This is a genomic window from Aeromonas sp. s6, assembly GCF_040907815.1.
Lineage (GTDB): Bacteria > Pseudomonadota > Gammaproteobacteria > Enterobacterales > Aeromonadaceae > Aeromonas > Aeromonas caviae.
In genome coordinates this window covers 1-49,064 of the sequence record NZ_JBFOCN010000092.1, presented here as the reverse complement: position 1 = coordinate 49,064, position 49,064 = coordinate 1, and the positions used below count along the sequence as shown (strand labels likewise).

46 protein-coding genes, 5 tRNA genes and 1 other RNA gene are annotated in these 49,064 nt (G+C 62.8%); 24 read left to right on the top strand and 28 right to left on the bottom strand.

Annotation, left to right across the window (positions count from 1 at the left end):
* Positions 1-44 precede the first annotated feature (44 nt).
* From AB5Y50_RS14290 to AB5Y50_RS14255, 8 genes are all read left to right on the top strand, one after another.
* The gene (locus tag AB5Y50_RS14290) at positions 45-257 is read left to right on the top strand and encodes an Hha/YmoA family nucleoid-associated regulatory protein (protein WP_010673871.1); all 213 of its coding nucleotides are present in this window, start codon (positions 45-47) and stop codon (positions 255-257) included.
* Positions 258-270: 13 nt separating this feature from the next.
* The gene (locus AB5Y50_RS14285; protein WP_010673872.1) at positions 271-843 is read left to right on the top strand and encodes a recombinase family protein; all 573 of its coding nucleotides are present in this window, start codon (positions 271-273) and stop codon (positions 841-843) included.
* A 995-nt stretch (positions 844-1,838) separates the two neighbouring features.
* Complete coding sequence (locus AB5Y50_RS14280; RefSeq protein ID WP_010673874.1) at positions 1,839-2,744, top strand: ParB N-terminal domain-containing protein; 906 nt, start codon at positions 1,839-1,841, stop codon at positions 2,742-2,744.
* 307 nt (positions 2,745-3,051) lie between these two features.
* Positions 3,052-3,720, top strand: a complete 669-nt coding sequence (locus AB5Y50_RS14275; protein WP_010673875.1) for a KilA-N domain-containing protein — start codon at positions 3,052-3,054, stop codon at positions 3,718-3,720.
* A 143-nt stretch (positions 3,721-3,863) separates the two neighbouring features.
* A complete protein-coding gene (locus AB5Y50_RS14270; RefSeq protein WP_010673876.1) occupies positions 3,864-4,136 on the top strand; it encodes a hypothetical protein in 273 nt (90 codons plus the stop codon).
* Positions 4,137-4,222: 86 nt separating this feature from the next.
* Positions 4,223-4,807: a phage single-stranded DNA-binding protein gene (locus AB5Y50_RS14265; protein WP_010673877.1), complete on the top strand. Its 585-nt coding sequence runs from the start codon at positions 4,223-4,225 to the stop codon at positions 4,805-4,807.
* Positions 4,808-5,134: 327 nt separating this feature from the next.
* Positions 5,135-5,228: signal recognition particle sRNA small type (ffs, locus tag AB5Y50_RS14260), an RNA gene on the top strand.
* A gap of 647 nt (positions 5,229-5,875) precedes the next feature.
* Complete coding sequence (locus tag AB5Y50_RS14255; RefSeq protein WP_223953079.1) at positions 5,876-6,895, top strand: MBL fold metallo-hydrolase; 1,020 nt, start codon at positions 5,876-5,878, stop codon at positions 6,893-6,895.
* A gap of 182 nt (positions 6,896-7,077) precedes the next feature.
* On the opposite strand, the gene yjfF is transcribed toward AB5Y50_RS14255, so the two are convergent.
* The 5 genes from yjfF to AB5Y50_RS14230 all read right to left on the bottom strand — a co-directional run bounded on the left by yjfF (position 7,078) and on the right by AB5Y50_RS14230 (position 12,889).
* Complete coding sequence (gene yjfF, locus AB5Y50_RS14250) at positions 7,078-8,085, bottom strand: galactofuranose ABC transporter, permease protein YjfF (protein WP_010674604.1); 1,008 nt, start codon at positions 8,083-8,085, stop codon at positions 7,078-7,080.
* Positions 8,078-9,097 (bottom strand): galactofuranose ABC transporter, ATP-binding protein YtfT, encoded by a 1,020-nt coding sequence (gene ytfT / locus AB5Y50_RS14245; RefSeq protein WP_010674605.1) that lies wholly within the window; start codon positions 9,095-9,097, stop codon positions 8,078-8,080. Before ytfT ends, yjfF begins: the two co-directional genes overlap by 8 nt.
* 1 nt (position 9,098) lies before the next feature.
* The gene (gene ytfR, locus AB5Y50_RS14240) at positions 9,099-10,607 is read right to left on the bottom strand and encodes a galactofuranose ABC transporter, ATP-binding protein YtfR (RefSeq protein WP_010674606.1); all 1,509 of its coding nucleotides are present in this window, start codon (positions 10,605-10,607) and stop codon (positions 9,099-9,101) included.
* An 85-nt stretch (positions 10,608-10,692) separates the two neighbouring features.
* On the bottom strand, positions 10,693-11,652 hold the full coding sequence (ytfQ, locus tag AB5Y50_RS14235) for a galactofuranose ABC transporter, galactofuranose-binding protein YtfQ (RefSeq protein WP_010674607.1): 960 nt from the start codon (positions 11,650-11,652) through the stop codon (positions 10,693-10,695).
* Positions 11,653-11,935: 283 nt separating this feature from the next.
* Positions 11,936-12,889, bottom strand: coding sequence for a LysR family transcriptional regulator (locus AB5Y50_RS14230; protein ID WP_010674608.1), 954 nt, complete (start codon positions 12,887-12,889; stop codon positions 11,936-11,938).
* Between the two features lie 129 nt (positions 12,890-13,018).
* Between AB5Y50_RS14230 and AB5Y50_RS14225 the strand changes: the two genes are divergently transcribed.
* The gene (locus AB5Y50_RS14225) at positions 13,019-13,870 is read left to right on the top strand and encodes a type 1 glutamine amidotransferase domain-containing protein (RefSeq protein WP_049636398.1); all 852 of its coding nucleotides are present in this window, start codon (positions 13,019-13,021) and stop codon (positions 13,868-13,870) included.
* 62 nt (positions 13,871-13,932) lie between these two features.
* Here AB5Y50_RS14225 and AB5Y50_RS14220 read toward each other — a convergent pair whose 3' ends face one another.
* On the bottom strand, positions 13,933-14,811 hold the full coding sequence (locus AB5Y50_RS14220) for a LysR family transcriptional regulator (protein ID WP_010674609.1): 879 nt from the start codon (positions 14,809-14,811) through the stop codon (positions 13,933-13,935).
* Positions 14,812-14,972: 161 nt separating this feature from the next.
* On the opposite strand from AB5Y50_RS14220, the gene fdhD reads away from it, so the two are divergent.
* Both fdhD and AB5Y50_RS14210 read left to right on the top strand, forming a co-directional pair.
* Complete coding sequence (gene fdhD, locus AB5Y50_RS14215) at positions 14,973-15,758, top strand: formate dehydrogenase accessory sulfurtransferase FdhD (RefSeq protein WP_043156122.1); 786 nt, start codon at positions 14,973-14,975, stop codon at positions 15,756-15,758.
* The gene (locus tag AB5Y50_RS14210; protein WP_043156120.1) at positions 15,742-18,039 is read left to right on the top strand and encodes an FdhF/YdeP family oxidoreductase; all 2,298 of its coding nucleotides are present in this window, start codon (positions 15,742-15,744) and stop codon (positions 18,037-18,039) included. Before fdhD ends, AB5Y50_RS14210 begins: the two co-directional genes overlap by 17 nt.
* 83 nt (positions 18,040-18,122) lie before the next feature.
* On the opposite strand, the gene AB5Y50_RS14205 is transcribed toward AB5Y50_RS14210, so the two are convergent.
* Positions 18,123-19,697, bottom strand: a complete 1,575-nt coding sequence (locus tag AB5Y50_RS14205) for a sensor domain-containing diguanylate cyclase (protein WP_043156117.1) — start codon at positions 19,695-19,697, stop codon at positions 18,123-18,125.
* Between the two features lie 101 nt (positions 19,698-19,798).
* Positions 19,799-20,716 (bottom strand): LysR family transcriptional regulator, encoded by a 918-nt coding sequence (locus tag AB5Y50_RS14200; protein ID WP_043156115.1) that lies wholly within the window; start codon positions 20,714-20,716, stop codon positions 19,799-19,801.
* Between the two features lie 163 nt (positions 20,717-20,879).
* On the opposite strand from AB5Y50_RS14200, the gene AB5Y50_RS14195 reads away from it, so the two are divergent.
* Positions 20,880-22,313 (top strand): glycoside hydrolase family 1 protein, encoded by a 1,434-nt coding sequence (locus AB5Y50_RS14195; protein ID WP_010674614.1) that lies wholly within the window; start codon positions 20,880-20,882, stop codon positions 22,311-22,313.
* A 95-nt stretch (positions 22,314-22,408) separates the two neighbouring features.
* Here AB5Y50_RS14195 and AB5Y50_RS14190 read toward each other — a convergent pair whose 3' ends face one another.
* A complete protein-coding gene (locus AB5Y50_RS14190) occupies positions 22,409-23,167 on the bottom strand; it encodes an SDR family NAD(P)-dependent oxidoreductase (protein WP_010674615.1) in 759 nt (252 codons plus the stop codon).
* 130 nt (positions 23,168-23,297) lie between these two features.
* Between AB5Y50_RS14190 and AB5Y50_RS14185 the strand changes: the two genes are divergently transcribed.
* Positions 23,298-24,233, top strand: a complete 936-nt coding sequence (locus AB5Y50_RS14185; RefSeq protein ID WP_010674616.1) for a LysR family transcriptional regulator — start codon at positions 23,298-23,300, stop codon at positions 24,231-24,233.
* Here AB5Y50_RS14185 and AB5Y50_RS14180 read toward each other — a convergent pair.
* Positions 24,213-25,223 (bottom strand): AraC family transcriptional regulator, encoded by a 1,011-nt coding sequence (locus AB5Y50_RS14180; RefSeq protein WP_010674617.1) that lies wholly within the window; start codon positions 25,221-25,223, stop codon positions 24,213-24,215. The genes AB5Y50_RS14185 and AB5Y50_RS14180 overlap by 21 nt on opposite strands.
* Positions 25,224-25,454: 231 nt before the next feature.
* Here AB5Y50_RS14180 and AB5Y50_RS14175 point away from each other — a divergent pair, with 231 nt between their 5' ends.
* From AB5Y50_RS14175 to AB5Y50_RS14165, 3 genes are all read left to right on the top strand, one after another.
* Entirely contained in the window at positions 25,455-27,491 is a 2,037-nt protein-coding gene (locus AB5Y50_RS14175; protein ID WP_010674618.1) for a glycoside hydrolase family 3 protein, read from the top strand.
* Positions 27,492-27,660: 169 nt separating this feature from the next.
* Positions 27,661-28,518 (top strand): deoxyribonuclease IV, encoded by an 858-nt coding sequence (nfo, locus tag AB5Y50_RS14170; protein ID WP_010674619.1) that lies wholly within the window; start codon positions 27,661-27,663, stop codon positions 28,516-28,518.
* Positions 28,519-28,553: 35 nt separating this feature from the next.
* Entirely contained in the window at positions 28,554-29,531 is a 978-nt protein-coding gene (locus AB5Y50_RS14165) for a Gfo/Idh/MocA family protein (protein ID WP_010674620.1), read from the top strand.
* A gap of 85 nt (positions 29,532-29,616) precedes the next feature.
* Here AB5Y50_RS14165 and AB5Y50_RS14160 read toward each other — a convergent pair whose 3' ends face one another.
* Positions 29,617-30,501, bottom strand: a complete 885-nt coding sequence (locus AB5Y50_RS14160; RefSeq protein WP_010674621.1) for a LysR substrate-binding domain-containing protein — start codon at positions 30,499-30,501, stop codon at positions 29,617-29,619.
* Between the two features lie 103 nt (positions 30,502-30,604).
* Between AB5Y50_RS14160 and AB5Y50_RS14155 the strand changes: the two genes are divergently transcribed.
* The 4 genes from AB5Y50_RS14155 to AB5Y50_RS14140 all read left to right on the top strand — a co-directional run bounded on the left by AB5Y50_RS14155 (position 30,605) and on the right by AB5Y50_RS14140 (position 34,900).
* Entirely contained in the window at positions 30,605-31,585 is a 981-nt protein-coding gene (locus AB5Y50_RS14155) for a TDT family transporter (RefSeq protein WP_029314475.1), read from the top strand.
* 220 nt (positions 31,586-31,805) lie between these two features.
* Positions 31,806-32,795 (top strand): lipid A biosynthesis (KDO)2-(lauroyl)-lipid IVA acyltransferase, encoded by a 990-nt coding sequence (locus AB5Y50_RS14150; protein WP_010674623.1) that lies wholly within the window; start codon positions 31,806-31,808, stop codon positions 32,793-32,795.
* A 154-nt stretch (positions 32,796-32,949) separates the two neighbouring features.
* Positions 32,950-33,945: a lipid A biosynthesis acyltransferase gene (locus tag AB5Y50_RS14145; protein ID WP_029314477.1), complete on the top strand. Its 996-nt coding sequence runs from the start codon at positions 32,950-32,952 to the stop codon at positions 33,943-33,945.
* Positions 33,946-34,039: 94 nt separating this feature from the next.
* Positions 34,040-34,900 (top strand): PA4780 family RIO1-like protein kinase, encoded by an 861-nt coding sequence (locus AB5Y50_RS14140; protein ID WP_029314478.1) that lies wholly within the window; start codon positions 34,040-34,042, stop codon positions 34,898-34,900.
* A 59-nt stretch (positions 34,901-34,959) separates the two neighbouring features.
* On the opposite strand, the gene AB5Y50_RS14135 is transcribed toward AB5Y50_RS14140, so the two are convergent.
* The gene (locus AB5Y50_RS14135; RefSeq protein ID WP_010674626.1) at positions 34,960-35,838 is read right to left on the bottom strand and encodes a pirin family protein; all 879 of its coding nucleotides are present in this window, start codon (positions 35,836-35,838) and stop codon (positions 34,960-34,962) included.
* Positions 35,839-36,075: 237 nt separating this feature from the next.
* On the opposite strand from AB5Y50_RS14135, the gene AB5Y50_RS14130 reads away from it, so the two are divergent.
* Entirely contained in the window at positions 36,076-38,478 is a 2,403-nt protein-coding gene (locus AB5Y50_RS14130; RefSeq protein ID WP_010674627.1) for a DNA polymerase II, read from the top strand.
* Positions 38,479-38,618: 140 nt separating this feature from the next.
* On the opposite strand, the gene AB5Y50_RS14125 is transcribed toward AB5Y50_RS14130, so the two are convergent.
* From AB5Y50_RS14125 to AB5Y50_RS14095, 7 genes are all read right to left on the bottom strand, one after another.
* Positions 38,619-38,695 (bottom strand) — tRNA-Val (locus AB5Y50_RS14125).
* A 39-nt stretch (positions 38,696-38,734) separates the two neighbouring features.
* Positions 38,735-38,811, bottom strand: a tRNA-Val gene (locus tag AB5Y50_RS14120).
* 121 nt (positions 38,812-38,932) lie between these two features.
* Positions 38,933-39,009: transfer RNA gene (locus AB5Y50_RS14115), tRNA-Val, on the bottom strand.
* Positions 39,010-39,026: 17 nt separating this feature from the next.
* Positions 39,027-39,103, bottom strand: a tRNA-Val gene (locus AB5Y50_RS14110).
* A gap of 11 nt (positions 39,104-39,114) precedes the next feature.
* A tRNA-Val gene (locus tag AB5Y50_RS14105) sits at positions 39,115-39,191 on the bottom strand.
* A 194-nt stretch (positions 39,192-39,385) separates the two neighbouring features.
* Entirely contained in the window at positions 39,386-40,765 is a 1,380-nt protein-coding gene (locus tag AB5Y50_RS14100; RefSeq protein WP_049636401.1) for an MATE family efflux transporter, read from the bottom strand.
* Positions 40,766-40,916: 151 nt separating this feature from the next.
* Positions 40,917-41,123 (bottom strand): YaeP family protein, encoded by a 207-nt coding sequence (locus tag AB5Y50_RS14095; protein ID WP_010674629.1) that lies wholly within the window; start codon positions 41,121-41,123, stop codon positions 40,917-40,919.
* 133 nt (positions 41,124-41,256) lie between these two features.
* Between AB5Y50_RS14095 and AB5Y50_RS14090 the strand changes: the two genes are divergently transcribed.
* Complete coding sequence (locus AB5Y50_RS14090; protein WP_039039091.1) at positions 41,257-41,868, top strand: riboflavin synthase; 612 nt, start codon at positions 41,257-41,259, stop codon at positions 41,866-41,868.
* 102 nt (positions 41,869-41,970) lie between these two features.
* Positions 41,971-42,261: a YciI family protein gene (locus AB5Y50_RS14085; RefSeq protein ID WP_029314482.1), complete on the top strand. Its 291-nt coding sequence runs from the start codon at positions 41,971-41,973 to the stop codon at positions 42,259-42,261.
* A 78-nt stretch (positions 42,262-42,339) separates the two neighbouring features.
* Here the strand turns inward: AB5Y50_RS14085 and AB5Y50_RS14080 are convergent, their stop codons facing one another.
* The 4 genes from AB5Y50_RS14080 to AB5Y50_RS14065 all read right to left on the bottom strand — a co-directional run bounded on the left by AB5Y50_RS14080 (position 42,340) and on the right by AB5Y50_RS14065 (position 45,610).
* Positions 42,340-42,543, bottom strand: coding sequence for a CPXCG motif-containing cysteine-rich protein (locus AB5Y50_RS14080; protein WP_005336871.1), 204 nt, complete (start codon positions 42,541-42,543; stop codon positions 42,340-42,342).
* Positions 42,544-42,679: 136 nt separating this feature from the next.
* Positions 42,680-43,339 (bottom strand): hexitol phosphatase HxpB, encoded by a 660-nt coding sequence (gene hxpB, locus AB5Y50_RS14075; protein ID WP_049636390.1) that lies wholly within the window; start codon positions 43,337-43,339, stop codon positions 42,680-42,682.
* Between the two features lie 128 nt (positions 43,340-43,467).
* Complete coding sequence (gene purT, locus AB5Y50_RS14070; RefSeq protein ID WP_368163055.1) at positions 43,468-44,646, bottom strand: formate-dependent phosphoribosylglycinamide formyltransferase; 1,179 nt, start codon at positions 44,644-44,646, stop codon at positions 43,468-43,470.
* A gap of 73 nt (positions 44,647-44,719) precedes the next feature.
* On the bottom strand, positions 44,720-45,610 hold the full coding sequence (locus AB5Y50_RS14065) for a DMT family transporter (protein WP_102949308.1): 891 nt from the start codon (positions 45,608-45,610) through the stop codon (positions 44,720-44,722).
* 226 nt (positions 45,611-45,836) lie between these two features.
* Here AB5Y50_RS14065 and AB5Y50_RS14060 point away from each other — a divergent pair, with 226 nt between their 5' ends.
* On the top strand, positions 45,837-46,424 hold the full coding sequence (locus AB5Y50_RS14060) for an FMN-dependent NADH-azoreductase (protein ID WP_039039094.1): 588 nt from the start codon (positions 45,837-45,839) through the stop codon (positions 46,422-46,424).
* A 95-nt stretch (positions 46,425-46,519) separates the two neighbouring features.
* Here AB5Y50_RS14060 and AB5Y50_RS14055 read toward each other — a convergent pair whose 3' ends face one another.
* The 5 genes from AB5Y50_RS14055 to AB5Y50_RS14035 all read right to left on the bottom strand — a co-directional run.
* Positions 46,520-46,699, bottom strand: a complete 180-nt coding sequence (locus tag AB5Y50_RS14055; protein ID WP_041215220.1) for a hypothetical protein — start codon at positions 46,697-46,699, stop codon at positions 46,520-46,522.
* Positions 46,700-46,860: 161 nt separating this feature from the next.
* The gene (locus tag AB5Y50_RS14050) at positions 46,861-47,049 is read right to left on the bottom strand and encodes a DUF4250 domain-containing protein (RefSeq protein ID WP_043155974.1); all 189 of its coding nucleotides are present in this window, start codon (positions 47,047-47,049) and stop codon (positions 46,861-46,863) included.
* Positions 47,046-47,516, bottom strand: coding sequence for a MarR family winged helix-turn-helix transcriptional regulator (locus AB5Y50_RS14045; RefSeq protein ID WP_010674639.1), 471 nt, complete (start codon positions 47,514-47,516; stop codon positions 47,046-47,048). Before AB5Y50_RS14045 ends, AB5Y50_RS14050 begins: the two co-directional genes overlap by 4 nt.
* 150 nt (positions 47,517-47,666) lie before the next feature.
* On the bottom strand, positions 47,667-48,836 hold the full coding sequence (locus tag AB5Y50_RS14040) for a UPF0149 family protein (RefSeq protein ID WP_053288218.1): 1,170 nt from the start codon (positions 48,834-48,836) through the stop codon (positions 47,667-47,669).
* A gap of 86 nt (positions 48,837-48,922) precedes the next feature.
* A partial coding sequence (locus AB5Y50_RS14035; protein ID WP_319861765.1) for a transposase occupies positions 48,923-49,064 on the bottom strand: 142 nt, incomplete at its 5' end.

The window sequence follows — 49,064 nt, the reverse complement described above, 5'->3', positions numbered from 1 at the left end:
GACTCACGTTGAAGCAATAGGAAGAAGATGAAGGAGATTTCCGCATGAATGACTTGGTTATCAGGCTTCGCCGATTCAAGGACAGGAAGTCACTGGATAGAGTTGCCCCAAGGATGCTTGATAAGGCTGCTGCTACGGGCCTCCAAGAGGAGCTGAAGGTCATCGCAGCGATTGACCACCGGCAAGCAGAGATAGCTGCTGGAAGGCATTTTGATGCGGGGAAAGTCCCTATGACAGCTTGGGCATTGGTTGATTGAGTAGGAGAGAGTGATGGGACAGGTTATCGGTTATGCACGTGTGTCGTCTGTCGGTCAATCGTTGGATGTTCAACTGGATAAGCTGACAAAGGCCGGTTGTGAGCGTGTGTACCAAGAGAAGGTATCAGGGACCAGCACAGATGGCCGTGAGCAACTAGCCGAACTCCTGCGGTATGTCCGAGAGGGGGACGATGTGGTGATCACCAAGCTGGACCGTCTGGGCCGTTCTCTCGCTGACCTGCTGGACATTACGGAACAACTGGAAGCCAAGGGCGTGACCCTGCGTGTACTGGACCAGAACTTAGAGACGATGACAGCCCAAGGGAAGCTGATGTTCACCATGCTGGGTGCCTTTGCTGAGTTCGAGACGGCTCTACGCAAGGAGCGTCAGATGGAAGGTATCGCCAAAGCTAAGGCTGCGGGGAAGTACACAGGCAGGCCAAAGAGTATCGACGAGGATGCAATCAAGGCGACCCTGTTGGAAGGCGGTAAGTCCCTGCGGGAAATCGCTACGCTTCATGGAGTCAGCCGAGCGACGGTCCATCGCCTATCAACAAGGATGCGAGAGGATGGGGAGCTGAGTTGATCGAGTGTGTCTATCGGTTGAGCCTGGGACCATCGAAAGGAGCAATCACTGGGGCTGTCCCAACGTACATTAGAGAAAGCTGATATACCCTGACCAATAGAAAGAGCTGATCGAGTGACCAACTTTGATCGAGTTTTTCAATCGACCCCCAAGGCTGTTCACCGCGACACCTTGGGGGGTTGTCGTTTGGGAGGACTCGACGATGACCCTGCGCCTGTCCCTCTGGACCTTTCTCATTGCCTCCCTTCTCCCTTCCATCCGTGTCCCTGCTGTCTTCAGGCTTTCTCTGTGGACCCGCGAGATCGTGCAGGGGTGATCGTGTGGGGTAACATGGGGGAATGCGTATGGTGATCAGAGAGAGCGTCTGAGGGGCTATCTGGAAGGGTCCAGAGGGGGAGCCTGGGGCCGAATCTGCGCTTGTTCGTCTGAATGCCCCTGTTTGTTGTCCGTGGGGCTGTCCCGAGGTCTGTACTCCCGACGATTATCCCGAAGACACCAATAAAACACCTTCTAGAGACCTCCAGAGCAGGGGCAATTGGAGCTCGTTACTTTTCCCTGACCATAGGGGGGGATACGAAAAGACCAATACTGAAAGACACCTTTAAGACACCCCAAATAACACCTCTCTTACCTTACTTACGTCAGGTATCTTCAGGATGGCCCATTGGCTGTCCTGTTGTCGCCTCTTACAGCCCTTCCCCTGATCATTCCTAGGACAACCAAGTGAGCCCATTTAGGCATCCTCCAGACAGATGACCAATGGGGATGAACATCGACGCACTAGCGTCTGTCAGACCTATCAACAGTAATGGGAATACTGGGATTAGCTTTTCCCTTGAGACCCATGGCTTTTTCACCCACATCAGTACCGCTATAATCCCGATCCAATCTGAACCATCCCCAAGACCATTGCCCAGACCTTGTGTTAGTGGGTTTGGGTTTCCTTTGCCAGACGAGGCACAAAGTGGCTCGATTGATAATAGGAGAACGACAAAATGATAACTTCTGCGTTGAACATCGCGTCCATCAATCGGACATCCGACACACAGTTCCGTACAGAAATGAGCAAGGAACAAGTGGAAGGGCTGACCGATCTAATCGAACGTGGCGTTCAGTGGAAGACCCCAATCCAGGTGGCCCGAGTCGATGGTGTCTTGTTCCTCACCGACGGCTTCCACCGTGTCGAAGCGTATGAGGCAGCAGGGTACGCTGAGATCCCTGCCGGCCAGTACGAGATCGTCGAATGCGAGACTATGAATGAAGTGATCATGTTGTCCATGCGGGCCAATGCTGCACACGGTAACAAGAACACCACAGCAGATCGTGTACGAATGGTGGACAAGTTAATCCAGATGGATGAAAAGCGGTTCATGAAGAACCCGTTTCTGGTGAACATTGACGAAGTTATGGCTGCACTCCAGCTCACTAAAAAGCAGGCTCGCCTTGCAGTTGACCCCAAAAATTCAGAGCTGAAATCGAAGCGCTGGGTTGCAATCGTGAAGAGATACAAGCAGGGGATGAGTGGGAATGCTATTGCTAAGGAACTGCAAATTGGGCAATCCACAGTATCAGATGTTATTCGTGAGATTATCGAAGATGAGCGCAATGATGAGCCAAAGATCCGTCCTGGCTCCATCTTCACCACTCCGATGACGGGCGTCGAGTACTACGCCAATTTGGCAGATCTTCGCGAAACAAATCCAGCAATGTACGAAGAAGAACTGAAGGTTGCACATGCCGAGTATAGGGCTCTAAAAGCTAACATCGATGCTCTTCAAGCCCAACTTGAAGTAGCCCAAGCCAAACATAAAGAGATTGAATCTAAGATGTCGCCTGACGAGATTATCGCTGCAAGAGCTCTGTGGGAATTGAGGCGAGCAGAGCGTTCAGCCAAGTCATAGTGCCTTTCCAAAAACTACAGCTACTAATAACAAATGAGGGCCTTGCGAGTCTCGGTATTGGTTGGAGATGTCTATCCACTACCCGATGAAAACTTGGAGGTCTGTGGCCTTACCGAAAATGCCCAAGGGGCAAATCCGGTAACTCAGCCTCCTTCCTTTCTGTTACTCCCATCCGGTGAAAAATCCCTGACCTTAGCAATACATCTGGCCATCTCTCGGTCAATGCTCGGGCATGTTTCGTGTATCTGAAGACTGTTCTGACGTGTTGGAGAGAGGGCCAGGGAGATTCACGCTGAGGAGTAATAAAATGCAAATTACATTTAACGCCAATACCTATGTTATTCGCCATAATGCCGAAGGATTGCTATCTCTTACCGACATCGAGAAAGCCTGGCGTGATTCTGGTGGTTCGGGTGGCCAGCTCAGGAACTGGTTAACGAGCGATGATTACAAAAGGATGTCCTCTGAAATTCAGAAGACTACAACCCGTGGCCGGAATGCGGAGACCTGGGGTTGTAAACGAGCAGTCATCCTCTATGCCTCTTATTGCTCAGTAGCCTTTCAACTTGCAGTTGTGGATGCTTTCACTGAATTGACCGAAGGGGATACCTTCAAAGCAGCAGCAATAGCCGGGTCTGTTGCGGTATCCCCCGAGCTGATCGAGAAACATGACAACACGCGGCAAGCGATGAATGACATGCTCCAAGAAAAGGGTATCTCTATGGGAGGCCATGCCTATGGGAACTTCTATCGGTTGGCCTGTAAGGCTGCCACTGGTTATGTGCCTACTGTACTCACAGGGAAGAATGGGACAGTCAAAGATTACCTGGTGGCCGCGGAACATCCCGAGTGTATGGCCGCCTTGATCGCCGCGATGGAGACGATCACCATGGGCCTGAAGGTCGGTCTGAATTATCACAAGGTCGCCGCCATGCTCAACGTAGAAACCACCAAGAACGTGGATTACTTCGATTAATCAGTCCCCCGAAGATAAAGCCATCAATGGTGGACTTCAGGTCTTCCTCAATGAGGATTTGCCTGAAGACAGGCTCTTGAATCTGCGTGAACCAGCGGTATCATTAGAGCCCGTACGTTTATGACTTACGTAAGGAGACCGCTATGCGAATCCCTTTGCCTGACTTTGACAAAGATCCCTACATGTACGCCCTTGTGCGTCTTGGTGGCATGTTAGAGGATGTCCGGGTTGGCTTCACTACCCTTGAGGAAGCTGTCCATTCGTATCTTGAAGAGAACGAGGATTTCCCGCTTGAATTACTCGCTGTTCTCTTCGGGGCAGACATTAAAGTGATCGAGGCCATGGCCGCGCGCTATGAGCCCGATGCTGCCTTGGATGAAATCCTTGGCCCCAGGGAAGGCATCCCCAGCCACTAACTCTGCCTTAAGCTAGTCTCTAAGCCCGCTGCGCCTCCTAAGGTCCGGCGGGTTTTCTTTTTTCTACTAAATCCAAGAGGAACCCTGTGACCCCAACTTTTACCAAGAAGTATGGCTACAACACCTTCAACACTTCGAGTGTGATCGCCCAGTCCCCGTACCTGCTGGACCCCGACACTAAGTTCAACGCCGAAGGCGACCTGAAGTGCAACTTCACCGTCGAAGACAATGACTACTGGCGCGGTGTCATTGAGAGGTGCGAGTCCGACCTGAAGGAATACGCCGCTCAAGTCCACAAGGACACCGGCAAGAAGCCGCGCCTGTCAGCCGACCTGCCGTGGGTAGAGAACTATGACGGCACCATTACCTTCAAGACCAAGCGCAAAGCCCAGATTACCCGCAAGAAGGACAAGAAGGTAATCGAGATCACCGTTCCCCAGTTCGACGCCAAGTGCCAGCCAATCATGCCGATGGTTGAGATCAGCGGTGGATCCGCCATTAATCTGAATTTGGAGATCTATACCTGGGTTGTCATCAACAGAGCGGGAGTGTCTCTGCGTCCCCTAGCGGTGCAGGTATTGGACCTGTATGAGAAAAGAGGTCCTAGGCGTGATGCCGATGAGTATGGCTTTGGCGTGGTGGAAGGGCCTGTACTCTTGAAGCCGTTCTGATTAGGTATCAAAGAAACGACATAGCCTCAGAGGCAGGTGCCAAGGTTACCAGTGGCGGATCCCGAATAGTCATAAGAGCTATGCATGCAAAGAGATCAGCACTTGGTAACAAGGCTCTCCACGTTTTTGCTGCGTTCCTTTCCGTTGATTTACTACGTGGTTTGTCCCAGAGCTTGAGACCACAGGGGAGGGCAGTTATCATGGGCTCCTCAATTGCCCCTATAGCTACTCCACTTCATGTGGATTACTTTGGTCGGGTTAGTTGTTACATTTTGACTTTAGAAATCTTGTTGATGGCGCTCAGTTCCATCCCCAAGTGCCTGATTTATTTGGGCTCGCATTGATAACCCGTCGACCTGGTCAGGACCGGAAGGTAGCAGCCAAGGCGGGGGACTCGAGTGCCGGGATGTGGCTGGTAGGGCCACCACCTGTTTCTGCCATTCAACAAGTTACAGCTAATACCCCCTTCAGACCTCTTGGTAATCCACTTCATGTGGATGAATCAGGAGTCTTCAAAGTGCATTTTCAGCTCTCTTCACATGCTATTTGCTCTACCGCAAGGTGAGCCTGTGCCCTATGGGCGTTCATCAGGCTTCAGACCGCGCCTGGCTCAAACTTCCTCTTGATCTTCAGCACTGTCCCCTTGAGATCATGCTTTCCCTCAGTCACCTCCCGTGGCCTCTATGGCCCAGCCATCTTCTGACTTTCAGCACTGCAAGCTCTTGCAGTACGCCATCTGACGCCTCCTTTTGTTGGCGCCGGCAGAGCAGGTGAGGCCATGCGCTTGATGCGACACCATGCCGGGGCCACGCGGCAACGCGAACCCCTCTGGTGGCGGGAGCCCGGGCAGGCTATCTTGCCGTTACTGGAGACGCCGGGAACCGGTTTCATACCGTGCGACTCTCCCGTTCTGTTTTATGGATGGTGAGGCCCCGTGCAGGGGCTGCTCTCGACTCACCAGAGACCAGGCTGACAGGCGTGGCATGAATGCAGACCCCGTCAGCCTCTTTTCGCGCCCCTGAGGGGCGCCGTTTTCTGTGGTTGCTCAAAGGAGCCCTGATGATTGGCATGATCGCATCTCTACTCAAACCGGGCCTGCCCGAACACCCGGACTCCTCGCAATATCATGGGGGCCGGTTCAACAATGCCGTGACACCCCAGGCGCGAAGTCTGTGGGAAGGGGCCAGGCTCTGGTGGGACTTTCTGTTCGCCAAGCCTGAGGGCACGGTGCCGGATCGCGCCATTCCGGTACAGGTCATGACCCGGGAGGGGCTCATCGCGGCGCCGGACAACAGCGTGTGGCGCTTCGGCCACTCCACTCTGCTGCTGAAGTTGCAGGGCACGTTCTGGCTGACGGATCCCGTGTTCAGCGAGCGGGCCTCGCCGGTGCAGTGGTTCGGCCCCAAGCGCTGGCATCAACCGCCCATCACCCTGGAGGCGCTGCCCCCCATCGAGGGGGTGATCCTCTCCCATGATCACTACGACCATCTCGATCACGGGGCCATACTGGCGCTGCAGGAGAAGGTCGACCACTTCATCACGCCCCTCGGGGTGGGGGCGCGCCTCATGGCCTGGGGGATTGCGAAGGAGAAGATCCGCGAACTGGACTGGTGGCAGCAGACCCGGGTGGGCGGTGTCACCCTGGTAGCGACCCCGGCCCAGCATTTCTCCGGCCGTGGCCTCGGGGACGGCAACCAGACCCTCTGGGCCTCCTGGGTCATTCGCGGCGAGGGGGTCAACCTCTTCTTCAGCGGTGACAGCGGCTACTTCGACGGTTTCAAGGAGATTGGCAGGCGCTACGGTCCGTTCGACGTGACCTTCCTCGAGACCGGGGCCTACGACAAGCGCTGGGAGCTGGTGCACATGCTCCCGGCGCAGACGGCGCAGGCGTTTCACGATCTCGGGGGGAAATGGCTCTATCCGGTGCACAACGGCACCTTCGATCTGGCCATGCACCGCTGGAACGACCCGCTTGAACAGATTGCCCGACTGGCTGCCGAGCAACAGATCCCCCTGACCACGCCTGTCATGGGGGAGCCTCTGGAGGTGCTGAGCCCCCATGAGGGTAGCCCCTGGTGGCGCGATTGACCTGAGTGCCTTCCAAAGACGGTGTCACCCCTCAAAGGGGCGTGCGGGAGGTTGGGGCCGGGCCCTGTGAGCGCCCCCGCTGCCTCCCCATCCTCTGCGCCGGACCCGCGACGGCCAGGCGGGGAGGGCGCACGGGAGCGCCTTGCCGCGTTATCTTCTGCCACCAGAGTCTTGCTGATACCTCACTCGGGCTGGGCGGCAACCTGGCGCTTGAAGGGACCTGGCTTGTTGGCCTTGCGGTGTTCCGAAACCAGGATCAGCAGGCGCTGCAGGGCGATGAAGCTGAACAGCAGCAGGCCGATGATGATCTTGGTCCACCAGGAGCTGAGGGTGCCGTCGAAGTTGATGTAGGTCTGGATCAACCCCTGGATCAGCACCCCGAACAGGGAGCCGAAGACGGTGCCCACCCCGCCGCTCAGCAGGGTGCCGCCGATGACAACGGCGGCGATGGCATCGAGCTCGACCCCGACGGCGGCGAGCGGGTAGCCCGCCGAGGTATAGAGCGCGAACACGATGCCTGCCAGGGTCGCCAGGGTGGTGGAGAGCAGGTAGATGCGAATGGTGGTGTGGCGCACCGAGATCCCCATCAGGGCTGCCGAGGTGGCGTTGCCGCCGATGGCGTAAACGTTGTTGCCAAAGCGGGTGCGGTTGGCGAGCAGGATGCCGAAGACCACCACCGCCAGCATGATGAGGGCCAGCAGGCTCAGGCGACCGCCCCCCGGTATCTTCCACGACAGGCTCGACAGGTAGGTGAAGGTGGGGTGATCGATGGGCAGGGACTGCTCGGAGATGAGAAAACTGGCCCCCCGCAGGAAGAACATGCCCGCCAGGGTGATGATGAAGGCGGGGATCTTCAGGGTGTCGATCAGCCAGCCCATGAGGGCGCCAAAGCCTGCCCCGAGCACCAGCACCAGAGGGATGGCCAGCACGGGGCTGACGCCCAGCTTCCCGATGAGGGTTGCCAGCAGCACGCCGGTGAAGGCGATGACGGCCCCCACCGACAGATCGATGCCCCCCGAGAGGATGACGAAGGTCATGCCCACCGCCACTATTCCCAGAAACGCGTTGTCCGTCAGGATGTTGCAGATGATGCGGGTGGACATGAAGGCTGGGAAGGAGGCCAGGCAGAGCAGATAGCCCAGCACGAAGACCATGATGGTCACCATCAGGGGGAGGTTGCGTTTAAACATGGCGAGTCCCTCGCTGGAAGAGGTGGTTGAGGGCCGGTGACTGCATGACCAGCACCGCCAGCACCACCAGGGCCTTGACGATCTGGTTCCACTGGGGCTGGTAGCCGGAGAGCAGGATCCCGGTGTTCACCCCCTGGATGATCAGTATGCCGATCAGGGAGAGGGCGAGGTTGAAGCGCCCCCCCATCAGGGAGGTGCCCCCTATCACCACCGCCAGAATGGCGTCCATCTCGAGCCAGAGTCCGGCGTTGTTGGCATCGGCACCCCGGATGTCGGCGGCGACTATCATGCCGGCGACGGCGGCCATCATGCCGCTCAGCAGGTAGGTGGCGATCACCACCATGGGGGTGTTGAGCCCGGCGTTCTTGGCGGCCTTGATGTTGATCCCCACCGCTTCGATGAAGAGGCCGAGGGCGGTGCGCTTGGTCAGCAGCCAGAGCAGCAGCGCCATGCCCAGGGTGATGATGACCGGGGTGGGCAGATAGAAGAGGGAGCCGCTGCCGATCCAGGCGAGTGCGTCGTTGTTGAAGGTGATGATCTGCCCCTCGGTGATGAGCTGGGCGATGCCCCGGCCCGCCACCATGAGGATCAGGGTGGCGACGATGGGCTGGATCTTGAACACCGCCACCAGCAGGCCGTTCCACAGGCCGCACAGAAGGCCCACCCCGATGACAGCGGCGAAGATGACCGGCAGGCTGTGACCGCCGGTGGCCAGGCTGGCCATGGTGGCCCCGCTGATGGCCATGACGGCTCCCACCGACAGGTCGATGCCGCCGGTGGCGATCACCAGCGTCATGCCGAGGGAGAGCAGGGCCACCGGGGCACAGCGGTTGAGGATGTCGATGAGGCTGCCAAACAGCCGCCCATCCTGGATGTGGATGGCGAAGAAGTTGTCGGCGACCAGGGCATTGATGAGCAGCACGCACACCAGGGCGGCGCACTGGGCCGAGCCCGTGGGCCACTCCCTGCGGGCGCGCGACCCCTTGGCGAGGGGGAGAATGGATGACGTCATATCAGGCCTCACATGCAATGGCGTTCATGATGGCAGGGACGCTCAGGGCGTCCGTCGCAAGCTCTGCCACCTGTTTTCTGTCACGAAGGACGATCACCCGATCGGCATAGCCCACCAGCTCCTCGAGCTCGGAGGAGATGACCAGCAGGGCCAGCCCGTTGGCGCAGAGGGATTCGATGAGGCGGATGATCTCGGCGTGGGCCCCCACGTCGATGCCCCGGGTAGGCTCGTCCAGGATCAGGAACTGGGGTTTGGTGAGCAGCCAGCGGGCGAGCAGCACCTTTTGCTGGTTGCCCCCGGAGAGAAACTGGATGGGCTGCTCTGGTCCCGGGGTCTTGATGGCCAACTGCTCGATGAGGCGGGCGGTGATCTCGTCCTGCTCCTTGCGAGACAGGGGATGCAACCAGCCCCGCTGGGCTTGCAGGGCCAGCACCATGTTCTCCCGCACCGAGGCCGAGGCGATGATGCCGGCGCTCTTGCGATCCTCCGGGCAGAAACCAAAGCCGTTGGCGGCCGCCTGGCGTGCAGAGCGGATGGTCACCGGCTTGTCCCGCACCCGGCACTCGCCGCTATCGCTCGGGACTATGCCGAACATCAGCTCGGCGGTCTCGGTACGACCGGACCCGAGCAGGCCGGCGAGGCCCACTATCTCCCCGGGCATGACGTCGAGACTGAAAGGGGTGATGACTCCCCGCTTGCCATAGTCCCTGAACGACACCATGGGCTGGTTGCTGCGCAGTGTTTTGCCCGCCCGCTTGAGGGCATTGTCGTCCAGCTCGCGTCCCAGCATCATCTTGACCAGCTCCAGTTGTGGCAGTGCCTGGGTGTCGCGGGTGCCGACCAGCTCGCCGTTGCGCAGCACTGTGATGCGATCGCTGATGGCGTAGACCTGATCGAGAAAATGGGTGATGAAGATGAGGCTCACCCCCTGATCCCGCAGGCGCGTCATCAGGGAGAAGAGCATCTGGACTTCGCTGGCATCCAGGCTCGCGGTGGGCTCGTCCAGGATCAGGATCCTGGCGGAGAGTGACACCGCCCGGGCGATGGCCACGATCTGCTGCATGGCGACCGAGTAGTGGTCGAGGGGCAGGGTGACATCCATCTCGAAGCCGTGGCTGGCCATGATGGCGCTGGCCTGCCGGGTCATGGCGCCCCGGTCGATGAAGCCGAAACGGCGTGGCTCGTGGCCGATGAAGAGGTTGTCCGCCACCGACATGTTCGGCAGCAGGTTGACCTCCTGATAGACGGTGCCTATCCCCAGACGCTGGGCATGGGCGGTGTCCGTCGGGGAGATGGGGACGCCATCGAGTTCGATACGGCCAGCGTCTCGCTGATAGACACCGGTGAGGGTCTTGATCAACGTGGACTTGCCGGCCCCGTTCTCGCCGAGCAGCGCCATGATCTCTCCCCGGCGCAGGGAGAAGTCCACCTGATGCAGGGCTCGTACTCCGGGAAACGCCTTGCATATTCCGCGGGCATTCAATACGACATCGTGAGTGTTCTCTGACATGAACATTGGCTCTCCGATATAGCGCGCCATACAAGTTCAATCACTTATATGGCGCGCTATGTGACAGTCTGGCGGGGGAGCGGGATTAATAACCCATGTCTTTTTTCAGCTCGAGCTGCGCCTCGGCACTCCCGGGCTCAAACAGTTTGGACTCCGTCTTGATATGTTTGGGGGGCAGGGTGCCATCTTTCTTATAGGCCAGCAGGGCATCGAAGGCCGGTCCCGCCATATTCGGCGTGAGCTCCACCGAGGCATTGGCTTCGCCTGCGATCATCGCCTTGAAAATATCCGGCACGCCATCGATGGAGATGATCTTGATATCCTTGCCCGGTTTCAGCCCGGCCTCTTTAATGGCCTGGATGGCGCCGATGGCCATGTCATCGTTATGGGCGTAGACGGCGCAAATATTCTTGCCGCTATTTTCCGCCTTGATGAAGCTCTCCATCACCTCCTTGCCCTTGCTGCGGGTGAAGTCGCCGGACTGCGTGCGGATGATCTTGATGGTGGGCACGGCCGAGACGGTGTCGAGGAAGCCCTTCTTGCGATCCAGCGCCACGCTGGCACCCACCGTGCCCTGCAATTCCACCACGTTGCACGGTTTGCCATCCTGCTGCTTGATGAGCCACTGGGCTGCCACTTCCCCTTCGTGGACGCTGTCGGCGGCGACCCCGGTCATGAAGAGACCGTCATCTTTTACCGTGATATTGCGATCCAGCAGGAAGACCGGGATCTCGGCCTCTTTCGCCTCCTGCAATACTGGCTCCCAACCAGTCTGTACCACGGGGGCAATAAAGATGGCATCCACCCCCTGGGCAATAAAGGAGCGAATGGCCTTGATCTGGTTCTCCTGTTTCTGCTGGGCATCGGCAATTTTCAGGATGATGCCGCGTTTTTGGGCTTCGCTCTTGGCGACCGATGTTTCTGCAGCTCGCCACCCGGATTCAGAACCAATTTGCGAGAAGCCCACGGTCATCTCTGCAGAATATGCAGTGGCCGAGAGAATAAGGGTGCTGATAATGCTCGCCAGTTTCACTTTTTTATACATATGACACTCCTTTGTGATGCATGGTGAAATAAACCGGAACACGTCAGGTTTTTATTGTACGGGTCAAGGTTATAGGCTCTTGAATTAAACGGCGGGAGGTGGCTCACAGAAAATTTTTAGCAGCACGATGCTTCATACAAACAGCAGAAGAGTTCATATATCGAGCCCTGCCTGTATTGATTTTTATGCATATTTATTTAATTAGGCAACCATTGTGTCCAGAGTGCCACCTGCTTTTTGCCCCCGGTATCGGGGGCGCAGGCACGCAGATGAGGGGCCCTCGTCAACGAAGAGGGGGATATTCCCCTGGCACAGGCGACCCCTCTGGGTGCACCGCTGCCAGCAGATAATCCACGAAGGCCCGGACCCGGGCCGAGAGGTGACGGTGCTGTGGATAGAGGGCGTAGAAGGGGCGGGATCGCCCCGCAAAGGGGGTCATCACCTCGATCAGCTTGCCTTGCAACAGCGCCTCGGCTGCCACGAAATGGTAGATCTGGAACAGACCGCCCCCAGCCACCGCCCAGCCCAGGCCCGCCAGCACATCGTCAAGCACCCGCTGTCTGCTCTGGACATGAAGGTCGACAGGGTCCCCCTGCTCGTTCACGAACTGCCAGGGGAAGGGGCGACCCGTGCTCGGGGTGATGAACTGGATCAGATCATGTTGCGACAGCATCTCCAGGGAGGTTGGCGCGGGGCGGCGGGCGGCATAATCGGGGGTGCAGAAGACCCCGAGGCTGGCATCCTCCAGCTTGCGGGCGATGATCCGCCCATCGCGCGGCTCCCCCAGCCGGATGGCCAGATCGTAACCATCCTCCACGAAGTCGATGTTCCTGTTGGAGACATTGAGCTCCAGCTCGACCTCGGGATAGGCCGCCATGAAGCCTGGCAGCAGGGGCACCAGACGGTGGTGGGCATAGACGGTGCCCACGCTGATGCGCAGCACTCCTCTGGGGTGGCGCTGGCGGCCGGTGATGGCCCGCTCGGCCTCGGCGATCTGCTCGAGCGCCTGCTGGCACTGTTCCCGATAGAGCTCCCCGTCATGGGTGAGGCGCACGCTGCGGGTGGTGCGATGGAAGAGTTTGACGCCGAGCCTGGCCTCGAGACGCTGGATGGAGCGGCTCACCGAGGCGGGCGTTACCCCCAGTACCTGAGCCGTGGCGGTAAAGCTACCAAGTTCGGCTGCCTTGCAAAAGAGCTCTATGGTGCCGAGCTGGACGGGGTCGAAGGCACGGGACATATGTTCATCCATGTAAATAATCAAGTTCAATGGTGTGAGTTTATTCGTCCGTGTGTAATCAGTAAATTGCTCATCGAGGGCGGCCCGGTGGCCGCCCGATCGATCACTGCCATCAAAAGGAAGATCACGATGAAGAACACCCTCAAGGCCGTGCTGGCCTCACTGCTGCTGGCGACCTCCGCTGCGGCCAGCGCCTCCCCGAAAGGCGAGATCCTGGTGCTGCTCTCGAGCGAGACCGAACTGCCGCTGCAAGGGGGCAAGAGCCTGACCACCGGCTTCTACCAGAATGAACTGGGGGTGCCTGCCGCCGCCCTGCTGGAGGCCGGTTATACCCTGACCCCGGTGACCCCGAGAGGGAACCGGCCCGTTGTCGACAAACACTCCGTCGATCCCCAGTACTTTGGTGGCAACCCGCAGGAGATGGTGCGCATCGGCGCCGTCGTGGAGGGGCTGCTTGGCGCCGGCAAGGTGCTCTCCCTGAGGGAGGTGCTGCAATCCGGTCCCGAGCGCTATGCCGGCCTCTTCATTCCCGGCGGCCACGCACCCCTCATCGATCTTGCCAAGGATCCCGAGGTGGGGACCCTGCTTCGCCACTTCCATGACAACCACAAACCCACGGCCGCCATCTGCCATGGCCCCATCGCGCTGCTGGCGGCGCAGGCGGATCCGGCCGGGTTCGAGCAGTCGGTCATTGCAGGCAAGGCAGACGGCGCCAGAGAGTGGATCTACGACGGTTACAGGATGACCATCTTCTCCGACAAGGAAGAGGCGGTGTTTGAAGGCTCCCTTGGGGGTGACAAGCTGCGCTACTACCCGGCGAAGGCCATGGCCCAGGCCGGCGGCAGCATGCAGTTCGTGGCACCCTGGCAGCCTGGCGTTGTGATCGATCGCGAGCTCATCACAGGCCAGAATCCCTTCTCCGACCACGCCCTGGCGAGCGCCTTCATCGCGGCGCTGGACAAACAGCAAGGGGCAGACTGACGCCAGGAGAGGCGCAAGTTCCCCCCTTGATCAGTGCAGGCAGCCCCCATGGGCTGCCTTTTTCATGCCCCTGCCTTGGCGAGAAACGCCTTCATGGCGGGGGTGACACTGTGTTTTCGGGTGATGAAGGCGATGGTGCCTGCGCTTGCATCGCTCAGGTGGTGGCAGGGCAGTTTGAAGAGCTGCTGGGCGGTGGCGGCGATGCCGGCGCTGACCACGGCGCAGCCCAGGCCGTGGCTCACCCCGTTGACCAGGTGGAACAGGGAGTCTGTCTCCAGCACCACCCGCAGGCTGATCTGCTGGCGGGCGGCGGCCTCGTCCAGGTAGCGGCGAAACTGCATGGTGGTGCTTGGCAGGATCAGGGGGAGATCTTGCAGGTCCGCCAGGGTCAGCGGCCCGGTCGGGGCGCAGTGGGCAGGCAGGGGGCCCAGCAGGGCCATGGGGTTGGGGTGGCGAAGCTGGACGTCGAGGGCCCTGCGCTGATGCTCGGTGAGCAACTCGTCAAAGCCGAGCCCGATGTCGATGCGATGCAGATCCAGCTGCTCCATCAGGGTGGCATGGGTCATCACGCAGAGGTGCAGGCCCACCTTGGGGTAGGCGTCGTTGAACCCCTTAAGCAGCGGCATGATGTCGATGCTCGACTGGGGCACGACGCCGATGCGTAGCGCCCCCGACAGCCCGCCCCGAAAGAGGCTGAGCTCTTGGCGCATGGCATCCTGCTCCTGCAGCATCCGCTCGGCGTGGTGCAGCACCACTTCCCCCGCCTGGGTCAGGGCCACGAACTGGCTGTTGCGCACCACCAGTTCGGTGCCAAGTGACTTCTCCAGGGCGGTGATGCTGGCTGACAGGGTCGGCTGGGTGATGAAGCAAGCCTTGGCCGCCTTGGCGAAGTGACGGTGCTGGGCCAGCTCGTAGAAATAGTGCAACTGCTTGATATTCATCGTGGTAATGGCAGCAGGCAAAGGCAATGAGCGACAAATTTAATCAATCGACATCCCGATAGCAATAGAAGTTATCTATTGGTGAATAGATTTGTTTCATTGGTTTTGGCGCGGCGGCTTATCTAAACTTGAGGCCCGAATACAGCTTATAAGCGTCTCGCATGATCCCTTTCAATTCACGGTTGCCCAGTCTGGATGAGCTGGTGGAGGAGGTGGCCGTGTCCGTCAACATCAACGGCATCAACCATGCCGTCATGATGGCCACCCCGGACGATCTCGACGATTTCGCCATCGGTTTTCTGTTTGGCGAGGGGATCATCGGGGGCAACCATGATGTACACGATATCCAGAGCACCCCGTCCCAGCACGGCATCGTGCTCGATGTCACCATCGCCAACCGCTGTCTGGCAATGCTTGGCCAGCGCAAGCGCCGCCTGGCCGGTGCCAGCGGCTGTGGCATCTGCGGCGTGGAGGCCATCGAACATGCGTTGCCCGTGCTCACCCCGCTGACCCCGGGCGCCCCCTTCGACACCGCCTCTTTGCAGGATCTGCGGGAGCGCATCGTCCCCTGGCAGAGCAAGGCCCGCCAGAGCGGCGCCCTTCATGCCGCCCTGGCGCTGGATGATCGCGGCGAGATCCTGGCCTGCCGGGAGGACATAGGGCGGCACAACGCCCTGGACAAGCTCATCGGCATGCAGCTGCGCCAGCCGGTGCAGGCTGCCACCCTGGTCATCACCAGTCGCTGCGGCAGCGAACTCATTCACAAGGCGGTGCAATTTGGCGCCGCTCACCTCATCAGTCTTGCTTCCCCCAGTCAGCTCGCGGTGCGACTGGCCCTGAAGTACAACCTGACCCTGATCCATGTGCCCCGATCCGATGCCCCGGTCTGCTATGCCAGCCCCCGCGCCCTGGATCACGTTGGAGACTCCCATGTCCAGTCATATTGAAAAACCGGCCAAGGCCGGCGGCTTTTCCTCCTTGCAGTCCACCTTCAAGCAGGTGCTGCGCAGCCAGAAGACCCGCCAGAACATCAAGAACCTGCTGCGGGTCAACCAGACCGACGGCTTTGACTGTCCCGGCTGCGCCTGGGGTGACAACAAGCAGGGGGCCTTCCAGTTTTGCGAGAACGGCGCCAAGGCGGTGGCCTGGGAATCCACCGGCAAGACGGTGGGGGCCGATTTCTTCGCCGAGCATTCGGTGCGCCGTCTCGCCACCCAGAGCGACTACTGGCTCGAATACCAGGGGCGACTGACCGAGCCCTTGCGCTACAACCCGGCCACCGATCACTACGAGCCGGTGAGCTGGGATCAGGCGTTTGCCCTCATCGCCGACAAACTCAAGAGTCTGGCCAGCCCCGACGAGGTGGAGTTCTACACCTCGGGACGCGCCAGCAACGAAGCCTCCTACCTCTATCAGCTGTTTGGCCGCCTCTATGGCACCAACAACTTCCCCGACTGCTCCAACATGTGCCACGAGGCGAGCGGGGTGGGGCTCATCCAGTCCGTCGGGGTGGGCAAGGGCACCGTGGTGCTCGATGATTTCGACGCCGCCAAAGCCATCTTCGTCTTTGGCCAGAACCCGGGCACCAACCACCCGCGCATGATGAACGCCCTGCGCAAGGCGGCGCGCCAGGGGTGCCAGATCGTCACCTTCAACAACCTCAAAGAGGTGGCCCTCGAGCGCTTCGCGAGCCCCCAGAGCCCGGCGGAGCTACTGACCCCGGCGGCCACCACCATCAGCCACCAGTACCTCACGCCAAAACTTGGCGGTGACATGGCGGCCATTCGCGGCATGGCGAAATACATTCTGGAAGAGGAGGGGGGGCGCATCGATCTCGCCTTTATCGAGCAGCACACCGCGCACTTTGACGACTACCTGGCCCAGGTGAAGGCCACGGAGTGGACGCAGATCGAGGCGCAATCCGGCCTCGGTCGGGAGGCGATCACACGGGCGGCGCAGATCTTCGCAAGCAGCGAGAGCGTGATCAGCTGCTGGGCCATGGGGATCACCCAGCACAAACATTCGGTCGACACCATTCGCGAAATCGTCAACCTGCACCTGATGTGCGGCCAGATTGGCAAGCCGGGGGCCGGACTCTGTCCGGTGCGCGGTCACAGCAACGTGCAGGGCAACCGCACCATGGGGATCAACGAGAAACCCAATGCCGCCTTCCTCGATCGCCTGGAGCGCTGTTTCCCGGTGGGCTTCAAGCGCACGCCGGGGCACAACGTCTACGAGGCCCTCAAAGCCCTTCATGGCGGCAAGAGCAAGGTGCTGATCTGCCTTGGGGGCAACCTGGCAGCCGCCGCGCCGGATACCGAGTTCACCTATGAAGCGATGCGAAGGAGCGAGCTCAACGTGCAGATCAGCACCAAGCTCAACCGCAGCCACCTCATGGTGTCAAAAGATGCCCTGATCCTGCCCTGCCTGGGCCGTACCGAGCTCGATCAGCAGCGCACCGGGGTGCAGAAGATCACCGTGGAGGACACGTTCAGCATGGTGCACGCCTCCACCGGGATGAACGAGCCGGTCTCGCCGCTCTGTCTCTCCGAGATAGACATCGTGGCCCGCATGGCCGAGGCAACGCTTGGCAGCGATCGGGTGGACTGGCTGGCGCTGCGGGATGACTACGGGCTGCTGAGGGATCTCATCGAGGAGACCATCGCGGGCTTTGGCGACTTCAACCGCCGCATCGAGGAGCCCTGCGGCTTCCATCTGGAGAACAGCGCCGCCCTGCTGCGCTGGAACACCGCGAGCGGGCGCGCCGAATTCAGGGCGAGCCGTTTGCCGGACTCCATCCTGCCCGAGTGCACCAGCCACTCGGAGCAGATGGTGGACCAGCCCGTGCTGCTGCTTCAGAGCCTGCGCTCCCACGATCAGTACAACACCACCATCTATGGCATGGATGACCGCTATCGTGGCATCAAGGGGCGACGCAATGTGGTCTTCATGAACGAGGAGGATGCCAGGAGGCTGGGGCTCGCCGAGGAGCAGCGGGTGGACATGAGTGCGGTGTGCAACGATGGGCGCGAGCGGGTGGTGCGGGGCTTTAGCGTCATCTTCTACGAGATCCCGAAAGGCAACATCGCCGCCTACTACCCGGAGACCAACCCCCTGGTGGCCATCGAGAGCATAGGGGAGGGCTCTTTCACCCCCACCTCCAAATCGGTGCCCGTACTGGTGACCCCGAGCGCCGCCTCGGTCGAGAGCCTGGCTGTCACGCTCTGATCTTCTGACATGGATACCGTCCGACCCCTGCCATGGCAGGGGTTTTTTTATGGCCGAACGGTGTCCGGCAAAGCCTGGGCCGATCAGCCCAGGGCCACCACCACGCAGTTTCGGCCCTGGCTCTTGGCATCATAGAGCGCCTTGTCCGCCTCCTTGAGCACGGCGGCTATGCTGGTGGCATCCGCTCCCCAGTGGGCGACGCCGAGGGAGATGGTGATGTGGCCTGCCACCTCCATGTCGTGGCTCGCCACCCGGGTACGCAGGCGCTCGGCGATCTTCTGCGCCTGTGCAAGGGAGACCCCGGGCAGCAGCAGCAGGAACTCTTCGCCGCCGCTTCGACACAAGGCGGCATCGGAACGCAGATCCTGCTGCATCAGGGTGGCGAGGGAGACGATGACGGCATCCCCCACGTCGTGACCGAAGCGGTCGTTGATGGCCTTGAAGTGATCGATGTCCAGGGCAATCACCGTCAGGGGCTGACGCTCGACCTCGTACTCGTCCAACATCTGCTGCATGGCCCGGCGGTTGAACAGGCCCGTCATGGGGTCGGTGTGGCTGTCGGTGTGCAGCTTGTTGATCTTGGTGTTGAGCAGCCCCAGCCCCTTGAGGATGGCCTGCTTCAACTGGGCTGCTTCGAAATACCAGGCGCGGATCCCCGAGATGCTGGTGGCGGCCCCTTGCTGATCCATGAGTCCGGCCCGGTTGGCCAGTTGTCGCAGGGGTCTGGCGATGATGGTGGCCGAGAGCCAGATGACGAAAAGAATGAAGAGGGTGACCGGGATCATCCCCTTGAGGATCTCCAGCATCTGTTCATCCAGGCCGGCCAGGGTGGCGCTGCGGGGGCGCTGGGCCACTATCCCCCAGCCTGCGTCCGCCACCGGGGCAAAGCCTGCCAGCATCTCGCTGCCCCGGGAGTTGAGCACGCTTTGCGCGCCATCCTGCCCCTTGAGTACCGCATCCACCACCCGGTTCTTGCCAATCTTCTGGCCGAGGCGCTCCGGGTTCGGGTGGTAGATGAGGGTGCGCTGGCGGTCCACCACATAAAGATAAGAACCATCCTGGTAGTAGTGCTGCCCCAGCAGGCTGGAGAGCACGCTGGCGGACTCCAGATAGATGGTGCCGGCTACATAGCCGAGGTAGCGCTTGTCTGCCGAGAAGATGGGGTGGGAGAGGCTGATGAGGTAGTTGCCAGTGAGGGAAACCAGGGGATCCGCGATGAGGGGCTGCTGGCTTGCCAGGGTCCGGCTCGCATTGGCCGAGGTGAGCTTGACCCCTTTCACATGCAATGCCTCGGGAGAGACGGCGACGATGACGGAGTCGGTGTTCACGATGGCCACCGAGTTGAAGGTGTTGGTCTGCTGGCGCAACTGGCCTGCCACCTCCTCGAGTCCATGGAGGTCGTTGCCCTGCAGCAAGGGGGCGAGCCGGGCCGCGCCATAGGCCAGCTGTCCCTGGGCCGAGCGCAGCATGGTCTCGGTGGAGGCGGCGAGCTTGGTGGCATAGACCCGGTTTGCCTCCAGGGTGCTGTCGATGAGCAGTTGTCTTTGTGCCTGATAGATGGCGTAAAAGCTGTTGCCAAAGGTAGCCAGCACGCCGATGACGGCCAGCGCAAGGATGAGGCGATGCAAATCAAACCTCAGCAGCCAGTGAGAGTGCATGAACGAAACGGATCCTTGTCGTGGCGTCGGGGCAGTGCGGCAATTTTAAGGGGGGTGACCGCCCAATGCCATCGTTAATGTGATTCTCGAATGGTTCCCTTTCATGGCGTGTCCCGGGCGGCAGCCCCGTCCCCTGTCGTCATGAGGCCGGTGAGGGCGGGATCCGCCAGCTCCGCCACCGTCTGCCAGAAGGGGGCGACGAGGGGATTGTCGTTGCCCGGCGGGCGAATGAGCCCGATGATCCAGCTCGCGTCGGCCTCCTCGAGGGGCAGGGTCAGCACATCGGGATGCTCAATGGTGGTGGAGGAGGGGACCAGGGTCCAGGCGATGCCGGCCGCCGCGGTGGCGATGCCGGCGGCGAAGTCGTTGACGTACTGGATGTCCTGGAAGCGCAGCCCGCTCTGGGCCAGATAGTGCACGAACTGATCGTGAAACGAGGGGGCCTTGTCCCGGCGCAGGATGGCGAGCGGCTTCTCCTGAAGATCGGCGAGCCCTGCCACCCCCTGATAGCCTGCGGGCAGCACGGCGACGAAATGGGCGCGCACCACGGGCAGCACCGGCCAGCCCTTGGGGGCGGGCAGGCGGCAGAAGCCGAGATCCAGCCGCCCCTCCGCCAGCGCCAGCAACTGGTGATGGGTGGAGAGATCGTTGAGCTCGATGGCGACCCCGGGGCGGCTGGCCCGAAAGCGGGCGATGGCGGCGGGCACCAGCAGCTTGGTGGCGACCCCGAAGCCGATGCGCAGAGTACCCGCGTGGCCCGCCAGCACGTCGCGGGCGCTGCGGGCGAGCTGTTCGCTCTGGGCCACCAGGGTGCAGGCGTCGGCGTAGAGGGCGCGCCCGAGCACCGTCAGCCGGGTGCTGCCGGCGTTGCGCTCGAACAGCTCGCCGCCAAGGTCCGCCTCCAGCCGGCGGATCTGCTTGCTCAGGGCCGACTGGGTGACGTGCTGGCGCGCCGCCGCCTGACCAAAGTGCAATACCTCCCCCAGGGTGACGAAGGCTTTCAGGTCTCTTAACTCCATGGTGTCTCGCTTGATTCCAGATAGGAATGATAGGTGGCCATATTTGTCATTGGACGGAATTCTAGAAGTGTTGGATGCTGGTGCCAACTCATTTCGGGCCCCTGTACGGGGTCGACGTATCACGGGATGGCCCCCGCCATCCGCGCAGAAGGAGCAACACCAGATGCATCATCACAAGTTCAACGACTTCCCGAACGGTTTCCTCTGGGGCGCCGCCTCCGCCGCCTATCAGGTGGAAGGGGCCTGGAACGAGGAGGGCAAGGGCCCCTCGGTATGGGACAGCTTTACCAAATTGCCGGGCAAGACCTTTGAAGGGAGCAACGGAGACGTGGCGGTGGATCACTACCACAGGGTGGAAGAGGACGTGGCGCTGATGGCCGAGATGGGGCTCAAGGCCTATCGCTTCTCGGTGAGCTGGCCGCGCATCTACCCGACGGGGCGTGGCGAGGTGAACGAGGCGGGGCTCGCCTTCTACGACAGGCTCATCGACGCCCTGCTGGCCCACGGCATCGAGCCGGTGCTGACCCTCTATCACTGGGATCTCCCCCAGGCCCTGCAGGATGAGTACGGCGGCTGGGAAGACAGGCGCATCATCGACGACTTCGAGCGCTATTGCGTGACTCTCTATCAGCGCTTCGCCGGCAAGGTGAAGTACTGGGTGTCGCTCAACGAGCAGAACTACAACCTGACCAACGCCTACCAGCTTGGCACCCATCCTCCCGCGGTGCAGGACAGGAAGCGTTTCTTCGCCGCCAACCACATCGCGTTTCTCGCCAATGCCCGGGTCATCAAGGCGTTTCGCCAGCACGTGCCAAACGGCCTGATCGGGCCGAGCTTTGCATACTCCCCCGCCTATCCGGCCTCCTGCGCCCCGAGCGACATGCTGGCGTTCGAGAATGCCGAGGAGTTCACCAACCTCTGGTGGCTGGATGCCTACTGCTTCGGCCGTTACCCCCAGGCGGCGCTCGCCTATCTGCGGGAGACCGGCGAGGCGCCGGAGATCCTGCCGGGCGATCTCGAGCTCTTGCGCGAAGGCACCCCCGACTACATCGGGGTCAACTACTACTACACCCTGACCTTCACCGACAACCCCCTCGGCGGCCAGACGATGCAGCGCATCAACACCACGGGCAAGAAGGGCACTACGCCCTCCAGCGGCATTCCCGGCCTCTACAAGACGGCCCCCAATCCGCACCTTGAGACCAGCAACTGGGACTGGGCCATCGATCCCACCGGGATGCGCATCGCCCTGCGTCGGCTCTCCTCCCGCTACGCCCTGCCGCTGATGATCACCGAGAACGGCCTGGGGGAGTTCGACAAGCTGGAAGCCGGGGACAGGGTGAACGACGACTACCGTATCGCCTATCTGCACAGCCACCTCAAGGCGTGCCAGGAGGCGATGCAGGACGGGGTCGAGCTGATTGGATATTGCGCCTGGTCCTTCACCGACATCCTGAGCTGGCTCAACGGCTACCAGAAGCGCTACGGCTTTGTCTACGTGGACAGGGACGAGCAGGGAGGGTCTCTTCGTCGCATCAAGAAAGAGAGCTTCCACTGGTACAGCCAGGTCATTGCAAGCGGTGGCAAGACCCTGTAACGGGCCCGGTGCGCCGCACCTCGTCTGCCCAATGCCGGAAGGCCCCCTCATCGGAGGGGGCCTTCCTTGTTTGTGCAGCAGGCAATCATGACCGCCTAGATAAACATGCCGCCCGAGGCTTCGATGCGCTGGGCTGTGATCCAGCGGCAGTCATCGGAGAGCAGGGCGGCGATGGCGCCACCGATGTCGTCGGGCTGACCCACCCGGCCAAGGGCGGTCTGGCTCGCGAGAAAGTCGTTGACCCCCTTGTTGTCGCGCACCACGCCGCCGCCAAAATCGGTCTCGATGGCGCCGGGGGCCAGCACGTTGACCGCGATGCCCCTGGGGCCCAGCTCCTTGGCCAGATACTGGGTGAGCACCTCGACGCCCCCCTTCATGGCGGCGTAGGCGGCATAACCCGGCATGGCGAAGCGGGTGAGGCCGGTGGAGAGGTTGAGGATGCGACCGCCGTCTGCCAGGAGGGGCAGGAGCGCCTGGGTCAGGAAGAAGGTCCCCTTGAGGTGGATGTTTAGCAGGGTGTCGAACTGCTGCTCCGTGGTCTGCTCGAAGCTGGCATGAATGCCGATCCCGGCGTTGTTGACCAGGAAGTTGAAATGGGTGCGCTGCCACTCCCGGGCGAGCAGTTGCGTCACCTCCTCTGCAAAGGCCGCGAAGGTGGCGCTCTCGCCCACGTCCAGAGCCAGGGCATGGGCCCGAACGCCGAGGGCGCGGGCCTGGGTCACCACCGCCTCCGCCTCTGCGGCCTGGCTGCGATAGGTGATGATGAGGTCGACGCCTTTGGCGGCGAGGGCCAGGGCCCCGTGCTTGCCAAGGCCGCGGCTGGCCCCGGTGATGAGGGCGATGGGTCTGGTCATGGTATGACTCCTGTCAGGGTGGCGGACACAGGCTCGATACGAGCCGACCGGATCACTGTATTGTTCCTTTTAAACTGGATAAATAGCGTGATAATAGAATCACTGTTCCGTTAATCGAGACAATCAGGCCATGGATCAACTGGATGCGATGAGAGCCTTCGTGCGGGTTGCCGAGCTGGAGAGTTTTACCCGCTGCGCCGAGCAGACGGGCATCCCCAAGGCGACCCTCTCTGCCGCCATCCGTCGGCTGGAGGAGCGCATGGGGACCCGGCTCCTGCTGCGTACCACGCGGCGGGTGCAGCTCACCACGGACGGCCAGCTCTGCTATGCCAGATGCCGGGAGCTTTTGGCGGACATGGAGGAGTTTGACGGCCTGTTTCGCCAGGGGGGGCAGATCTCGGGACAACTGCGGGTCGACATGCCAAGCCGGATGGCCCGTCACCTGGTGATCCCGGCCCTGCCGGACTTTCTGGCGCAGCATCCCGCCCTGCAACTGATGCTGAGCAGCACGGACAGGCGGGTGGATCTGGTGCGCGAGGGGTTTGACTGCGTGGTGCGGGTCGGGGCGCTTGAGCCCTCCAGCCTGGTGGCCAGGCCCCTTGGTCACTATCGCCAGATCAACTGTGCCAGCGCAGGCTACCTGGCTCGCCACGGGGTGCCCCGCACCCTTGGGGATCTGGCGGGCCACCGGCTGGTGCACTATGGTTCCGGGTTTGGTGCCGGGCAGGGGCGCAGCGAGCCCGGCTTTGAATACCTGGCGGAAGATGGCCACCGCGCCCTGCTGCCCATGGCGGGGGCCCTCATGGTCAATGACAGCGAGACCTACCTGGCGGCGGCGCTGGCGGGGCTTGGCATCATCCAGATGCCGCGGGTGGGGGTCGAATCCCTGCTCGCGGGGGGCGAGCTGGTGAGCATCCTGCCCCAGTGGCAGCCGCCGCCGCTCCCCATCCACGCCCTCTATGCCCATCGCCGCCAACTGGCCCCCAGGGTCCAGCTCTTCATCCACTGGCTGGCGGGGTTGCTCGCCGCCCATCTCGGGGGCGCCTCAGAGGCGGCTGCGCCTTGAGCGAAACTCCCTCGGCGAGAGGGCAAACTCCTCGCGAAAGAAGCGGGTAAAGCTGCTCTGGCGGGCAAAACCCAGGCGCTCCCCCACTGTCTGCAGGGGGAGGGCGGGATCCTGCAACAGGCGGCAGGCCTCCTCCCGGCGCACCCGCTCCAGCAGGCCCGAGAAGTGGCACCCTTCCTCCCGCAGATGGCGGTTGAGGGTCCAGCGGGTCAGTTTGAGGTGCTCGCACACCCCATCGAGCAGAGAGGAGGCCTCGGCGCTCTCTTGCCACAGCTGCTGGCGGATGAGTGTCATCACCCTGTCCCGGTAGCGGCTGCTTGGGCGAAGCTGGGCCATCTGCCGGTCGAGCTCCCCGAGCAGCAGGGGTTGCAGGGGCAGGTTGCACTGCCCGTGGGCGAGATCGAGCAAGGCGGCGGGAAAGCGCAGCTCGAAGTCCGCCCCCTGTTGCAACCGCCCTTCCAGCCAGCCTGCCAGCTCACGCCACAGCCTGGGGCGTACCGGGGTGGGCAGCACCAGCAGCCCCTGGCCCGGGTGGTAGAACTGGAGCAGGGCATAGAGGTGGCAGAGGTTGGCCAGGCTGCTCAGGGCGATGACGTCCGGGTGATCGGACTCCGAGTGGTAGCTGATCCTGGCCTGCCCCTCTTCTTCTTGCAGGCGGATCTCGTCGCTCTCGCCGATGAGGGGGCGGTAGGCGAGGAAGAAGTGCAGGGCCTGGCGAAGGGTGGCGGCGTTGCAGCACAGGCTCGCCAGCGACATGAAGTCGGCAAAGAGGCCAGGGAGGGCGGGGGGCGTCCAGTCGAGGGCCAGATCCACGTGGGGGGCTGCCCCGGCCAGCAGCCGGAAGTGGCGCCCGGTGTCGAGCCGCCCCTGGGGGATCAGCAGCTCTTCGTGAGCGATGCCGCAGGGGTGCAGGAGGGCAGCAGGATCCCGCCCGCGGGCCTGCCAGTGGTTGAGGCAGTGCAGGGCAATCCGGTTGGAGACGGTCTTCACGGCAAAAATCCTTGTCAGCGGTGGCCCACCATCATCGGCCAACGGCGGCGGATTGCCGTGAGCCAGCGCCGCTTTCATGTTTCAGATTTGTAACCAAGGGTAACCCTGCAACCCTTTTCACACTTTTCAATCCTGCTCCCAACCGGCAACTTCCTGCACCCGACGGGCAAGTGAGAGGGGCCGCTTTTGCATAGAGTGGCGACTCCTACACACACAAGGAAGATAACAACAATGAAACACCACTCGCTCTCCCGAACCCGTGTCGCCCTCGCCATCGGGGCCCTGCTGCTGGCAGGGTGCAACGACAACGATTCCACCCCCAAGCCCGAGCAGCCCGTTCTGGGCCACCGCACCGTCACCCTCATCGAGCAGGACGGCCTGCAATTCAAGGATCTCGATGGCAGCGGCACCCTGACCCCCTACGAGGACTGGCGCCTCGGCGCCGCCGAGCGGGCCCGGGATCTGGTGGGCAGGCTCACCCTGGCCCAGAAGGCAGGGCTGATGATGCACGGCACCCTGGTGCTGGACGGGGCGGGGCGGGTGAACCTCGCGGCCATGGACAAGATGCTGCGCGAGGACGGGGTCAACACCTTCATCACCCGCATGGCCGGTGATCCGGCGGCCATCGCCGCAGACAACAACACCCTGCAGGCCCTGCTGGAAGGGGTGGGATTCGGCATCCCCATGACGGTGAGCACGGATCCCCGCAACCACTTCACCCATGATCCGAACGCCACCAGCATCGGTGCCGGGGCCTTCTCCCAGTGGCCCGAGACCCTGGGGCTGGCCGCCATCGGCGATGCTGCCCTGGTGCAGCGCTTTGGCGACATCGCCCGTCAGGAGTACCGTGCCGTCGGCATCCACGAGGCCCTCTCGCCCCAGGCGGATCTCGCGACCGAGCCGCGCTGGGGCCGCATCAACGGCACCTTCGGGGAAGACAACCTGCTCGCCAAGTCCCTGGTCAAGGCCTACATCGAGGGCTTCCAGCAGGGGAGCGAGGGGATAGGCAAGGAGAGCGTGGTCACCGTGGTCAAGCACTTCGCCGGGGCCGGTCCCCAGAAGGACGGGCTGGATGCCCACAACCCCTGGGGCAAGGAGCAGGTCTACCCCGGCGGCCAGTTTGCTTACCACCTGGTGCCCTTCGAGGGTGCCTTCGAGGCCAGGGTGGCCGCCGTGATGCCCTATTACGCCATGCCCCTGGGCCTGACCCAGGATGGGCAGCCCGTCGAGGAGGTGGGGTTTGGTTTCAACCGCCAGATCATCACGGATCTGTTGCGGGGCCACTTCAAGTTTGACGGCGTGGTGCTGAGCGACTGGGGCATCGTCAATGACTGTGACAGCCGCTGCGAGCAGGGGCTGACCCAGGATGAAGTCAATGCCGGGGTGAGCCCCTGGACCGTGCCCTTTGGCATGTCCTGGGGCGTGGAGAAGCTCACCAAGGCCGAGCGTTATGCCAAGGCCATCGACGCCGGGGTGGATCAGTTCGGTGGCGTGGAAGATCCGGCTCCCCTGCTGGCGGCGGTGCAGAGCGGTCTGGTGACCGAGGCGGCCATCACCACTTCGGCCGAGCGGATCCTGGCCCAGAAGTTTGCCCTCGGGCTCTTCGAGAATCCCTATGTGGATGCCGAGGCCGCGGTGGCCCTGGTGGGCAAGGCCGAGTTCCAGCAGGAGGCCCAGGCCGCCCAGGCGGCGTCTCACGTGCTGCTGAAGAACGAGGGGGCCCTGCTGCCGCTGAAGGCGGACGGCAAGCGGGTCTATCTGCACAATGTCAACGCCGAGGTGGCCAGGGCCAACGGCTATACGGTGGTGACGAACCTGGCCGACGCGGAGCTTGCCATCGTGCGGGTCAACGCCCCGGGCGAGCAGGACCCCCGCTTCCCGTTTGGCAGCATCCACTTCGGCCAGCTCGGCTTTGCCAGCAATGCTCAGGTGGTGCAGGAGACGGCCCACGAAGGGGTCTACCGCGGCGCGGATGACTATGCCGCCATCCAGGCCATCGAGCAGGCCGGGGTGCCCCTGGTGCTCTCCGTCTATCTGGACAGGCCCGCCATCCTGACCGAGGTGGCCCCGGCGGCCCGGGTGCTGCTCGCCAACTTCGGCGCCCTGGATCAGGCCCTGTTCGATGTCATGAGCGGCACCCAGAAGGCACGTGGCAAGCTCCCCTTCGAGCTGCCCTCGAGCTGGCAGGCGGTGCTGGCCCAGTCCCCGGACGTGGCCAAGGACTCACAAAGCCCGCTCTATCCCTACGGGGCCGGTCTGGCCTATTGACGGACAGGGATGTTCTGTCTCTCATCAAGGCGCCTTCGGGCGCCTTTTCCATTGCCCCCATCGACAATCCCGGTTTGGCGCAAGGGGTTGGCTTGGGCATAATGGCGCCCCGGCAACGGGTGCGGTGGCCAGTGTGGCAGGCACCCGGTCACAGTGCACAGGAGATGAGATGAAATTTATCGGAGCCCACGTCAGTGCGGCGGGCGGGGTGGAAAACACCATCGCCCGGGCCAAAGCCATCGGGGCCAACGCCTTCGCCCTGTTTACCAAGAATCAGCGCCAGTGGCAGGCGGCGCCCCTCTCCGAGGCCAGTATTCGCGCCTTCAAGGCCGCCTGCGAGAAGGAGGGCTTTCGTCCCGAGCAGATCCTGCCCCACGACAGCTACCTCATCAACCTGGGTCATCCCGACCCCGACGCCCTCGCCAAGTCCCGGGATGCGTTTCTGGACGAGATGAAGCGCTGCGAGCAACTGGGGCTGTGCTACCTGAACTTCCACCCGGGCAGCCATCTCAAGCAGATCCCCGAGGCGGTGAGCCTCAAGCTCGTGAGCGAGTCCATCAACTGGGCGCTGGAGCGCAGCGAAGGGGTGACGGCGGTGATCGAGAATACCGCCGGCCAGGGCACCAACCTCGGCTGGTCGTTCGAGCACCTGGCCACCCTCATCGACGGGGTAGAGGACAAGAGTCGGGTCGGCGTCTGCTTTGACACCTGCCACGCCTTCGCCGCCGGTTACGATCTGCGTACCCCCGAGGGGTGCGAGGCGGTGTTTGCCGACTTCGACCGCATCGTGGGGTTCGAGTACCTCAAGGGGATGCATATCAACGGCGCCAAGTGTACCTTCGGTAGTCGGGTCGACCGTCACCACAGCCTGCGGGAGGGCAACCTCGGCGAGGCGGTGTTCCACCACATCATGAACGACGACCGTTTCGACGGCATCCCGCTTATCCTCGAGACCATCGACGAGTCCATCTGGGGCGAGGAGTTAAGCTGGCTGCGCAGCCTGGCCGGGAGCCCGCGCCCGGCGTGATGCCGGGGTCCACCATTGGGTAGCAAGGAGAGACGATGCACGACGAGACAAGGGCGCCCCTGCGCTTTGGCATTGCCGGGGCGGGGGCCATCGCCCGGCGTTTTTGCCGCGATGTGAACGGGCACGCCAGGGGAGCCGAGGTGGTGGCCATCGCCGCCCGGGACCAGGGACGGGCGGACGAGTTCGCCCGGGATCTGGGGCTGCCCCACGCCTATGGCAGCTATGAGGCCCTGGCCGCCAGCCCCGAGGTGGAGGCCGTCTATGTGGCGGTCATCCACCCGGAGCACGCGGGCCTGGTGAGGCAGATGCTGCTGGCGGGCAAGCACGTACTGGTGGAAAAACCGGCGGTGACCCGGGTGGCGGATTGGGACGCCCTGGTGGCGCTCGCCCACGCACGGGGCCTGCTGCTGCTCGAGGCCATGAAGGTGATGTGCTTCCCCGCCATGCGCGCCCTGTTGCAGCGCCTGCCCCTGCTGCCGCCGCCGCGCGAGCTGCGGGCGGCGTTCGGTTCGACCCAGCCCAGGGTGGGCAAGCTGTTCGATCCTGCCCTCGACGGCGGCGCCGCCTGGGACGTGGGGGTCTATCCCCTCTGGCTCCATGCCGCCCTCTGCCATCGGCTGGGGCTGGGCTGCCCCGCCCCCGAGGTGACGCTGACGCGGGCTCCGGGGGAGGTGGATCTCACCGCCAGCTTCACGTTCGATGAGCCGTTTCGGGCCGAGCTCGGGGCCTCCATCATCGAGGATCTCGAGCGGGAAGCGTCCTTGTCCGGGGAGGGGTGGCGCCTGGTCATCGAGGGCAAGTGGTGGAATCCCCAGCACATTCGCTGGCAAGGGGGGCCTGCCCCCGTCATCTGGCCGGCGGACATCTATCTGCCGGTGGAGGGGGGCGGCATGCAGCACGAGGCGGATCACTTCGCCGATTGCCTGCGCCACCGGCTGCTGGACTCCCCCTGGGTGCCCCAGGCCGTGACCCGGCAGGTGCTCGGCTGGATTGAAGGGGGACTCGCCGGCTGAGGCCGGGGAAGGGCTGAGGGTCGAGGGGAGCATCGGCTGAACGACAAGGGCGCCAATGGCGCCCTTGTCGTATCCGAAGGGGTTCTCACGCCAGGGTCTGGGCGCGGCAGAAGGCCAGGAAGCGGCGCAGGGCGACGGAGTGGAACTTCTGCTTGTGCCAGACGAGGGAGAGCTGGCGGGGGAAGCGGCGACTCGGGGTGAGGGCCACCAGGCGCCCCTGTGCCAGCCGGTCCGCCACCGCGAGGCGGGAGATGAAGGAGATGCCGAGCCCCTTCTCCACCGCCAGCATCACCGCCTCCAGGGTATTGAGCTCTATCCCCGCCTGCCAGCGGGGCAGGTGGGGCTGGAGCTGCTGCTCGAACTGCTCGCGGCTGCCGGATTGCGCCTCGCGCAGCACCCAGGTTTCCCCGGCAAGCCGGCGCAGGGGCAGCTCGAGCTGATCCGCCAGGGGGTGACCGGGGGCGGCGATGATGAGCATCTCGTCCTCCAGCCAGGGTTCGCTCACCAGGTCCGGGTGGTGGTTCTCCCCCTCGATGAGGGCGAGATCCAGCTCGAAGTGGGCGAGGGCATGGCACAGGAGGTGGGTGTTGGCGATGGTGACCCTGGGGGCGGCTCCCAGCTCCTGGGCCCCCTCCGCCAGCAGGGCGGGCAGCAGGTAGTTGCCGATGGTCTGGCTGGCCCCGAGGTGCAGCTGGCCGCTCGGCTCGGCATCGGGGCTGAAGAGCTGCTCTATCTCCTGCATCCGGGTCAGCAGCTCCTCGGCGGCCGGTTGCAGCAGGCGCCCCTCGCTGTTGAGCTGAAGCCTCGGGTGCACCCGGTCGAACAGGGGCGTGGCGAGCTGGCGCTCCAGCTCCTGCAGCGACTGGGAGACGGCCCCCTTGCTCAGGCAAAGTTCATTGGCGGCGCCCCCCAGGTTGCCGTGGCGGGCGATGGTGGCAAACACCTTGAGTTGTTGCAGGGTGAGCTTCATATCGTTTGATTTTCCTAAACGCTAAGTTCAATTCATTTAGATATCGTAAACGATAGACCCCCTTTATCCTATGCCCATCGTCATCATCAAGAGGGTATTCGCCATGATCGCAAGAACCCGCCGCTCCCTGGCCGCCGCCCCGACCCCCATGGCCGGTCTGGCTCTGGGGATCGCCAGCCTCGGCTGGTGCTGGGAAAATGCCGGTCAGTTCGATGGCCGTCTGCAACTGCTGGGGGCCGCCATCGCCGCCGTGCTGCTCCTCGTCCTGACCTTCAAGTTTCTGATCCACCCGCGCCTGCTGTGGCAGGATCTCGCCCATCCCGTGGTGGGCAGCGTGGTGCCCACCTACGCCATGGGGACCATGGTGGTCTCCAAGGCGGTCGGCCTGCTCGCCCCGACCCTGGGGCAGGGGCTCTGGCTGTTTGCGGTCATCATCCACCTCGTCTTCCTCGCCACTTTCGTCTGGCACAGGGCCAGAGCGTTCGAAATCCATCACATGGTGCCGAGCTGGTTTGTGCCGCCGGTGGGGATCATCGTGGCTGACGTGGCCTACCCGGGCGGTCCCTTCGCATCCCTGGCCACCGGCCTGCTCTGGTTCGGCATGGCCTGCTACGGCCTGATGCTGCCGCTGATGCTCTATCGCCTCATCTTCAGCCACGAGGTGCCGGATGCCGCCAAGCCCACTATCGCCATCCTGGCCGCCCCGGCGAGCCTGTCGCTGGCCGGCTACCTCACCGTGAGCCAGGATCCCTCCCTGCTGCTGGTGGCGGTGCTGCTCGGGATCGCCGTGCTGATGACCGGCATCATCTACCTGGCCTTCATCAAGCTGCTGCGCCTGCCGTTCTCGCCGGGTTACGCCGCTTTCACCTTCCCCCTGGTGATCGGGGCCACCGCCCTGTTCAAGGTGAGTCACCTGCTGTCGCAGTGGCCGGAGGCGGCCCGCTATGCCGAGCAGCTCCATCAGCTGGCCTATCTGGAGCTGGGGGTGGCCACCCTGGTGGTGGGTTACGTGGCCCTGCGTTACCTGATGTTCTTCCTGCCGGCGGTGCAGGATGACCTGCCGGGGCAGCCCGCACGCCGCTAGGCACAAGGTTTTCATCCCCCCTCGTCATCGACCCCGCCCGTGCGGGGTCTGCCGTTCGTGATGCAGTGACACAGAGGGGAATCAAATGAAGCAGATTAATTTTGTCAATCCGTGAAGTGGCTTAAATAGTTGCCCATACAGGCGACATTCAGTTGGCGTTAACTGGTAATACCTGTCACGATGCGCGCCACTTTATCTTCCCATTGTTTTGTCGTGCCCCATGTCCTCATCTGATCCCGTGTTTGACGCCCGATTCCAGCCTCGTCTGCTGCACCCCCGTTACTGGTTGAGCTGGCTCGCCCTCGGCGCCATCGGTGTGCTCGCCTTCGTGCCCCCGCGCTGGCGGGATCGCCTGGCCGATGCTCTGACGCCCCTGGTATGCGCCATCTCGAAGAAGCAGATCTACATCGCCAGGACCAACCTCGCCATCTGCTTCAAGGAGAAGAGCGAGGCCGAGCGGGAGGCCATCCTGATGACCTCCATCCGGGTCGGCCTCAAGAGCCTGCTGGGCTTTGGCGAGTTCACCTGGCGCAGCCCCGCCCACGTGATGGGGCGGATCCAGGTCAGCGGCTGGGAACATATCGAGGCGGAGCAGGCCGCTGGCCGACCGGTGATCCTGGTGGTGCCCCACAGCTGGCCCATCGACGCGGCGGGCTACTACTTTGCCCAGCGGGGCCTGCCCATGTGCACCATGATGAAGAGCGCCCGCAACCCGGTGTTCGACTGGCACATCAACGGCGCGCGGGCCCGGCACGGCTGCCGCGTCTATGAGCGCAGCGCCGGCATCAAGCCGGTGATCAAGGCGGTGAAATCCGGTCTGAGCTTCTTCTATCTGCCGGATCAGGATCACGGCCGGGAGGCAAGCCTGTTCGCCCCCTTCTTCAACCACCCCAAGGCGACGTTGCCGGCCCTGCCACGGCTGGTGAAGCTGACCGGCGCCCGGGCCCTGCCGGTGCTGGCCTGCTATGACGAGCAGGCGCACGGCTACCGGTTGGAGGTCGAGGCTCCCTACGCCGACTACCCGAGCGGGGATCTGATGGCGGATACCTGCCGCATGAACGACAGCGTGGAGCGCCAGCTCTGCCGCCACCCGGGCCAGTACATGTGGTTCCTCAAGATCTTCGACACCCGTGAGGATCAGGTGGGGCCGGATGGCCTCTACGAAGAGGGGATCCGGCGCATCCGCCGGGGCCTTGCTCCTCACCCCTGAGCCTTGCGCTCACCCGGTGCAAAAATGTGGCCCCAAGCGGGCCACTTTTTATTTCTAACTTGTCTGATCAGTGACTTGGCGCGGGGGCGCTGTGCAGGGCAGGGTAGAAAAAGTTGTCAGGATCACTAAAATGACGCTCTGTTTTGATGATTCGATGGCGACCATGTCCGCACAAGATCCGGTGTTTGACACCTCTTTTCATCCGCGCCTGCTGCACCCCCGTCTGTGGGGCAGCTGGCTGGCCGTCGCTCTGCTCTCCCTGCTGGCCTGGGTGCCGGCAAGGGCACGGGACAAGCTGGCCGACTACCTGGCCCCCCTGCTGCTGCGCGTCTCCAGGAAGCAGGCCTACATCGCCGACACCAACCTCAAGATCTGCTTCCCCCATCTCGACGAGGCGGGCCGTCAGGCCCTGCTGCTGAAATCCATCCGGGTGGGGCTCAAGACCTTCCTGGGCTTTGGCGAGCTGACCTGGCGCAGCCCCGACTTCCTCAAGGGGCGCGTCAAGGTGAGCGGCTGGGAGCACGTGGAGGCGGAGCGGGCAGCCGGTCGCCCCATGATCTTCGTGGTGCCCCACACCTGGGCGGTGGACATGATTGGCCGCTACTTCCCCCTCCAGGGGATCAAGATGTGCACCATGATGAAAAGCCCCAAGGATGCGGTGTTCGACTGGTACATCAACCGCGAGCGCAGCAAGGGTGGGCGTATCTACGAGCGCAGCGTCGGCATCAAGCCCGCCATCAAGGCCCTGCGCAGCGGCGACAGCTTTTTCTATCTGCCGGATCAGGATCACGGCCGGGAGGCGAGCCTCTTCGTGCCCTTCTTCAACCACCCCAAGGCGACCCTGCCGGCCCTGCCCAAGCTGGTGAAGCTGACCGGTGCCCGCGCCGTGCCCATTCTGGCCTGCTACGACGAGGACGAGGGGTGCTACCGGCTGGAGATCGAGGCGCCGTTCGATCCTTATCCCACCGCGGATCTGGTGGCGGACGTCAACCAGATGAACCGCATGGTGGAGCAGCAGCTTGGCCGCTTCCCCGAGCAGTACATGTGGTTTCTCAAGATCTTCGAAACCCAGGAGCACGATCAGGGCGAGGACGGTCTCTACGAGGCGGGGATCCGCCGCATCCGCCAGGGGCTGCCACCGGAACCTTGATCGACACGGCCCCCTTGCGGGCCGTTTCTGACAGGGGTGGCAGGCCACCAGCAAACAGGTGCAAACAAGGTGCAAATAGGGTAAAAGGGCGGTCATGAAAATTCCAAATCGAATCCAACCTCTGGTTGATGACGGCCTGGTGGACGATGTCATCAGCCGGCTGATGAGCGGCAAAGAGGCCGACGTCTATGTGGTGCGCTGCGGCGACGAGATCCGCTGCGCCAAGGTCTACAAAGAGGCGTCAAAGCGCAGCTTCAAGCAGGCCGTGGTCTATCAGGAAGGGCGGCGGGTACGCAGCAGCCGCGATGCCCGCGCCATGGAGAAGGGCTCCAAGTACGGTCGCAAGCAGCACGAAGAGGTGTGGCAGAACACCGAGGTGGATGCCCTGTTCAAGCTGGCGGCGGCCGGGGTGCGGGTGCCCAGGCCCTATGTCTGCCTCGATGGCGTGCTGCTGATGGAGCTCATCACCGACGCCGACGGCAACGTCGCTCCCCGTCTCAACGACGTGGCCCTGACCCGTGAGCAGGCTCTGGTGGATCATGGCAAGGTGATCCGCTACGTGGTGCGCATGCTCTGCGCCGGGCTCATTCACGGGGATCTCTCGGAGTTCAACGTGCTGGTGGACGAAGAGGGGCCCGTCATCATCGACCTGCCCCAGGTGGTGGATGCCGCCGCCAACAACCAGGCCAGGGCCATGCTGGAGCGGGATGTCGACAACATGCGCAACTACTACGGCATGTATGCCCCCGAGCTGCTCAAGACCCGGTATGCCCGGGAGATGTGGTCCTTGTTCGAGGATGGCAAGCTGGGCCCCGAGACCGAGCTCACCGGCCTGTTCGAAGAGAGCCGGGAGGCCATCGATCTGGATGGCGTGCTGCACGAGATAGAGAGTGCCCAGGAGGAGGCCATGGCCCGCCGGGCCAGGTTGCAGGCGGAGCAGGAAGAGGAGTCCTGACGGGCCTTCATTCCAATCAAAAAGAGCGCCATGGGCGCTCTTTTGTTTTGGACCCTGGCTCAGAGCCCGGTCAGGGGTGGCGCCTTGAGACGGGGCCCCTGGTAACCCGTCACCTCGCCAAAGCGCGGATGACCGCTCTCCCAGTCGGCGGCGGCGGTGCGAATGGCCTCCTTGTCGACGCTCACGAAGTTCCACCAGATCTGCAGCGGTTTGGGCAGGGGCTCGCCGCCGATGAGCAGCAGCCGGGCGCCCGGGCGCAGGGTCAGCGCCACCTCCCGGTTGCCGGGGGGCAGGTAGAGCAGCTGCTCCGGGGCCAGGGCCTCCCCTGCGACGATGGTCTCCCCCGCGAGGGGAAAGAGGCCGTGCTCGAAGGCGGGATCCAGGGGAAGGGTGATCTCGCCTCCCTCGGGGGCGTGCAGATCCAGCCCCAGAATGGGGGAGAAGTGCAGGGTGGGGGCGCGCCGGCTGCCGTGCTCGCCGATGAGCAGAGTGAGGGTGATCTCCCCTTGCTGCCAGCGGGGGAGCGTCGGGTAGTGATCGAAGCGGGGCGGGGTATGCTGATCCGCCTCTGGCAGGGCTATCCAGAGCTGGGCGGCGTGCAGATCGGGCTGGTTCGGGACCGACTCCTCCGTGTGGGCGATGCCCCGTCCTGCGGTCATCAGGTTCACCTGGCCCGGACGGATCACCTGCTTGCTGCCCAGGCTGTCCCGGTGGAGGATCTCCCCCTCCAGCATCCAGGTGAAGGTCTGCAGGGCGATGTGGGGGTGGGGCCCCACATCCATGCCGGGGGCGCCGGGGGCAAAGCGGGTCGGGCCGATATGATCGAGAAAACACCAGGGCCCGATGGTGCGCCGCTCCTTGACCGGGATGGCGCGAGCCACCGGGATGCCGCCCACATCGGTGAGGCGGGAGGCAATGCGTTGCCACTGTTGTGTCATGGGGTGCTCCTTGTCGAGGAAAAGGTTGGCGCGCGCAGGCCGCAGCGTCTGCCGGAAGTTGGACATGCCGTCTCGCCCGGTGCCTGTGAGTGATGCCGAGGTTACTATGCCCCAATCCGGCGCCGGATGGCAAAGACGGGGCACAGCGCCTGCCCTGAGGGCCCAGCCCGGCAATTGCAGCCGGGTACTGTATGAACGTACAATAGTCCCATCCCACTCTTGAGCCCGACCACCTGCATGACCGACATCCAGCCCCTCCCTCCCGTGACCCCGCCGCTCGACGGCTTCATCCTGACCCGCCATGGTCGGGATGTGCAGGGGCGTACCGAGATCGTGATGTGGCTCTGGAGCGCACAGGGACCGGTACGGGTGGTGGTGCCGGGGCAGGAGCCGGTCTTCTTCCTCCCGGAACGCCACCTGGAGGAGGCGGCAGAGCTTTTCAAGGGGGCCGGGGTGAGGGGGCGTTTTCGCCGCCTCCCCATGCACACCTTCGAGGGGAGCCGGGTGGTGGGCTGCTACTTTGCCACCCTGAGCGCCTTCCACCGCGCCATCGAGCTGCTGCTCATCCGCGGATTGGAGCACTTCGAGGCGGATGTCCGCCTGCCCGAGCGCTTTCTCATGGAGCGCTTCATCACCGCCGGGATGCGCTTTGACGGCAAGGCGAGGCGAAAGGGGGGCAGGCAGGGTTACTGGGAGGTAAACGAGGCGCGCTGTGCGCCGCAGGCGGTGACGCCGACCCTCTCCTGGGTCTCCCTGGACGTGGAGTGCGCCATGGATGGCACTCTCTTCTCGGTGGGGCTTCATAGCGAAGAGGACGCGCGGGTCATCATGATTGGTGCCCCGGAGCCGGACTCGCAGGACTGGGAGACCCCCGTCGAGTGGGTGGCGGACGAGCCAGCCCTGCTCGGTGCCCTGGAGGGCTGGTTCAGCCTGCACGATCCCGATCTCGTCATCGGCTGGAACGTGGTGAATTTCGACTTTCGCCTGCTGCTGCGCCGCGCCGAACTCCACAAGCGGCGGCTGCGGCTCGGGCGCGGGCGGGAGCTCTGCTTCTGGCGCTCGTCCCGAAACGACCCCCAGAGCGGCAACGTCATCATCCCGGGGCGCATGGTGCTGGACGGCATCGATACCCTCAAGAGCGCCACCTGGCAGTTCCCGAGCTACAGCCTGGATGCGGTGGCGAGCGAGCTGCTCGGGCGGGGCAAGGACATCGAGGACGTGGCCAACCGGGGGGAGAAGATCACCGAGCTGTTCCACTCCGACAAGGAGGCGCTGGCCCGCTACAACCTGGAAGATTGCAGGCTGGTGTGGGAGATCTTCGATTTCTGCCACCTCATCCCCTTCGCCATCGAGCGCGCCTCCCTCACCGGTCTTGAGCTCGACCGGGTGGGCGGGTCGGTGGCGGCGTTCACCAACCTCTATCTGCCACGGCTGCACCGCGGTGGCTATGTGGCGCCCAACCTGCCGGCAGACGGCGGGCTCGCAAGCCCCGGCGGCTATGTGATGGACTCCAAGCCGGGGCTCTATCGCCACGTGCTGGTGCTCGACTTCAAGAGCCTCTATCCCAGCATCATCCGCACCTTCTGCATCGACCCCATGGGGCTGGTGGAGGGGCTCAAACACCCGGATAACGCCATTCCAGGCTTTCGCGGCGCCCTGTTCTCCCGAACCCGCCACTTCCTGCCGGATCTCATCGCCACCCTCTGGGCGGCGCGGGATCGGGCCAAGGCCGCCAGTAACAAGGCCCTCTCCCAGGCCATCAAGATCATCATGAACTCCTTCTACGGGGTGCTGGGGTCGGGGGGCTGCCGCTTCTATGACCCGAGGCTCGCCTCCTCCATCACCTTGCGGGGCCACGGCATCATGCAGCAGACCCGGGAGTGGATAGAGGCAGAAGGGTTCGAGGTGATCTATGGGGACACCGACTCCACCTTCGTGCACCTGGGGAGCGATATCCGTCTCGAACAGGCGGACGAGATTGGCCAGCGACTGGCGAAGATGATCAACGACAACTGGGCCGCGCTGATAAGGCGGGAGTTCGACCTGCCGAGCCATCTGGAGATCCAGTACGAGACCCACTACCGCCGTTTCCTGATGCCCACCATTCGCGGGCTGGAGAAGGGGAGCAAGAAACGCTATGCGGGACTGGTGGGCGAAGGGGAAGGGGAGCACCTGGTGTTCAAGGGGCTGGAGACGGTGCGCACCGACTGGACACCCCTTGCCAAGGCATTCCAGACCCGGCTCTACGAAATGGTGTTCCACGACCAGGATCCCAGCAGTTATGTGCGCACCATGGTGGACGAGACCCGGGCCGGCCGTCACGACGATCTGCTCATCTACCGCAAGCGGCTGCGCCAGAAACTCGAGGAGTATCAGAAGAACGTGCCGCCCCATGTGCGGGCGGCGCGCCTGGCGGATGAGGAGAATCTGCGCCGCGGCCTGCCCCAGCGTTATCAGCACAGGGGCACCATCGCCTACCTGATGACCCTGAACGGCCCCGAGCCTTTGGAGTACCGGCGCAGCGCCGTCGACTACGAGCACTACATCGACAAGCAGCTCAGGCCCATCGCCGACGCCATCCTTCCCTTTGTGGGGGAGTCGTTCGAGCGGATCTGCGGCCAGCAGCTCGATCTCTTCTGACGAAGCGAGGTAAACGCGGCGGCCATGGCACGACAATGGCGGCCCGTGGGCCAGAGGGGACAGGAGGCAGATGACGGGGGAGAGCGGATGTCAGAGCCGACCAATGCAAAAAGCCCGCTATCAAGCGGGCTTTTCAAATCTGGTGCGTCCTAGTGGATTCGAACCACCGACCCCCACCATGTCAAGGTGATGCTCTAACCAGCTGAGCTAAGGACGCAGGGTGCGCAAGGCGACTTTGTGTGTCATTGCAGGGGAGTGGTGGGTTTAATTGGATTCGAACCAACGACCCCTACCATGTCAAGGTAGTGCTCTAACCAACTGAGCTATAAACCCACATCTGTGTTCAACCGGATTCGAACCAACGACATTGCCTACGCCATGTCAAAGTACTGTTCTAACCGACTGAGCTTTAGACCCACATCAAATTCATATCTGCAATTTATTCAAACTGTTATGGTGCGTCCTAGTGGATTCGAACCACCGACCCCCACCATGTCAAGGTGGTGCTCTAACCAGCTGAGCTAAGGACGCATAACAGGGTTTCGTGATGGTGAGTCCTAGTGGATTCGAACCACCGACCCCCACCATGTCAAGGTGGTGCTCTAACCAGCTGAGCTAAGGACGCATCACGAAAAGTGGTGGGTTTAATTGGATTCGAACCAACGACCCCTACCATGTCAAGGTAGTGCTCTAACCAACTGAGCTATAAACCCACTTCATAAACCGGGTTGAAAACCCGTTTTATCCCGCCAGCACTGCTGGCGTGGTCGGCATACTACCCATGGCCCCCAAGGCTGTCAACAAGGGACATGCACAAAGGAGACTGTTTGCCCAGTTCTTGTGCAGCCTGTTGATTTTACAGGCGAGCCGCCCCAAAAGTGCGGCTCCCCGTGCCCCTGGCCGCGCCCTATTGCGCCCGGGAGAGGGCGGTGCAGGCTGCGGGGCTGGCGAAGCGGCCGTAGATGACGCGCAGCCGTGCGCCCAGCATCAGGGCGGCGGAGGTGAGACCGACGATGAAGCCTATCCAGAAGCCCTGCGGGCCCATGCGCGGTACCACCCAGTCGGTCAGCCCCAGGATCATGCCGGTGGGCAGACCCAGCCCCCAATAGGCGACGATGGTGACGTAGAAGATGGCCTGGGTATCCTTGTAACCGCGCAGGGCCGCCGCGGCCACCACCTGTACAGAATCGGAGATCTGGTAGATGGCGGCGAAGAAGAGCAGGGTGGCGGCGAGGCCGATCACCTGCAGGTCGTCGGTGTAGATCCCCGCGATGGGGTCGCGCAGCAGCACGGTGAGGGCGGCGGTTGCGGCGGCGACTCCCATGCCCAGCATCAGGCCGGTGCGGGCGGCGACCCTGGCCTGATCCGGTTGACCTTCCCCTATGTTGTGACCGACCCGGATGGTCACGCCGACACCAATGGACAGGGGCAGCATGAAGACCAGGCTGGAGAAGTTGAGCGCAATCTGGTGACTCGCCACCGTCTCCGCGCCGAAGGGTGCCAGCATCAGGGCCACCACGGTAAACAGGGTCACCTCGCAGAAGATGGCCATGGCGATGGGAAACCCCAGGCGGAACAGGCGCCAGATCCGGCTGCCGTTGGGGCGTGCCAGTTGGGCGAACAGGTTGATGCGCTTGAAGTGGGCAGAGCACTTCACATAGACGATCATCGCCAGCAGCATGGCCCAGAGCACGATGGCAGTGGCCACGCCGCAGCCGACGCCGCCGAGTTTCGGCATGCCAAAGTGGCCGTGAATGAAGATGTAGTTGGCGGGGATGTTGACCGCGAGCCCCACGAAACCGATAACCATGGTCGGCATGGTGTGGGAGAGCCCCTCACTGAAGTTGCGCAGCACCTGGAACATCACGAAGGCGGGCAGGCCCCACAGGATGGCGTGCAGGTAGCCGGCAGTCTTGGCCGCCATGACGGGATCCACATCCATGAACTGCAGTGCCAGGGGGCTGAAGTAGAGTGCCACCATGGCGATGGGCGTGACGATGAGGGCGAGCCAGAAGCCCTGGTGCGCGGCGGGGCGCACCTCGTCCTGCTTGCGGGCGCCGTTGAGCTGGGAAACGATGGGGGTGAGGGCCATGATGATGCCCTGCACCAGCAAGATGATCGGCAACCAGAAGCTGGACGCCACCGACACGGCGGCAAGATCCACGGCGCTCACCTGTCCCGCCATCACGGTATCGACGAAGTTCATGGCGATCTGGGCCACCTGGGCGACCAGAATGGGGCTGGCTAGACGAACGAGCTGCTTCGCCTCGGACCAATAACGTTGCACTGACACCTCCGAGTGGATCAGATAAAAGAGAAAGAGCGGACAAGAGAGATGGGCTTCTGCCTCCTCGTCCTGAGGAGACAAAATGCGGGGGTGTCATTCTAGCCTGAAAAACCGCCAACGGGGAAGGTCGGCGGCAGATTTGTAGCAGGGATCAGGCGTCTTCGTGATCGCTGATCAGCAGGTTGGCCGCGGCATAGGCCGCCTGCTCGCGCAGATCCGCTGGTACCCGCTCGTCGGAGGCCACGGCGTTGAGCGCCCGTATGCTGGCGGCAATGGCCTGGGGCACATAACCCTGCTCACCGGAGCCAATCTGGTTGTAGGCGATGCGAATGGCTTCACAGCATTGATATACCTGCATTTTTGTTTCCTCGTTCAGTCTGGATTGATTGGGGTCACTATAGCGATCGCGCTTCTCCTTGTCAGCCGGCACCCTTGTCTTGCAAGGTGGCCGGGGGTAACCTGCCGACAATTTTCACAGCCTGGAGAGACTCATGTTCACCGGCATCGTACAAGGGACCGCCGAACTGGTGGCCATCGATTCACTGCCCAATTTTCGCACCCACGTGATCCGCATGCCGAGCCCGGCCTGGGGCGAGGGGCTGGCCCTGGGGGCCTCGGTAGCCCACAACGGCTGCTGCCTGACCGTCACCCGGGTGGAGGGGGATCTGGTCAGCTTCGATCTGATGCAGGAGACTCTGCGCCTCACCAACCTTGGGCAACTGGTGGTGGGTGACAAGGTCAACGTGGAGCGGGCCGCCCGCTTTGGGGACGAGATTGGCGGCCATGCCATGTCCGGCCACATCATGGGGACGGCCGAGGTGACCTCGGTCATCGACACCCCCAACAACCGCCAGGTGTGGTATCGCCTCGATCCTGCGCTCATGAAGTACGTGCTGACCAAGGGCTACATCGGCATCGATGGCATCAGCCTCACCGTGGGCGAGGTGCGCGCCAGCGAGTTCTGCGTCAACCTGATCCCCGAGACCCTGGCCCGCACCAACCTGGGCTGGGTCAAGGCCGGCTGGCGGACCAACATCGAGATTGACCCCCAGACCCAGGCCATCGTCGACACGGTGGAGCGGGTGCTGGCGGCGCGCCAGTAACCACCTGAGCGCTGCCCCCAGGGTTCGAAGAGGAGGGTGGCATCACGGGAAAGGCGTCCTCTTGTGGAAGAGGCGCCGCCCCAGGGCCTTGGAGACTTCTCTATGTTTGTCGTGACATTGACTTATGTGAAACCGCTGGCGGAGATCGATGCCCTGATCCCGGCCCACATTGCGTGGCTGGAGCGGCAGTATGCCGCAGGCCATTTTCTGGCGTCCGGGCGTCGGGTACCCCGAGTCGGGGGCGTCATACTGGCGCAGGGAGTGAGCCGAGACGCCCTGGAGGCGATGCTGGCAGAGGATCCCTTCAAGCAGGCAGAGGCGGCCGATTATCAGGTGGTGGAGTTTGTTCCGACCATGACGTCGGCGAAGGCGGCGTGCTTGAGGGAGGCGTGATCCAGCCTGACGATGGCACCAGAACAAACGGGACCCACAGGGTCCCGTTTGTTTTTGTCTGTGTCTGGACAGGGGGATTCAGAACAGCTGCTCGTCGTCGGCATCCACGAAGAGTTGCAGGCAGTCGCGGGCTTCATCCCGGTGCAGCCGCAGGTGGATGGGGTTGCAGCAGGCCATGCAATCTTCGTAGAACTCCTGATCCCCCTGGCTGGCATCCAGCTCGACCCGGGTGTGGTGGCCGCAGTGGGGGCAGACGATACGCTTGCTGGTGTATTCGATCATGGTGACCTCCTCGGGCCCGTGGGCCGTCTCTGTGCTCCTGCTGATTCTAGTCGCCACAGGACGGCGCAACCGCGAGCAAGCGCACGTTTATGAGCGGGCTCAAGGGAGGCAGGAGGTCAGTCCGCCAGGGTGCTGCCTACTTGACCCAGCCGGCCAGCATCTCTGCGTTCAGCTCGGCAAGAGATCGCAGCTCGTGGTTGGCGATGGCCAGACGGGGATCGCCGACCAGCGCCGGGTCCGGCACGATCAGCGCCGTCATGGCGGCTGCCTTGGCCGCCAGCAGGCCGGTGAAGCTGTCCTCGATGGCGAGACAGTGCACAGGCTCGACGCCGAGCTTCTCGGCGGCGTGGATATAGACATCCGGGTGGGGTTTGCCAAAGCGCTCCACTTCGGCGGAGTGGACCGCCATGAAACGGTCCTGGATGCCGAGTTTGCCGAGCACCGCCTCGACCATGGCAAACGGGGAGGAGGTGGCGAGCCCGATCTTGAGCCCTTGGGCCTCGATGAGGTCGAGCGCTTCCAGCACCCCGGCCTTGGGCTGTCCCTCTTGCAGGATGAGCGCGATCACCTGATCCAGGATGCGCTGTACTACCTCTTCCTGGCTGGGGCTGCTCCAGGGGCGGATCCGGTACCAGTGGGCCACCAGCTGATCGATGCGCACCCCTATGGTGGAGTTGCAGTCCTCCTCGGTGTGGAAGTGGCCCAGTTCGGCGAAGACGGCCATCTGTGCCCGTTGCCAGAAGGGTTCCGAGTCGATCAGAACACCATCCATATCGAAGATCACGGCAGTTAACATCTTGTACTCCTGACATAGGTGAAGGGGGGATTATAAGCCCGGTGCTTCAATGGGAAAGGGGCAGTCACCTGCCCCTTGCGCCGGATCACGCAGATAAACGTTTGTTTTTGCGTGGTAAAGCGGAGTGCCTAGAACAGTACCTCGACTTGGGCTGCCACCGTCTTGGCCTGCTCCACGGCTTCCTGGCAATCCTGCCCACGGGCGAGCGCCACCCCGAGGCGACGACGACCGGCGATCTCCGGCTTGCCAAAGAGACGCAACTGGGCACCGGGCACCAGGGCCAGTGCCTCGCCGATCCCCTGATAGCGGATATCCTGGCTGTGGCCTTCCCGCAGCACCACGGCAGAGGCGCTCGGGCCGTACTGGGTGATGGTGCCGACGGGCAGCCCCAGGATGGCGCGCACGTGCAGGGCGAACTCGGAGAGATCCTGGGAGATCAGGGTCACCATGCCGGTGTCGTGGGGGCGGGGGGAGACTTCGCTGAACCACACCTCGTCACCCCTGATGAAGAGCTCGACCCCGAACAGACCGTAGCCGCCAAGGGCTTCGACCACCTTGGCCGCCACCTCCTTGGAGCGGGCCAGGGCCAGCTCGCTCATGGCCTGGGGCTGCCAGGATTCGCGGTAGTTGCCATCCTCCTGGCGATGGCCGATAGGCTCGCAGAAGTGGATGCCATCGACGGCGCGCACCGTGAGCAGGGTGATCTCGTACTCGAAAGGAACGAAGCCTTCGACAATCACCTTGCCACGACCGGCACGGCCCCCCTCCTGGGCATAGGTCCAGCTTTCATCCAGCTTGGCGAGATCGCGCAGCAGGCTCTGCCCCTTGCCGGAGGAGCTCATCACCGGTTTGACCACGCAGGGGAGGCCGATGGCCTCGACGGCGGCCACAAACTCCTCCTTGCTCTGGGCAAAGCGGTAGGCAGAGGTGGGCAGCCCCAGGGTTTCGGCGGCGAGGCGACGGATCCCCTCCCGGTTCATGGTGAGCTGGGTGGCGCGGGCATTGGGCACCACCTTGACCCCTTCCTGCTCCAGGGCGGCCAGGGTGTCGGTGGCGATGGCTTCAATCTCGGGGATGATGAGGTCGGGCTTGACCTCGGCCACCAGGGCGTGCAGGGCGGCACCATCCAGCATGTCCAGCACGCGGGCCTGGTGGGCCACCTGCATGGCGGGGGCGTTGGCATAGCGGTCGGCGGCGATCACCTCGATACCGAGCCGCTGCAGCTCGATGGCGACCTCCTTGCCGAGTTCGCCTGATCCCAGCAGCAGGGCGCGGGTCGCAGTGGGGCGGGTGGCGGTTCCAAACATCTGATCTCTCCTGAGGTCGGTGGTCAGCAGGGCTGATCCGGGTGAGCAAAAAAAGAGGCACGCATGGCGTACCTCAGGAAGTGGGTGGGTGGGCGCGCTGCTCCAGATGGGTGAGCAGGGTGATGGCGCCGATGATGATGGCCGCCCCCAGCCACAAGCGACCGGGGGGCGCCCAGCCAAATACCAGCCAGCCGCCCAGCACGTTCATGGGCAGCTTGGCAAAATCAAAAGGTTGCACGAAGGAGGCCTCCGCCACGCTGTAGGCGCGGGCGATGGACATCTGGGCCAGTGCCGACAGTACGCCCGAGGCGGCCACCAGCAGCCACTGGGTTTCGCTCGGCCACTGCCATTCAGGGATCGCCAGCATGGCGTTGAACGGGGTGCTGAAGACGAGCAGGTAGACGACGATGGTGTGGGACGACTCGCTGGCCGCCTGATAGCGCACCAGCAAGGAGTAGCCTGCCCAGAAGAGGGCGGCCGCCACCGGCAGCAGGGAGGCCAGGGTGAAGTCGTCGGTCCAGGGGGCCAGGATCAGCATGGCGCCGACAAACCCCGCCAGGGTCGCGAGAATGCGGGCCCGGCTCACCTGCTCTTTGAGAAAGAGGGCTGATCCCAGGGTGGCAAACAGGGGGGAGGTCATCAAGAGCGCGATCCCCTGCCAGATGGGGACGGGGACCGCCAGGGCCCAGAGCCAGAACTGGATGCCGGTCACCGCCAGGGCGACCCGCAGCAGGTGCAGGCGCTGCTGGTTCGTCATCAGGGACTGGCGCAGACCGTGGCGCACCAGCCAGGGCAGCAGGCAGACCAGGGCTATCAGATATTGGTGAAAGGCGACCTGGGTCGAGGGGAGGCCGAGCGTGAAGCTGACATACTGGCTCAGGCTGTTGACGGCGGCGAAGCAGAGGCCTGCCACCATCATCCAGACGGCGCCGGCAAAGGGGGAGTGCCTGCGGGAGGAGGTCATGAGATCCGGATCACGTACAAAAAGTGCGGCGGATCATAACGGCAATCGTTTGTCATGCCAAGGGTGCGGAGTTTGATGAGCCCCTCTCTGTCGAGGAAATGCACAGACATCAAATTTTTTGAATGACTTGAGCATCTATTTTCGCTATCAGGCTTTAATGCCAGTCTTTATAGTGACCTCCATCGACAGCCTGGCTGTTCAATTGACAATCAAATGGAGTTTCACCATGGCCAATATCCTCGTTCTGAAGTCCAGCATCCTGGGCCAGTATTCCCAATCCAACGCCCTGATCGACGGCTACCTGGCCGAGCGCCAGGGTGACACCATCCAGGTACGCGATCTGGCGACCCTGAACCTGCCGGTGCTGGACGGCGAACTGGCCATGGGCCTGCGTGGTGGCGAGAACCTGAACGAGCGTCAGCAAGCGGTGCTGGCGCAGTCCGACGAGCTGGTCGCCGAGCTCAAGGCGAGCGATCTGGTGATCATCGCGGCCCCCATGTACAACTTCAACATCCCGACCCAGCTGAAAAACTGGATCGATCTGGTGGCCCGTGCCGGCGTAACCTTCCGTTACACCGAGACCGGTCCGGTCGGCCTGGTGGAGAACACCCGCGCCCTGGTGGTCAGCCCCCGTGGCGGCATGCACGTGGGCAATGCCACCGACCTGGTGACCCCCTACATGCGTACCGTGCTGGGCTTCATCGGCATCAACGAAGTGGACTTCATCTATGCCGAAGGCATGGGCATGGGGCCGGAGGCGCAAGCCAAGGGGATCGAGCAGGCCAAGGAGCAGCTGGAAACCCTGGCTTACTGATGCCACTCGGGGTCTTGGCCCCCAGTATCCTGAAACAACAACGCAGCCCTCGGGCTGCGTTGTTGTTTTTGCTCAGGCATCACGCTCTGGCGTCGTTATTCGCGCAGGAAGTGGCGGCAGCCGCTGCCGACCATCAGAAAGACCGCCACCAGGGAGGCCAGCAGCAGGGTGGTGAGCCACTGCTCGGCGCTGCTGGGGACCTGGGGGAGGAAGAGGCTGATCACCAGCAATGTGCAGAGGGTGATCAGGCTGGTTGGTCGAATGAGGCGCATCATGGGTCATCCTTGGCTGCGGGTGGTGAACGAGAGGCTAACCGCGGTCTGTGACAACAAGATGTATCCATACCTCTTGCGAACATCAACGGACCGGGTAGCCACCACCTTAGCAGCTTTTGCCGACGGAGCCAGCGGCATGGGTCGGGTTGTGATCCGGATCCCTATCTGAACTGCTTCTGATCTTCCTGATAGTGAAAATCGCCACTGGCCAGCCTGGCAACCAGGGCCTCTTTATCGAGATCCTGCGCCCGGCAGAGATCATCGAGATCCTCGTAGTGATCACGCAGCTGCATGTTGACCAGGCTCAGCAGCATGTTGACATCCATGGTGGCAAAGTTGTTCAGCTTCATGAGGGTTGCTCGTTGTCCAGCAGGTGAAGTTGTTCGATGGCATCGCTGACGCTCTGCAGGTGCAGGCGAATGCTCTGGCGCGCCTCGGCCGGCAGATAGTCGGTGAGGGTGTGCTGCCAGCTTCCCGCCTCCGTCTTGAGCTGCTGGAACAGGGTGAGCCCCGCCGGGGTGAAGGAGACCAGGCTGATGCGCTTGTCCTGCACGCTGTTCTCGGTGAACAGGATGCCTTTCTCCACCAGACGATGGATCTCGCGGGAGATCCGTACCTTGTCCATGCCGCTCGCCTCCACCAGTTCCTTCTGGCTGATGGGGTAGTGGGGGCCGAGCACCATCATCAGGCGCCACTGGGGTACGGTGAGTTGGTACCGCTGCTGATAAAACTGTTCAAAGGTATCGCGCACCATCTCAGCGGCGTGAACCAGCTGATAAGGAGGGTAGTGCGCGAGCAGCTCAATGATCTTCGACATATGACATCCTGCTGTGGCGGCTGCATCGGGTGCAGTTTCTCTTGATACTTTGGCCTTGATGATACGTAACACAGGGGCATTTGTCTGACCAGTCACCAGAAAAATGTGCGTTTGCGCACGTGTTCTGTCATCGAATCGGCAATTGGGGTCTCAACTGGCCTGCTTGCCCGCACTCTTTCGCAGCCATATCAAAGCGTTGTGGGTCAGCCAGGCCTCGCGACTCTGCAAGGCGTAGAGCGCCGCCTCGTCACGGCTGCCTCCCTGCCAGCGGCGAGGCTCCTGCTTGGGCAAGCGGCGCTGGCCCAGCAAAGTGGCGGGCACATGGGGATTGACCCCCATTGCCGCCGCCAGATGAGGGCGCGCCGCCGTTTCCCCTTCGCAGACAAAGCTCATCAAGGCCTTGTTGTAGAGCAGCCAGCAGGAGGCTTCATCAAAGCGCACCAGCAGTTGTTGCAGGGCATCCCACTCCCCTTGCCAGGCATAGAGGGTGGAGAGGGGGTGGCGGCAAGCGGGCTCGTCGGCGCGGCAGAGTGCGAGCAGGGCCAGGTACTCATCCCGTGCCTGCCCAAGCTGCCCAAGTCGCAGCAGGCAATCGGCTCGACCGGCCCTGGCCGCGATCAGAGGGCGTGCCTCGGGGACCTGCCAGCCATGGCCCGCGTGGGCTTGCCAGAATGCCTCATCGAACAGGAGGTTGGCATCGGCAATGATGCGCTCGAACCAGCCAAGGCGAGCGAGGGGATCGCGGCTCTCTGCCGCCAGCTCGAACCACTGCTGCCACTGGCGAGTCTGCTCGTTGTCCAGGGACGGGCTCTCTTCAGGCTCGGCCTCGTAGTGATCCTGGCCGAGCAGGAGGTTGAGGGCCGTCTTCATCTGCTGGCGTTGACGCTTGCAAAAATCGAGGAAGGGGAGCTCGCTGGCCGCAGCCTGGTGCAGCATCATGGCCATGGGCTTGTCGCGAAACAGGCAGAGCTCGGCCACCAGGCTGAAGCGATGGCGGGTCGCCGGATCGTTCAGATCGGTCGGCGCCGGCCAGCAGGCCACCCCCTGACTGAAGCCATAGCTCCATTGGCCCAGAGGATGGCGCTTGTCAAACACCTGCTCCGGGTTGTCGGTAGAGAGGCGACACTGGCTCGGCAGGGCCAGCTGCGCGTCGTCGGCCTGGGCTTCCAGCTCGGCGATCAGGTGATGCAGCGCCTCGGCACTCTTCTCGTCCAGCGCTGCATCATGAGGCAGCAGGCCGGCCAGCGGATCTTGCCAGTCGGGGGCAACGGGCCCCGCCAGACGGGCGCACAGGAAGCCGTGCAGGGCGGGGTAACTCATCTCCTGCTGGCTGTGGGTCTGGATCCATCTTAAATGCGAAAGGGGACTCCCTCCGACGTAGGTGGGAGGGGAATTTCGCCGGGGCGTCAGCCCCGCTGGTTTTGAATGTATTGCTTGATCACCTCCAACGGTGCTCCGCCGCAAGAGCCCGCAAAGTAAGAGCGTGACCAGAGTACGGGTTTGCTGTAAGCACCTCTCAAGTCCAGAAATTCATTACGCAGTCGCCTT

What these genes read in the sequence shown, in the direction of transcription:
- AB5Y50_RS14255 (WP_223953079.1), top strand. Translation starts at nt 5,876, where the DNA reads ATGATCGCATCTCTACTCAAACCGGGCCTGCCCGAACACCCGGACTCC.
- AB5Y50_RS14090 (WP_039039091.1), top strand. Translation starts at nt 41,257, where the DNA reads ATGTTCACCGGCATCGTACAAGGGACCGCCGAACTGGTGGCCATCGAT.
- ytfQ (WP_010674607.1), bottom strand. Translation starts at nt 11,652, where the DNA reads ATGTATAAAAAAGTGAAACTGGCGAGCATTATCAGCACCCTTATTCTC.
- AB5Y50_RS14095 (WP_010674629.1), bottom strand. Translation starts at nt 41,123, where the DNA reads ATGCAGGTATATCAATGCTGTGAAGCCATTCGCATCGCCTACAACCAG.
- AB5Y50_RS14285 (WP_010673872.1), top strand. Translation starts at nt 271, where the DNA reads ATGGGACAGGTTATCGGTTATGCACGTGTGTCGTCTGTCGGTCAATCG.
- fdhD (WP_043156122.1), top strand. Translation starts at nt 14,973, where the DNA reads ATGATCCCTTTCAATTCACGGTTGCCCAGTCTGGATGAGCTGGTGGAG.
- AB5Y50_RS14205 (WP_043156117.1), bottom strand. Translation starts at nt 19,697, where the DNA reads ATGCACTCTCACTGGCTGCTGAGGTTTGATTTGCATCGCCTCATCCTT.
- nfo (WP_010674619.1), top strand. Translation starts at nt 27,661, where the DNA reads ATGAAATTTATCGGAGCCCACGTCAGTGCGGCGGGCGGGGTGGAAAAC.
- AB5Y50_RS14175 (WP_010674618.1), top strand. Translation starts at nt 25,455, where the DNA reads ATGAAACACCACTCGCTCTCCCGAACCCGTGTCGCCCTCGCCATCGGG.
- AB5Y50_RS14050 (WP_043155974.1), bottom strand. Translation starts at nt 47,049, where the DNA reads ATGAAGCTGAACAACTTTGCCACCATGGATGTCAACATGCTGCTGAGC.
- AB5Y50_RS14200 (WP_043156115.1), bottom strand. Translation starts at nt 20,716, where the DNA reads ATGGAGTTAAGAGACCTGAAAGCCTTCGTCACCCTGGGGGAGGTATTG.
- AB5Y50_RS14130 (WP_010674627.1), top strand. Translation starts at nt 36,076, where the DNA reads ATGACCGACATCCAGCCCCTCCCTCCCGTGACCCCGCCGCTCGACGGC.
- AB5Y50_RS14150 (WP_010674623.1), top strand. Translation starts at nt 31,806, where the DNA reads ATGTCCTCATCTGATCCCGTGTTTGACGCCCGATTCCAGCCTCGTCTG.
- AB5Y50_RS14040 (WP_053288218.1), bottom strand. Translation starts at nt 48,836, where the DNA reads ATGAGTTACCCCGCCCTGCACGGCTTCCTGTGCGCCCGTCTGGCGGGG.
- AB5Y50_RS14280 (WP_010673874.1), top strand. Translation starts at nt 1,839, where the DNA reads ATGATAACTTCTGCGTTGAACATCGCGTCCATCAATCGGACATCCGAC.
- AB5Y50_RS14135 (WP_010674626.1), bottom strand. Translation starts at nt 35,838, where the DNA reads ATGACACAACAGTGGCAACGCATTGCCTCCCGCCTCACCGATGTGGGC.
- purT (WP_368163055.1), bottom strand. Translation starts at nt 44,646, where the DNA reads ATGTTTGGAACCGCCACCCGCCCCACTGCGACCCGCGCCCTGCTGCTG.
- AB5Y50_RS14230 (WP_010674608.1), bottom strand. Translation starts at nt 12,889, where the DNA reads ATGTCCCGTGCCTTCGACCCCGTCCAGCTCGGCACCATAGAGCTCTTT.
- ytfT (WP_010674605.1), bottom strand. Translation starts at nt 9,097, where the DNA reads ATGACGTCATCCATTCTCCCCCTCGCCAAGGGGTCGCGCGCCCGCAGG.
- AB5Y50_RS14065 (WP_102949308.1), bottom strand. Translation starts at nt 45,610, where the DNA reads ATGACCTCCTCCCGCAGGCACTCCCCCTTTGCCGGCGCCGTCTGGATG.
- AB5Y50_RS14160 (WP_010674621.1), bottom strand. Translation starts at nt 30,501, where the DNA reads ATGAAGCTCACCCTGCAACAACTCAAGGTGTTTGCCACCATCGCCCGC.
- AB5Y50_RS14185 (WP_010674616.1), top strand. Translation starts at nt 23,298, where the DNA reads ATGGATCAACTGGATGCGATGAGAGCCTTCGTGCGGGTTGCCGAGCTG.
- AB5Y50_RS14220 (WP_010674609.1), bottom strand. Translation starts at nt 14,811, where the DNA reads ATGAATATCAAGCAGTTGCACTATTTCTACGAGCTGGCCCAGCACCGT.
- AB5Y50_RS14195 (WP_010674614.1), top strand. Translation starts at nt 20,880, where the DNA reads ATGCATCATCACAAGTTCAACGACTTCCCGAACGGTTTCCTCTGGGGC.
- AB5Y50_RS14225 (WP_049636398.1), top strand. Translation starts at nt 13,019, where the DNA reads ATGAAGAACACCCTCAAGGCCGTGCTGGCCTCACTGCTGCTGGCGACC.
- AB5Y50_RS14060 (WP_039039094.1), top strand. Translation starts at nt 45,837, where the DNA reads ATGGCCAATATCCTCGTTCTGAAGTCCAGCATCCTGGGCCAGTATTCC.
- AB5Y50_RS14270 (WP_010673876.1), top strand. Translation starts at nt 3,864, where the DNA reads ATGCGAATCCCTTTGCCTGACTTTGACAAAGATCCCTACATGTACGCC.
- AB5Y50_RS14290 (WP_010673871.1), top strand. Translation starts at nt 45, where the DNA reads ATGAATGACTTGGTTATCAGGCTTCGCCGATTCAAGGACAGGAAGTCA.
- AB5Y50_RS14155 (WP_029314475.1), top strand. Translation starts at nt 30,605, where the DNA reads ATGATCGCAAGAACCCGCCGCTCCCTGGCCGCCGCCCCGACCCCCATG.
- AB5Y50_RS14145 (WP_029314477.1), top strand. Translation starts at nt 32,950, where the DNA reads ATGGCGACCATGTCCGCACAAGATCCGGTGTTTGACACCTCTTTTCAT.
- AB5Y50_RS14210 (WP_043156120.1), top strand. Translation starts at nt 15,742, where the DNA reads ATGTCCAGTCATATTGAAAAACCGGCCAAGGCCGGCGGCTTTTCCTCC.
- AB5Y50_RS14275 (WP_010673875.1), top strand. Translation starts at nt 3,052, where the DNA reads ATGCAAATTACATTTAACGCCAATACCTATGTTATTCGCCATAATGCC.
- AB5Y50_RS14140 (WP_029314478.1), top strand. Translation starts at nt 34,040, where the DNA reads ATGAAAATTCCAAATCGAATCCAACCTCTGGTTGATGACGGCCTGGTG.
- AB5Y50_RS14165 (WP_010674620.1), top strand. Translation starts at nt 28,554, where the DNA reads ATGCACGACGAGACAAGGGCGCCCCTGCGCTTTGGCATTGCCGGGGCG.
- AB5Y50_RS14080 (WP_005336871.1), bottom strand. Translation starts at nt 42,543, where the DNA reads ATGATCGAATACACCAGCAAGCGTATCGTCTGCCCCCACTGCGGCCAC.
- hxpB (WP_049636390.1), bottom strand. Translation starts at nt 43,339, where the DNA reads ATGTTAACTGCCGTGATCTTCGATATGGATGGTGTTCTGATCGACTCG.
- AB5Y50_RS14085 (WP_029314482.1), top strand. Translation starts at nt 41,971, where the DNA reads ATGTTTGTCGTGACATTGACTTATGTGAAACCGCTGGCGGAGATCGAT.
- yjfF (WP_010674604.1), bottom strand. Translation starts at nt 8,085, where the DNA reads ATGTTTAAACGCAACCTCCCCCTGATGGTGACCATCATGGTCTTCGTG.
- AB5Y50_RS14055 (WP_041215220.1), bottom strand. Translation starts at nt 46,699, where the DNA reads ATGATGCGCCTCATTCGACCAACCAGCCTGATCACCCTCTGCACATTG.
- AB5Y50_RS14190 (WP_010674615.1), bottom strand. Translation starts at nt 23,167, where the DNA reads ATGACCAGACCCATCGCCCTCATCACCGGGGCCAGCCGCGGCCTTGGC.
- AB5Y50_RS14045 (WP_010674639.1), bottom strand. Translation starts at nt 47,516, where the DNA reads ATGTCGAAGATCATTGAGCTGCTCGCGCACTACCCTCCTTATCAGCTG.
- ytfR (WP_010674606.1), bottom strand. Translation starts at nt 10,607, where the DNA reads ATGTCAGAGAACACTCACGATGTCGTATTGAATGCCCGCGGAATATGC.